A 57,671-nucleotide genomic window follows, 5' to 3' on the forward strand; every position below is an offset into this window, starting at 1 on the left:
CCATTTTTACAAAAGTCCATAAATTCAATAAAACCTTTTTTTACCTCATTTTCAAATGGCTCTATAGGCAATTGGAAGCTATGAGAACTATCAAGGTGAATTTGATAATGTTGATCAATTATTTCAATTTCAGCGTCATAAGTTGCATTGTCCAAAAAGATGATATTATGAATACTACCATCATATCTGTGGTCCAAAATATAAACTAAATCACTCCACGTATCCAATAAATTTTCCGTTAATTGCTCTTCGCCAAAAATAACTACATCATTATATATTAAGCTTACAAACCCACATAAGTAATTCCCTTCATTTTCTTCCAAAATCCTTTGAGCCTTTTCAAAAGCTAAAGGATTCGTAATAGAAACTGCCTCAGTTATTACTTCTGGAAAAGAGCTATAATATTGTCGACCAATAAATGTTTCAATCTTAAGATTGTTCATACGACACCTCACATTTATGAGTATTCCAATAGAAATACAATGTGTGGACTGCTTGAATTTATCAAGCAGTCTCCTCTCTATAATTTTGCCGTCTAAATTTATATATCTTCAAGTCGAAGTAATTTTACATATGTCTCTAAAAGCCCCCGATAAGAACTATCTTCGGAAAACTGTAGTTTTTCATTTTTACAAAACTCCATGAATGCGAAAAATTCTCGCTTCACTTCATTTCGAAATGGCTCAATTGGCACGAAAAAGCGCTGGTTTCGATTCAGTTGTATTTCATAAAACTGATCAATTTCTTGAATTGTAGTATCAATATAGGGATGATTATCTAGAAAAACAATCCTGTGTCTGCTTCCGTCATAATGACTATTAAAAATATAAATTAAATCCCACCACGTATCTAATAAACTTTCCGTTATTTGTTCTTCTCCAAAAATCATCACACCATTATAAATCAAAGAAACAAAGCCACATAAATAATCACCCTCATTTTCTTCTAAAATCTTCTGTGCCTTTTCAATTGCTAAAGGATTAGAAATAGGATAACTTTCAATCACTAAATCTGGAAAAGCATTTAGATTTTCTTCGCCTATAAATGTTTCGAGTTTTATATTTTCCATCCTAAACACTTCACTTTCTTTTATTTTCCTACAGGGTATGCTGTACTAACATGCCCATGCCCATTGAAATTAACTTCATATTCAATTCCATTTACTTTGGCTCGAACACTTATCTTTTGCTGTTTATTTAACTGTTTAGATATCGTTAATTTATTTTTGTTAATTACTGTAATAACAATATTTTTAATATCATTAACCGATAAATCTGGATCAAAAAACGACTTATTTTCCTTTCCAGTCCAATAATTCGGATGATGTCTTTCTAAAATATGTCTCATTTTAGCTTTCGTAAAGAAAACCTTTTTACCACCGCCTACATCCAACGTGATATCTGTAAAGTTTGCTACAGCTTTTTTCGCTGCATCTTTTGACTTGCTGTAAAATGAGCGTTTGCCAATTTGCAGGATTTTCTTAGTCCCGATTTTTGTTACTGTATAATGAATAATCGCACTACCGATTCTGTATACAATGGCATGTATTATCGATGCCTCTAACCTTACAGGATTGTTTTCATAGGTTTCATGCGTTTTTAAATCCGTAAATATCGTACTGTAATGGCCATCTTCCAGTTGTTGCATCGTCACACGATAATGGTTTTGCTCTACAGTGCCGTTTTCTTCGATAACACTATCGATTACTATTTCTTCGCTTTCACTATTAAACTTGATGTCTAAATCTGCATTCAAAGCCTCGGACGTAAAAGTTGTTTGGACAAGTAATTCGTTATCGTATATTTCAATATTCCGAATATTTATCGTACTATCGTCTGAATAAACAAGATTTTTATTTAATTCATCGTATAGTTCTTGTTGGTATTCTTCTGGATTAACGTCATGTATATCATCTATAGAAATCATCACAATAGGCTCATCAGACACTACATCATAATCCTGTGCAGCAATCAAATTGGGCGCAATATTTGCAAATAGCAACCCTGCAATAATAATAGATATGAAGTGTTTTTTCCATTTCATCGTTTCATTTCCGCTTTATTATTGTAACTTTGCCATGTTGATAGTTAATGGATTTATAAAAGAGTAACTTTCAATTGTATAATCTAGAAAAGCATTGATATCTTCTTCCCCTATAAATGTTTCGATTTTTAGTTTATTCATACGACACTTCACTTTTATGGTATTCCAAGAAAAATATAATGTGGGGACTGCTTGAATTTATCAAGCAGTCTCCTGTTATAATTTTGCTGTCTAAATTTTTCTATCTTCAAGTTGAAGTAATTCATCATACGTCTCTAAAAGTCCACGATAAGAACTCTCCTCAGAAAACTGTAATTTCTCATTTTTACAGAATTCCACAAACTTAAAAAATTCCTTTTTCACTTCATTTTTGAAAAGTTCGATAGGAACTAGAAAGCGTTGGTGACAATCTAGTTGTATTTCATAAAACTCACCAACTTCTTGAATTACCGTATCATTATAGAAAGCATTATCTAAAAAAACAATTCCATGATTTCTTCCGTCATAGTATTTATTAAAAATATAAATTAAATCACTCCACGTTTCTAATAAACTTTCCGTTATTTGCTCTTCTCCAAAAATCACCACATTATTATAAATCAAGCTTACAAAGCCACATAAGTAATCACCTTCGTTTTCTTCTAAAATCTTTTGTGCCTTTTCCACAGCTAATGGATTGGTAATTGGAAAACTTTCAATTTTATATACTGGGGCAGTTATATCTTCTTCACCTATAAATGTTTCGATTTTTATTTTATTCATACGAAACCTCACACTTATGAGTAATCCAAGAAAAAATACATTGTGGGGACTGCTCAATTTAAAACAAGCAATTTTCATTTTGAATTAATTCTTTGTATGTTTCTAATACTACACGATAAGAACTATCTTCAGAAAACTGTAGTTTTTCATTTTGACAAAACTCCATAAATTCGAAGAATTTTCGCTTCACTTCATTTCGAAATGGCTTGATAGGCACTAGAAAGCATTGGTTACGATCCAGATGTATTTCATAGGACTGATCAATTTCTTGAATTGTAGTTTCGATATAGGGATGATTATCTAAAAAAACAATCCTGTGACTGCTTCCATCATAATGTGTATTAAAAATATAAATTAAATCCAACCACGTATCTAATAAACTTTCCGTTATTTGCTCTTCTCCAAAAATCACTACATCATTATAAATCAAGCTGACAAAGCCACATAAGTAATCACCTTCATTTTCTTCTAAAATGTTCTGTGCCTTTTCTACCGCTAATGGATTGGTAATAGGAATAGCTTCAGTTATTACTTCTGGAAAATTGCTATAATATTGTCGACCAATAAATGTTTCAATCTTAAGATTTTTCATACTACACCTCACATTTATGGTATTCTAAGAAAAATACAATGTGGGGACCGCTTGATAAATTCAAGCAGTCTCCTGTATATATTTTGCCATCTAAGTTTTTTCCTCTTCATTTTGAATTAATTCTTCGTATGTTTCTAAAAGTCCACGATAAGAACTCTCCTCAGAAAACTGAAGATTTTTACAAAACTCCATGAATGCGAAAAATTCTCTCTTCACTTCATTTCGAAATGGCTCGATAGGCACGAAAAAGCGCTGGTTTCGATCAAGTTGAATTTCATAAAATTGATCAATTTCTTGAATTGTAGTATAGTAATAGGGATAATTATCCAAAAAATTTATCTCCTCTTTGCTCCCATCATATCTACTTTCTAAAATATTACTTAAACTACTCCATGTATCTAATAAACTTTCCGTTATTTGCTCTTCGCCAAAAATCACCACATCATTATAAATTAAGCTTACAAAGCCACATAGGTAATCACCTTCGTTTTCTTCTAAAATCTTCTGTGCCTTTTCCACGGCTAATGGATTTGTAATAGGAAAACTTTCGATTTTATAAACTTGGGCATTTATATCTTCTCTCCCTATAAATGTTGCGATTTTAAGGTTATTCATGGAAAGCACCATACTTTCTTTGAAAATGAGTCTCATGTTAAATCCCTTAAATTAGGGGAACTGCTCATTGGAAATAAGCAGTCCCATATCCACTAGTTTCATTTACCTTTATCATAAAGTAATTCGTTATATGTTTTTAAATGACTTTTATATAAACTTTCCTCCGAGAATAAAAAGTTGCCATTTTTACAAAAGTCCATAAATTCAATAAAACCTTTTTTTACCTCATTTTCAAATGGCTCTATAGGCAATTGGAAGCTATGAGAACTATCAAGGTAAATTTGATAATACTGACCAATTACTTCAATAATGGCATCTTCATAAGTTGCATTATCCAAAAAAATGATACTTTCAGCACTACCTTCATATCTATGATCTAAAATGTAAACTAAATCACTCCAAGTATCTAATAAATTATCCGTTAATTGCTCTTTGCCAAAAATAACCGAATCATTATATATTAAGCTTATAAACCCATATAAGTAATCACCTTCATTTTCTTCTAGAATACCCTTTGCTACATCAACAGCTAATGGATTATGAATAGAATAGCTTTCAATTTTACATTCTGGAAAAGCATTTAAATCTTCTTGAACAATAAAAGTTTCAATCCTCAGTTTACTCATGATAAGCACCACGCCTTCTCTTATTTTCCAACTGGATAAGCTGAACTAATAATCCCATCTTTTTCAACATACACTCTGTAATTAATTCCATTGACTTTTCCATATACCTTTATACTATGATTACTATTCAAACTTCTAGATATTCCCAATTTATTATTATTAATTACTGTTGTAACAATATCTTTAATATCATTAACAGATAAATCTGGATCAAAAAATGTCTTTTTCTCATTTCCAGTCCAATAATTCGGATGATGTCTTTCTAGAATGTGTCTCATTTTAGCTTTCGTAAAATAAACCTTTTTACCACCACCTACATCCAACGTGATATCTGTAAAGTTGGCTACAGCTTTTTTCGCTGCATCTTTTGACTTGCTGTAATAGGAGCGTTTGCCAATTTCCAGGATTTTTTTAGTACCAATTTTTTTTATTGTATATTGAATAATCGCACTACCGATTCTGTATACAATGGCATGGATAATCGATGCCTCTAACCTTTCAGGATTGCTTTCATACATTTCATACGTTTCTAAATCCGTAAATATTGTACTGTAATGGTCATCTTCTAGTTGTTGCATCGTCACACGATAATGGTTTTGCTCTACAGTGCCTTTTTCTTCGATAACACTATCGATTACTATTTCTTCGCTTTCACTATTAAACTTGATGTCTAAATCCGCTTTCAAATCCTCGGACTCAAAAGTTGTTTGGACAAGTAATTCGTTATTATATATTTCAATATTCCGAATATTTATCGTGCTATCGTCTGAATAAACAAGATTTTTATTTAATTCATCGTATAATTCTTGTTGGTATTCTTCTGGATTAACGTCATGTAGATCATCTACGGAAATCAACACGATAGGCTCATCAGACACGACATCATAATCCTGTGCAGCAATCAAATTAGGCCCAATATTTGCAAATAGCAACCCTGCAATAATAATAGATATGAAGTGTTTTTTCCATTTCATCGTTTCATTTCCCCTTTATTATTGTATATATATTGTACCTTTGCCATATTCAGCGTCATTCCAAAAATCTTTTGTCACAGTATATTGTTGTAAGATAGCATTAAAATTTTCTTGTAACTCAACCTCCTTATATGTTTCTTTCAACTGAATAAATAGATGTGTTGCATAGGCAGCAGCAAAAGAGGTGCCCGTAAAGTCAGATGCTTGACCATGATGATTAATACTTTGTACATCCTCCCCGTTAAAAACATAATCAATTTTTCCAATAGCTGAAAAAGAGGATCGTTTATTTTGTTCATTCATTGAACCAATGGACAGTACACCATCCAATTTTGCTGGGTAGTCGGTTGCTAAGCCATATGTATTGCCAGCGGCGGCGACAATAGTAATCCCTTGCTCTATTGCTTTTTCAATAACAGATTCTAGTTCAGCATTTTGCGTTTGAAAACCAAAACTAATATTGAGAAAATCGACCTGTTTATCTATACACCAGTTAATAGCTTCTATTAAATCCTCAATTGAACCATTGCCCTTTTCATCTAACAATTTAATATCATATATTTTTAAATTTCTACCAATTGGAGCTTCACCTTCCCCTATAATAATTCCCGCGACTGGCGTACCATGATTAAAATCATCAACAATCTTTTCCCCAGGATGAATTAGATTGACTTCTTCAAATGCAACGCCTTGAAAGAAATCCAACTCTTTATTAATACCACTATCCAATACAGCTACTTTTATATAGTGGTTGTCACTTTTTATTGCTAACTGTCCGAAGGTAAAAAAACAAAGAAAGAAAATAATTAGAGACAAAAACACACCAAATTCTTTATTGATAGCGTTCACCTCCTTGCTATGTAGTTGTTAAAAATAATTCCAACATGGATGGGCTCTCTCATTGTAAAGAGAGTTATTCTGTAGGGTTTTTCGTAGTTAAGTGATGGTCATGTTGGAAAATTAAAATAGATTTATGTCTATAAATCCTTTTAGTTCTCTACAAGACAATTGAAGTTTTTCAAGAGAAGATTTTTTTAAGATTATTCTAAATTCTCACTTTAAAAAGTGTCAATAACTTTTATGTAGTTTTTCTTGCAAATTTTACGTAATGGCGATTGCTATTAGTTTAGAGGCGTTTCTTAAGGTTTTCGTGGCGTTACCTTAAATATTATTGGCGATTCTAGAAGGGTCAACCTAGCGTTAATGTGTACCCGCGGAAATCAACGGCAGTATTTATTTCTATAAAAAAAAGACATCGTGAAGTAACTCGATACCTTCTTTTTTGTATTCTTTTGAAGCTTAAAGGTTAGTTGATTGGAGCGAAGGGTGGCGACTCCTGCGGGAACGCACAAAGCGTAAGACGCAACAATCCGCGCATAGCGAGGGTTGCAGCTTACGGTGTGCCCGCGCAAATCAACGCCAGTATTTATCTCTATAAGAAAAGACATCGTGAAGTAACTCGATGCCTTCTATTTTTGTATTCTTTTGAAGTTTAACGTTTATCAAAGTTGATTGGAGCGAAGGGTGGAGACTCCTGCGGGAACGCACAGAACGTAAGACGCAACAATCCGCGCGTAGCGAGGGTTGCGTCTTACGTGTGTGCCCGCGGAAAGCGTCCGCCCGCGGAAATCAACGGCAGTAGGCATAAATAAAAAAGAGCCATCTCAATTGAGACAGCTCATATATTATTTCAAATTCCTTTGTAAAAATGCTTTTGTCCGTTCATGCTGTGGATTAGTGAAGAAAGCTTCAGGATGGTTTGCCTCGATAATGTCGCCACCATCCATAAAGACAACCTTGTTTGCAACTTCACGTGCAAAGCCCATTTCGTGCGTCACAACGATCATCGTCATATGATCTTCTGCTAAATCTTTCATTACCTTTAATACTTCACCTGTCAGTTCTGGATCGAGTGCGGAAGTTGGCTCATCAAATAATAGAATTTGTGGATTCATCATGAGCGCTCGCGCTATAGCAACACGTTGTTTTTGCCCACCAGATAAATTCGCTGGGTACGCATTCGCTTTGTCAGCAAGCCCGATTTTTTGCAGTAAATCTTGACAGCGACGTGCAATAGCATCTGATGACTCCGTTTTTAGTAAGCCTGGTGCTATTTCAAGGTTTTGCTGTACTGTTAAATGTGGGAACAAGTTAAAGTGCTGAAATACCATGCCCATTTTCGCAGTCATTTTTTTTATATCCTGTTGTTTGGCATATGTTCCGTCTTGTACTAAATAATCGCCATCGACACAAATGCTTCCCCCATTAATTTCTTCTAAATGAATTAAGCTTCGTAGCATGGTGCTTTTACCAGACCCAGACGGACCAATAACAGCCACGACATCGTTCTTTTCTATATTAAACGTGATGGTCTTTAGCACTTCTAACTCACCAAAGGATTTCTTCAAATTCGATACTTCAAGCAGTGCCATCTGTGTCACCTCTATTCAAATTTAAAACGTTTTTCTAGCCACTTAAAGAATACCGTTAAGACAAGCGTCATCACTAAATAAATAGCGCCAGCAATAAAGAATGGCACAATCGTAAAGTCACGGTTTACAGCTGTTTGTGCAAAATGCAACAATTCTGGTACAGCTACCGCGTAAAGAAGTGCCGTATCTTTAATTAATGTAACCGATTCATTCGATAATGCAGGTAACGCTACACGAAACATTTGTGGCAAAATAATGCGTGTCGTTGTTTGCCATTTTGACAAGCCTAATACTTGTGCCGCTTCGTATTGCCCTTTATCGATTGCCAATAAGCCACCTCGGAATATTTCTGCAAAGTAGGCAGCGTAATTTAAAATAAAGCCAAGACAGGCAGCAACAAAGCGATCAAGGACCATATATTCTCCAATCACAGGTACCATTGGTAAGCCGAAGCAAATTAATAGCAATTGTAGTAACAGCGGTGTACCGCGCATGATGTATATATACGTTTGAGCAAACCAAGACAATGGTTTGATACGACTTTTTACAGCTAATGTAAGTAAGAATCCAAGTGGAATCGATACAAGAATGGCTATAATGAACAGCAGCACCGTCATTTTTGCGCCATCAAGCATCGGCAAAATCATTGTTTGCCAGTAATCCGCCATAACTATTTCCCTCCAAAAAGTATAAGAGTTTCACGAGGAAACTCTTACCGACTAATAACATTCAATTATCTTGTACGAATAGCTTGATTACGACCAGTAGGCTTAAGTCGGAATTTAGCTCGTAAGTACATGCGATAGTTATCTATTTCAATACCTTATCTTCACCAAACCATTTTGTAGAAATTTCTGCTGCTGTACCATCTTCATTCATTTTATCTAAAGCGGCTTGTAGCTTTTCTAATAATGCTTCGTTTCCTGGTTTGACACCAATTCCATATTGCTCAGGTGCTAATGATTCATCTAATAGTTTGAATGTGTCAGGTTCTTGCGTCATGTAGTATTCTGCTACCACTGCATCAATAATGACTGCATCTAAACGGCCTGTTTTTAAATCTGTTAAGGCTAACACATTATCCGCAAACTCTGTGACGTTTTTCACTTCTTTGTGAATTGGGTTTGCATTCAGCGCCTCTGCAGCAGAAGACTGTGCTTGAAGTCCAACTTCTTTACCTGCTAAATCGCTTAGAGCGTTAATAGAAGATTTTTTAATTGTCATTACTGCTTGTGCATTTTCTAAATAAGGCTTTGTGAATAATACCTTTTCTTTACGCTCGTCTGTAATTGTATAACCATTCCAAATTAAATCAATGCGGCCACTAATTAACTCAGCCTCTTTCGTTTTCCAATCGATTGGTTGGAATTCAGCTTCCACTCCCATATGTTCAGCAGCAGCACGTGCTAAGTCAATATCAAAGCCAACGATTTCGTTTTTATCATCACGGAATCCTAATGGTGCAAACTTATCATCAATTCCGATTATTACTTTTTCTGTTGATTGATCTGAATCCTTCGAGCCATCTGTTGAACTCGATTTTTCTCCAGAAGTACCGCAAGCTGCTAAAGCTAGTACCGCTGTAAGCATGCATAGTATTGTGAAAATGCGCTTCATTATCTAATATCCCCTAACATTTTATATTAATTATTAGAAATAATAGTTTCGCTTTCTCTTGCTAAACTACTAACGTGTTAAAGAATATCAAAATGGCGCATTGTTGTCAATATCTTAATTGAATTATTAGAATATTATACTAGAATTCAAAAACAGCCCACCCAGAAAACTCTGGCTGAACTATTTTTAGAGTAAATTTCTATTTAATGCTGTTGTTTTAACCATTCCATTGCCACATTTGCATGTAATGCAGCACCATATTTAAAAACATCCTCATTTTGACGCATACGAGGGTTATGCACAGGTGCTTCGCCTTCTTTTCCTGTTCCTAGCACAACAAATGCAGAAGGTACTTCTTGCGAAATGTAAGAAAAGTCTTCTGAACCTCCAAGGTATCCATTATCTACTACATTTTCTGCCCCCACTATATTTTCTAAAAATGGCGTTATCGCATCAATAAATGCTGGATTGTTATATGTTGTTGGCGTATGGAATTCAATTGTCTGATATTCTCCCCGCCATGCTTTTACAGTATGATCTATCATCTCTGGGATGCGTTTACATAAATGGTCACGCGTTTGTTGATCATAGCTTCTCATATTTCCTTGTAATACCGCTTTGTCTGGAATAATATTTGTCGCCGTACCACCAGCCATCGCACCTACTGAAAATGTTACACTATGATTTGGATCTGCTTCCCGTGTCATTAATAGGTTTAAACTTGTATACAGTTGATTCATAATCATATTGGAATCTATCGTTTTATGGGGCTGTGAGCTATGTCCACCATTCCCTTGAATATTGACGATATACGTATCCATTGCTTGTGTTAATGTTCCTTTATGGACAGATAATGTGCCTGCTTGTTGATCTGGCATAATGTGAATTCCAAATGCCGCATCCACTTTTGGATTTTGTAGCAAACCATCATCAATCATTAGCTTAGAGCCATACCCCCACTCTTCCCCAGGTTGGAACAATAGTTTAACCGTTCCTTGTAACTCCGCTTCATGGTCCTTCAAAATTTGCGCAGCGCCTAACAGCATTGCTACATGTGAATCGTGACCACAAGCATGCATCACACCAGGATTTTTGGATGTAAATTCACAATCAACTTCTTCTTGAATTGGCAATGCATCCATATCAGCACGTAGAAGAATACAAGGTGTCCCCTGTCCAATTGTTGCAACTACACCTGTACATTGATCTTGTGAACCAAACCCTGCTATTTCATATTTTTCTTTAATTTCAGGTGGCACCACTCCACATTGCTTATGGGCAATGCCCATTTCATCAAGGCGTTGTTGGATATACTTTTGTGTATTTGGCAGTTCAAAGCCAATTTCCGGATATTGATGTAAATAACGACGATCTTTTATAATTTGTTCTTCATATTTCTTAGAATGTTCTAAAATATTCATCGTGTCGTAATCCCCTTTATGTTTAATAGTAAGTGTAGAACTTCAAAGTGTTGAATGAACTAATAGATTAAAATGGTCCTAACCCGATATAATGTGCGATTAATATTAAAACAAATGCCGCAAAATGTAGTATTAGGAATAGTTTCATTGAGAATTTTACCCAAGCAGAATAGCTTACATTCGACATGCCAAGCGCTGCCATTAGCCCCCCAGAAGTCGGCCATAAATAATTCGTAAAGCCGTCACCAAATTGATACACTACAACCATTACTTGTTGATTAATCCCTAATATTTTCCCTAACGGCCCCATAATTGGCATTAAAATAATCGCCTTGCCACTTCCTGAAACAACGAAGAAGTTAAAGAAAATAACAACGATAAATAGTACCAATAAAGTAATAATCGTTCCCGTATTGTTTAATATATTTGATAATGAATGTACGGCTGTATCAATTATTTGTGCTTGCGTCATTAAAATCATGACTGAACGAGCAAAACCGATTGCAAGCCCTGTAGGTAAAAGTCTAGCTGCACCAACACCAAACGTTTCAGCGGCCTCACTAGGTTTAAGTTTTAAAATGATGACTAATAAGACTGCGTAAATAGCATAGACAGCAGAAAGTTCAGGCATCCCCCATCCTAGTTTAATAGCACCGAATGCACTACCAACTAAAACGACAACTAAACCTAATAATGCCAACTTTCTTGACATTGTAAATTCTTCTTCTTCATACTCAGCTGTTTTTGTATTCTCAATTTCTTCTAAATATTCAGCAGCAACAATACTTTTACTTGGATCTGCTTTTGTTTTATTCGCATAGCGCAGAATGTAAATCATTGAAATAATAATAAAGACAATTAAAGCAACGATACGGAATACTAGTCCAGAATAGATAGGTAAGCCAACAATCGTTTGACTTACACCTGTCGTATAGAAATTAACAACACCAGCTGTAAAACCAATGGCTAAACCAACTGTTGGAATAGCGAAAGCTGTGATGCGGTCATACCCCAATCCCATAACGACTGCCATTGCAAGCGGAATGAATGGAATACCCCCTTCTCCGAATCCAATTGTTCCTAATACGGAGAACAATACGAGCAATGAGATGATAATTAGTTTTTCTTTTCCTGCTGCAACGCTTAATAATTTATGGATACCTGCTGCAATTGCACCAGACTTTTCAAGAATAAATAGTGCTCCACTTGCAAACAGCAACATCACAATGATATCTGCTGATTGTACAACCCCGTTATGTAAAGCTGTGAAAAAATCCATGAACCCTATGGGCTTTGCTTGCTCCACATACGAAAAATTGTCAGTATTTAGTTCGGTAATACCCGTATCTGGATTTACTATCCGTTCATACTCCCCACTCGGAACAATCCACGATAGTAACACAACTAGTAGCATTACTAGCATAAACATTATGTAAACATGTGGGAAATTAATACCTTTTTGTTTTTCCTTTGCTGACATGAAAAATCCTCCAAATCCCTCTTACTCGTTTATTTAATTAATGCTTTAAATAGATTCACACCTGATTCAATCAATTCGTCACGGAAATCATACTCGTGTGTATGAACATGCGGGTAGTCTTCTCCATTACCAATGAAGCAGTAAGCTCCCTTTGTTAGCTTTGTAAAATGGCCAAAATCTTCGGATCCGCGAAAAGCTTCATCTAGTTCAAGTAATGTCATTCCTTCAGATTTCGCAACGGAACGTATTTTGTCTGCACTTTCTTTGTGATTGAACGTTTCTGGGAATTCATCATTATAAGCAAAACTTACTTGCAACCCATATTGTTGTGCTTGATTTTTTGCAAAATTTTCAAGATTTTCTTGTAGTCTATTCAGCTCATCTTCATAAAGGGCACGTATAGTTAAACGAAGATCACCTGTCGATGCTGCAATTCCAAAAGCGTGCTCACCTACATCGATTTGTACAACTGTACAAAGAACAAGTCCTTTATTTAAATCAGGGGATATAAATTTAGGAATTGCATTCACAATATTTGCAATGGCAAACGCTGGATTGATGCCCTTTTCTGGCTGACTAGCATGTGTAGGTGAACCTTTCATATGAATGGTCATTCCTTTTGAAGCACATAAAGCAGTACCATCAATAATTCCTACAGTTTTGTAAGGAAGTCCACTCATGTTATGGTAGGCGAAAATTTCATCGATATTGTGTTCCTTAATGAAATCAACACATTGAATAGCCCCATCCCCTGTTTCTTCCGCTGGTTGGAAGAGGAAATAGATATTTTTGTCTGCACCTAGTTGATCGACTTCAAGTGCAAATGCCGCTAATGTCGCCGCATGCCCATCATGACCGCATTTGTGTGCTTTTCCTGGAAATTGAGAAGCCCATGGAAGATCAATCACTTCATCCATCGGCAATGCATCATAATCAGCACGGAAAGCAATATTTTGCTTAGCTGATTCTGCATGATAAATGGCATAAAACCAATTTCCTTTATCAACAATCACTAACTTTGTATACGTTTTCAAAAACTCAATTAAGTGCTGTTTTGTCCATACTTCTTCATTAGAAAGTTCTGGGTGTTGATGTAATTCGTGACGCAATTGTTTGGCTAAATCAAAATTTTTACTGTTCACTGTGTGTTTCCTCCTCAAAAGCTAATTTTGATATTTCCACCCTCATCTCTTCATCTATCAAATATTTCAAGGGTAAAATAAATCGTTTTAACCTTCTGTATATTGTATATTGTATATTATATTTAAATTTTTTCAACAAAAAAATAATTCTGTTTATTTAAAAACAGAATTACTTTTCGTGTTTAAGCGAGCAAATTAGCACCTAAAGTGGTATAAGCTCTGCTTTATCAATATTCCAATGTACTTCTTTCATGTATCTCTCTAATTCAGCTATCTCACCTTTTTTAAATAGTTCTACCATTTTTCGATGTTCATTGTTTGTTTGAGACAATCGTTTTTTTGTGATTTCTGGCTCATCAGCATGATGAAAGTTTTTCAAAAACTTCTTTTCTAATTGTAATAGCAGGTTGACAAGACTCTTGTTTGGACAAACTGATAAATATACGCCATGAAAAGCTTCCTGCATTTTATGATACATAGAGAAATTGCCAGTATTAATGGCCAAATCAATACTTTGAATATAAAATTCCATTTCATTCATATGCTTCTCAGTCAAAAAAGGTGCAGCTAAAGCAGCAGCTAAGCCATCCAATGCCCCAATAATAAAATACGTTTCTTTGGCTTCTTCCGTCGTAAGATTTTTAATTACAAAGCCTTTTCTTGGCACATTTTCTAATAGCCCTTCGGAAGAAAGTTGTATTAACGCCTCTCTAACCGGTGTCCTACTGACATTTAGGCTTTCGCTAATAGCACTTTCATTCACCTTTTTTCCAGCAATCAGATTTCCATTATTAATTTGATCTACGATATAATTATAAACATGGTCTTTTAGCGATAAATAATTATTCATAAAGTAACCTCAATTTTATATTTTTTAACAATCCTTTTTATCTACTATACACTTTTTTCTAGTATCTTAGCCATAGCCATCGCCTAATAACTATTCATTAGAAGTAATATGGTCCAACATTAATATATACTATCTGACAGTTTAGTGCAGTGTTTATGCAAAAACCAAAATAAAAAAGCGTTTATCCCTTTTTGGAATAACGCCCTCCGTTAGTTTAACTATGGATTATAAGGTATAAAATCAATGGACTTTTCTTGATACATTTTATCTTTGTACATGTACGTAATATAAATATCCCCTATATATCCGCCTGCTGGTGCAATTTGAGCTCCGATTTTTGCTATTAGGAGATTGTCTTTAACGTCAAAGGTGATTTTATTGCCAAAGTAGACATTCGCAAATAAATCATTAGCTTGAATGTGTAAAGGTTTAATATTAATAGTATATTCTCTTTCGCCTATTTTAATTTGAGCTGTGTTTGGTTTTAACTTGGATTTAACGTTTTTAAATACAATTGCCATTGGGTCCTCCACAAGCACTTCAACTGGAACTTCTACAAACTGCATATTTATTTTTTGATTTTGAATATGGAAAACGTGTGCTTCTTGTTCTAGAATTCCTGTACCAGTATCTTTGGTCAAAATTATGATTAACTCTTTCTTTCCATCATTATTGATGTCCTCATACTTAATTTGAGGTGAAAAAGTAGGATTTGTTGTGTTGATCCAATAAGGTCTTGAAAGCACGCTACCACGAAAATCAATTTTGAAATCTGTATAATTATCATTCATCTCTTTGGCAAATAAGGAAACATCTACTATATTAGACTTTGCAATTTTATCATGTTCATTTATCATAGCTTTAGCTTGAATGAAAATGAAGAATACAGAAGAAGCGAAAATTATCAGGATCATTTTTTTCAAAAGAAAACACCTCATGATTCAGTGTTCTCAATAATTCACTACTTATGCCAAAAATGATTCTTATATTTTATACAAAAAGGTGGATCGATTTGTACTTAAGTAATTTAATAATCGAGCTTAATTATTGAATAATAATTACTCAAAATGGGTTCTTATTTTTTGTTCCACAAGGTCATTAAATGAAATCGTCTCTATGCACCCCGATATTTCCCTAACATAATTTCATCATAATATTTATCTAACTGCGGTAAACCCATCTCTTCTGCAATTTTCAGCTCAGCTTCTCTATCATAATCTACTCTAATAAATTGAATGGCATTGTTTGCAAATGTACCATCTAAAATCGCATAGGATGCTGACGTTAAGTCAAGTGAATTTCCGACGCTGCCTACGTTACACAAAATCCCCTTTCTATATGTATGTAAAAAAGTTGTATGAATATCGCCGTAGAATACGATATCCGGCAGTTTATCGTAATGGATTGAATTTGTTATTTCATTATTCTCAAACATCGATAAACGTTTTTCAATTGGATGACTATCCAAAATACGTTCAAATTCACTTCTTGGAGAGGCGTGGAAAAACCTTATTAGTTGTCCATTTAATTCAAGATCAATATGAAATGGTAACGAATTTAAATACTCAAAATCTTTCTCTGTTAATCGATCTTTGTACCACTGGATAAACTCATTATCCGTAGGTGCTTGAATGAACACATCCCAATTGCCTCGAATGACTCGCTCGCAATTTTTTTGAATAAGTTCAATACATGCAGATCCTTGAGGTCCTTTACCAATTAAATCTCCTAGACAAAAAATTCTTTCAATCTCTCTTATTCGAATATCTTCTAATACTGCTTCCAATGCGGTTTTATTCCCATGAATATCTGAAATAATTGCAATCTTCGTCACAAAGCTTCCCCCTTAAAATTCCATATATTCTCTATTCGTTATTCGACAAAATCGTTATTTATTCCTTTAATAGCTCACTACATCGAAAAAAGACGTATATATTTCTGGCGCGTTCTTAATCGTTGCCTTTTTTGTACGCCAAACAACTTCTATTATAGATTTAATAAAAAGTGCAATAATCCATCGATCGTTTATTAGAACCTAAAGCGTCCCCTTAAATTTCTCTGGCTTTTTTACGTAGCTTTCGATTATAAATCCACAATCCGTACAAAGAATATATTCAACCTCTGAACCAAAGCTCATCTTATTCGAAGGATGCATCACTGCATAACCATTATGTTTGCCCTTCCCTAAATCTACACTACCACATTTTGGGCACTCCGTTAGTGTCGTGAAATGTTTCATCGAAAAACCTCCCCATTATATTACTATCAAAGGATTTCATGTAATTTAGCTCTTCGTATATTTACGACTGAACAGTAAATTGGTTTCACCTTCAATTCATTTAACTTCAGGTTTCCTACTGTATTAAGAAAATCTATAACTTCCCTATCTATTAATTATTATTTTAAAATAACATATTAGATGACTGTCGCTATGAGTATTCTCTTTTACAGTGCGTAAAGTACAATAAAATCCAAAATTTTCAGCTCTTTTTATTTATATCAAAACAATATAACAATAGCTTCTCACAAATATTCAATAAAAGAAGTATTATAGATACATGTTTGTGTCTATTTTGTTAAAGATGTATTTTATATATTGCTTTAAATATACTTTAGGAATATAGTAAATCTCGAAAGGACGTGTTCAACATGTTAGATCAACACACAATTAACGTAATTAAATCAACAGTACCTGTATTAGAGGTGCACGGCGTAGCCATTACAAAAAAATTCTATAGCAACTTATTTAAGGATAATCCATCATTATTAAATATTTTTAATCACACAAACCAAACTCAAGGTCGCCAACAAGGCGCTTTAGCAAATACAGTTTATGCAGCAGCCCAGCATATCGACAACTTAGAACCAATCGTTCCTGTAGTCGTACAAATTGCACATAAACACGTAAGTCTTGGGGTTTTACCTGAGCATTATCCGATTGTAGGTCAATACCTGCTTGCAGCAATTAAAGAAGTGTTAGGTGATGCAGCAACTGACGAAATCATCGATGCATGGGGTAAAGCTTATGGTGTCATTGCAGATATCTTTATTTCAGTAGAAGAAGATTTATATCAAGCAGCTGAACAAAATAATGGCTGGCGTGCATTTAAACAATTCAAAATTGCTCGCACTGTAAAAGAAAGTGATGATGTTACATCATTCTACTTACAGCCAACAGACGGCTCAAAAGTGCCAGCTTACAAACCAGGACAATATGTTTCAATTCGAGTAACTGCTCCAGGTGAAGAGTATTTATTAAATCGTCAATATACATTATCACAGCCAAGTAATGAACAAGAATTCCGTATTTCTGTGAAACGTGAAAGCCAGCACAATCCTAAAGGAAAAGTATCAAACTTTTTACACGATGCTGCACTGGGCACAACAATTGACGTTAGTGCGCCAGCAGGTGTCTTCACATATGAACCAACAAATGCACCTGTACTATTCATTAGTGGTGGGATTGGCGTAACACCTTTAAATGCGATGTTACAAACAATTCAAAATAAAGAAAACGTTACATTCATTCAATGTGCACGTAATGAAAATGTCCTTGCTTTCCATGAAGACATTCAAAATAAAATGAACGCATTAAACGGCCCAACTGGTTTAAGCAAGCTGTTCAGTGTATTCAAAAAAGACAGTAATGCACATCATAAAGTGTTATACTCTGAAAAAAATGAGTACATTAACGCTAACGTACTCCGCCCTCTTTTAACGAAAGATACACAAGTGTATATTTGCGGACCAACACCATTTATGGAAGCTTCTATTAATGCTTTACATGAATGCAATATCGTTGACAGTCAAATTCATTACGAATTCTTCGGTCCTGCGCTCCAATTAAATACAAAATAAAAAAAAGAACTAGCCCTGCGATGCGCAAGGCTAGTTTTTTGATACTTAAGTCTTACTCTCATTGAAAATCACTTTAATATTATATTAATTGTATCCTTAATGTTATTTTGTTGACATAGAACTGTAATATAAGCGTGTTAATATCATTATTGTACCAAGTAATACGTTTTAATGTTTTTAGGAGGATACATAATATGAAAAAGAATAAACGAAATAAGTGGGGGATGAAATTAGCAGTATTAGCGTTAGGCTCTTCTGTACTTTTTTCAACAATTGACACAGCATCAGCTGCAACATATACAGTTAAATCTGGGGATTCCCTTTGGAAGATTGCCACTCAAAACGGCATTTCTTATCAAACTTTGATGAGTTGGAATAACCTCACTTCATCAAATATTCGAGTTGGACAACAATTAACACTAAATAGCACAGCTAATAAGGCTCCTAGCACCCCTGCTAAAACACCGGCAAACCTTATCCAAATTGCGAAACAGCAATTAGGCGTAAAATATACATTTGGAGGCAGTAAACCGAGCACAGGTTTTGATTGCTCAGGCTATATCACTTATGTATATAATAATGCCGGTATTTCAACGAGCCGTAAATCAGCAGCAGGCTTTTATTATGCAGCGAAAAAGGTAAGTTCGCCACAAGTAGGTGATTTAGTATTTTTCGCTAACACTTATAAAGCAGGTATTTCTCATGCAGGTATTTATATCGGAAATAACCAAATGATTAATGCAAGTGACGGCGGCGTTAGCATCGCTAACATTAACAGCACCTACTGGAAGAAATATTTTGTAGGTTATGGTCGTTTATAATTTAAATGAAAACAGTTAGGCATGTCCTAACTGTTTTTTTATAGAATCAACGGTAAAGCCAAAATAAAATCGCCCTTTACAATTGTAATGGGCGATTTTTATTGGTTTATCGGAGATTTCAAAGGTTTACCGTTGATTATCAACGGTTATTCCTACTGAATATGTGCTACCTTTTTCGTTTTTAGTTTTGCTAAACGCAGTAAATAAATGATAAAGACGATGCCCAGTACACCTGCACCTGTTAAATAGACAGATGCATACCCAACTTGCACTGCAATCATTCCTAAAATATATGATCCAAGGGCAATACCAAGGTCAAACATTGTAAAATATGTTGCTGTTGCGTAGCCACTACGAGTATGTGCTGTTGATTGGACAGCTAATGCTTGTAAGCTGGTTGTTACCGCTCCGTAGCCAAATCCAACAAAAACTGCCGAAAATAAGAATAACGCTGGTCCTGAAACATTCGCAAGGAGGATTAATCCAATTGCAAATGAAATAATACCAGGGATAATTACAAATTGCGGCCCCTTTGTATCATAAAGCTTACCAGTATAAGGTCGTGTAATTAGCATGGCCGCTGCAAACACTGCATAAAAGAAACTAGCCACTGCCATTAGATCCTTTTGCTGTGCGTACACTGACAAAAATGATAATACACTAGCGTAGGCAAACGCAACCAAACTCGCAATAGCCGCTACTGGTAACGCTTTTCGTTCAAATAAATCATTAAATTTAAAAGTTAGTTTCCCTTGATGTTCCGGTTTCGGTAAATCATCTGTATTAATCGTTACAGCTAGAATACCACCTGCTAAAACGCAAATACTCATGACAATAAATAATACATTGAAACTGCTATATTGAATAAGGAGCAAACCGATAAATGGCCCGATAACAACTGCTAAATTCGTGGACATGGTAAAATAGCCTAGCCCTGTGCCTTTGCGACTGACCGGTACAATATCTGCTGCTAAAGAACCTGCTGCTGTCGTAATAATACTAAAGAAAATACCTTGTACAAATCGTAAAGCTAGTAAAAGACCAAATGGATGAATAAATAAATATAATATTGTACAGAAGAAATAACCTACAATCGCAATGACTAAAAGCTTTTTCTTACCAAACACATCCAATAATTTACCTGAAAACGGACGTACAATGATAGCTGATAATAAGAAACCTGATAATAGTAATCCCGCTTCCTTATCTGTTTGGTGTAGCTCGCCAATCGCATACAATGGCAAAGTCGTTACCAAACCATAAAAAACAAAAAATACTGATATATTTGTTATAAATAAACTAATGAACCGCTTCGTCCATATTTGTGTGTTGCCCTCTTGCTGCACATCAATCAACCTTTCATTTTTTGCAATAGATTTATAAATAGTGACTGTTCTTCAACAGTAAGTGAGCCTACCATTTCCTCCTCAAACGCTAATATCGTTTCAGTAATCTTTGGTAGTCGTTCCTCCGCCATCGCTGATAATGTCACAATTTTTTCGCGCTTATCTTCTCCATCAATTCGTTCCACCCAGCCTAAAGTTTCTAGCCTGGAAATAGCTCTCGTTATACTTGGCGCTTCGACATTCAAATACTTCCAAATTTGTGTCAATGTCATTGAACCATGTGTATGTAAGCAATATAAAATTGTCCATTGCGAGCTATACAGCTGATGCTGTTTCAATACTTCATTCAAACAATTTGTTAAATAGCGACTTTTTTGAAATAAAGCATGGAAAACGGGATTCATATAATCACTCTCCTTAATTATTTACCTAGCTAAATAAATACTATACGCCTCATTTTTTATGTTGTAAAGTATGTTGTTTTTGCTACAATCGGCGATTTATTAGATTTTATCAGCGATTCTTTCGTGTTTAGTAACGTTTTTAGTGACGTTTTTAAGAGCTTATCGGCGTCAATGCTTTTATCAGCGTTAGCAGGGAATTTACAATAAATGTCGAATACAGCTACTAGACTTACAAAAAAGGGAGATGGGAACATGGGGAAAAACATACTAATCATCGCAGGTGATGCTGTCGAGGCGTTGGAGATTTATTATCCATATTACCGCTGTTTAGAGGCTGGTTACAAAGTGTCTATTGCTGCACCGTCAGTAAAAAAACTACAAACCGTTTGTCATGATTTTGTTGAAGGTGTAGACACTTATATAGAGCGTCCAGCTTATGGCTTAGAAGCAACGGCGGCCTTTGCCGATATCGATCCAACGCAATTTGATGGCTTGATCATCCCTGGTGGTCGCGCGCCTGAGTACATTCGATTAAATGAGCATGTCCCAGCGATTGTGAGCCATTTCTTTGAGGCGAATAAACCTATTGCTGCTGTATGCCACGCGGCACAAATTTTTGCAACAATACCAGACGTACTTAAAGGACGTGAACTTACTGCCTATATTGCCTGCAAACCAGAAGTCCAAGTAGCGGGTGGTACGTATATCGACGCAAATTTGCACACAGATGGCAACCTTGTTAGTGGTCACGCTTGGCCTGATTTACCTGGATTAATGCGTGAATTTATTCAAAAAGTAGAAGCATAAAGATGAAGAGGATGCCGAATTGGGCATCCTCTATTTAGCTGTTTCCTGAAGCTCAACATCCAACACTTTTTGTGTTTCAGTCGTATACTTAATTCTTACATAAACACCGAATTCTTTGTCTCCTTCTTTTAACCAAAGCTTAAATTTTTCAATGGTTGCCTCTTCATTCACTTCACTACCCTCATGTAAGTAGTCAATAATTTTTGAATTGGGGTATGATGATTGTGTCTTTTCAATAGCGAGTTTCCCCCATTTAGCATAGGCAGGTGTTACCTCCGCATGTGCATCCAAAATCTCTAGTGGCAAGGCTTGAGGTAACATAAAAATTCCAAGTGCTACAAGTAATTTTCGCATGTTTTGAGCTCCTTTCTTTTTATAGAATGTGCAACATATAAAAAATCATTATGTTTCTCAGCTTAATTGAAGAAAATGGCACTGTTCTTTTTATGTATTTTTCGGTATAGCTTTGCTGTAACTACAAAAAATAAATGCTCCAGATGTTATCTTTGGAGCATCCAATATTTTAGTGTCTTTTTGTACTTGGTTGTTGAGGGTTATTATGAATTACTTTATTAAATTCTGCTGAATATTCTTCCCGATCATTTCTTTTATGTGTATCTTCCTTCTTTTTCTTTTTGAAGCTTGTTTTACTTTTCTTTGCCATTGCTAACTCCCTCCAATTTAGCTCTTTTTATTAGATTGTTGATTTTTATCATGATTGGTTTTATTGTTTTTATTCTTCGCTTTGGCATCAAATTCCGCACTGAATTCTTCATTTAGATTATCATTTGGGTTATTGTTATTACTATTACTGTCATCAAGGTCTTTACTTTTGTAAGTTCCAAAAGGATTGTGTGTCCTTGCATTCATTGTTTTTTTGCTGTTTTTGTTATTTCTATTGCCCATTGCATATTCACCTCCTACTTGTAATTTGCTCAGGAGTGAAGGAATTATGCTTTGGGGAAAACTTCAATGGGAGAAGATACAATGGCAAGATTTACAATCAAAAAATAGTGGCGATTTTTAAAAAAGGCTACTCCCACTCCGTTTTACATAGAAAAAATGTACATCACCAATAATTATTAGTAATGTACATTTTTATTTGTCATTTAGACAATTGTATATTCAGTTATATTCAGTAAAGCACCAACTGCACCTGAAAAACCGTGGTCATTGATAAATATAGGTGTATGCTTTTTCGTCCGTGTATAATTGGCAATAACATGTGTAAGGTGGTCATTATGACTAAGAGTTGAGCCGATATAAACGATATGCTGCGCATTTTTTTCCTCGGCATATTGAATACTTAGTGTAGTAATAACCTCACCGACAAGTCCTTGCACAGTCGCAATAATATCCTCTGGAGGATGTTTCACTTCCTCAGTAATACCGACCTTACCAAAATTACTTGCAGTTAAATGACCGTCAATTGGCGTATCCATTCCTTGATAAATATCTTTTACTAGTAAATCTACACCTTCACGATTACCTCTTGTAGCCAGCTCACGGATTTCATTGTAATCTGTAATTCCTGTTGTAAGCGCTGACAATCCAATTAATGTTCCACCGCCTACGCCTGTACCACCAACACGAATATGTGTATTATCTTCCATATAATGAATGGAAGTTCCAGTTCCAATATTGGTAATCATACTACGCTCAAAGTAATATCCTTCTTTATTTAGTAAAAAACGAACACCCTTCAATGTAGCTTCAAATTCTACTATATAATGAATCGATTTCATTGTTTTTATGACATCAAGTAATTGTTCTGTACGTCCCCCCGTAACACCAATATCCTCAATATCTGGATTATTTTTAATCCATTCCATTACAGATTGCAAATCATTTGACGGAAAAGTTGTTAAAACAAGTTCGTTGTGCTCGTCTAAGTAGGCAACCTTCGTCAATGTGCCGCCTGCATCAATACCTATAGCCTTTGGCATACCATTCTCCTTTAACTTTATTCAGCAGAAAAATTTTTCCTACCTAAATAGATGGTTAGATGAATACTAGTTTACTCTTTTATTCAGTGAGTGTCTAAACGCTAACTGATTAAAGTTCATGCCTCCGGCGATTGTCAACGATTTCGAAAGGAGTTTATTATTGTGTATGCACAATTCAAAATCCTGACACACTGGTTTTGCGTGAAAGCGAAACGTCAGCAATAATTTAGCCGAGGCGCAATTGAATATTCGCCCTCCCTAAACTTTACCGCTGTTGAAATGATTGTGCAATAACTTGGCAAACTTTCATGAAAAAAAACATGAAAAATAGCATAATTAATAGATAAATCCAACAAATATTAACATTTTATGTAAAAAAAGAGCCGCTGTTAAAACAGTCGACTCTTTTTTGATATTATAACATTCTAAAATGCTTACAATTATTGTGCAGAGTATCCGCCATCAATTACAAGCTCGCCACCTGTGATATAAGAAGCTTCATCAGATGCTAAGAATAAAATAGCATTTGCAACTTCTTCTGGTTGTCCAAGACGGCCCATTGGAGTAGCACGAACTAACATATCCATTGCTTCTTTGAATTGACCGATGTTAGCAGTCATTGGTGTTTCAATTACTCCAGGGAAAACTGTGTTTACACGAATGTTAGATTTACCTAATTCAGCTGCAGCAGCACGTGCGATTGCGCGTAAAGAACCTTTTGATGCTGTATAAGAGTTTAAACCTGAACCGATAATAGCAGTGTATGATGATGTATTAACGATTGAGCCTTTTCCAGCTTCTTTCATGTATTTAGAAACGTGTTTAATTCCTAAGAAAGGACCGAATGAGTTAATTTTGTGCATGATAGCCCAATCTTGGTCTGTAATATCTTGAGGAGATTTTTGTGAAGAAATACCAGCATTATTGATTAAAATATCGATACGTCCGTATTTTTCAACAACTGCTTTTGTAAATTCAGCCCAGTTTTCATCAGAAGAAACATCTAATTTCATGCCTTCTACGTTTTCTAATTCAGAAATTTTAGCTAAATTTTCTTCGTTAATATCAGCAGCAATTACGATTGCGCCCTCTTTAGTGAATAGTTCTGCCATTGAGGCACCCATTCCTGATGCGCCACCTGTAATAATTGCGATTTTGTTGTCTAAACGTCCCATTAAAAAAACTTCCTCTCTCTTCTATTTCGCCTAAGCGTATTGAGCGTTGTTATGTAACTTAAGTACAAACAGTCGCCTAGCACTTTAAAACTAATGCAGTTTTTTGTTAAACTGTATATGCTTAAATAGTTTATTATTAAACTTTATCATAGTTTTGAAGCGTTTTCAAAGAATATGACCGAAATTTGAACAATCTGTTTTCACTTTCCTCAATTTTGCGATACGATATACATTGAGGCTTGACTATTTGAACGGAGGAAAAACACGTGAAAGATCAAAAAACACTTTATAAAGAAGCGATGCAAGTTTTAAAAGAAACGAGTCGCACATTTTATATACCTATTACTTTTTTAAAAAATGATTTAAAAATGTCAGTCGCTGCTGCATATTTAGCGATGCGTGCCATTGACGAAATCGAAGACCATGAAGAACTTTCGAATGATGTGAAATTCGATTTACTTTCCGCAACAAGTGAATTATTAAAGGAAGAGTTCGATGCAGTAGCCTATAATACTTTACTAGCACCATACGCTGAACAATTACCTGAAGTTTCCCTTCGTTTAGCGGATTGGCTAACATTTTGCCCAGATGGCTCTCGAGAAATTGTCCAAGCATCTACAAGTGAAATGGCATATGGCATGGCAAAATGGGCAAAAGCAAATTGGCAAGTGCATACACGTGAAGATTTGGATGACTATACATACTATGTTGCAGGACTCGTTGGGACAATGCTGTCAGAGTTATGGGCATGGGGTGCAGACGTTCAAACAGATCGCGATTTAGCTATTGGCTACGGTCGTGGACTACAAGCCGTCAATATTTTACGTAATCAGCATGAGGATTTAGACGAGCGTGGTGTAAGCTTTGTGCCGGACGGTTGGACACGAGAAGACTTGTTTGCCTATGCCGAGGAAAACCTAGCAAAAGCAGATCTTTATATGAAGGCAATCAATAAGCGCACGATTTTATTGTTCTGTCGCCTCCCACTTGCTTTAGCCCATAAAACATTAAAAGCGATGCAAGAAGGTCGTGAAAAAATGACGCGCGCTGAAGTAGAGCAAACTGTAGAAGAGATTCAAAAATAGGTGCCTGACACCCACACAATTCACTACAATTCATAAAAATTCAAAAGCCCTTGTGTTGAGAACTGTCTCACTCAAGGGCTTTTTTGTTCATATAACGCTGACGAATCGACTAATTAGCTCATAGCCGAAATATAGAGAAAGTACCGATAATAATGTAAAGACAACCTTTTCTACTTTTCCGCCAGTTTTCGTTGTTAAAGGAAAACGCACTGCTATGTTAATCGGGAAAAAGAGCTTCACCCCTTGTTTCGTCCCCATATCAAGAACGATATGACTCATCATTCCTACTAAAAGTCCGGCAATAATCGATTCATATGGGATTATTGCGTGTAACAGCATCGCTACAAGAAACAAAAACAGTAAACTATGTGTAAAGGAGCGATGTCCAAATAGCTTGTTTACAAATTTTGAAATGATGGGAAATGTCCGCCCAATTTTGCTTCCGCCATGGCAAATATCCGGAATTAATGCACCAATAATACCCGCTCCAACTAATACGAACGGATTATCATTTGAAATTTGAGCAAAGGCAAGGCTAGCCGTGATGCCTCCAATGATGTGTGTATTCCCTTGCATAATTACTCCCTCTCTATGTAGTGAAATTTTACTTTCCTAATGTAACATATTCTCCTCAAAAAAAGAACATACATTCCAAACATATGTTTTATTTTTTTACTTTACGTTGACTAATTTAAAAATTTTCCAAAGTGAACCTAAAATTTTTGAAATAATTCAATTAGCTTTTGTATATCTAGTCGGTCTAACGAGAAAAATGACTACGGGAGGTAGCTATGAAAACATATAAAGGACTGCTATTTATTTTCATCACAATGCTTGGGAGTGCGTTACTATGGTACTATGCCACGCCGATTGAAACTTTACATGAGTTAAATACGCTCAGCCATATTGTTGGAGGCATGGCAATTACAGGATTCTTCCTTGTATTTTTACTTGCTACAAGAAGTAAAATTCTCGAACGGTGGTTTCATGGCTTAGAACATGTCTATAAATATCACAAGTATTTGGCGATTCTATCATTAGGGCTAGTGATTTTACACAGTCAATTGCAAGATTTAGTACCACATGAGGATAAAGGGTTACAAATTCCGCTCAGTGAATTAGCAAAGAAATTTGGTGAACTTGCACAATATGGCTTTATCGGGCTAATCGTCATAGCACTATTAGCAAAATTTCTGAAATATGAGCATTGGCGCTTTATTCACCGTTTATTGCTTTTACCGTATGCTCTTGGTCTTTACCATGCCTACTTTTCGAGCAAATATGATTTATTTCAAGTGACACCCCTCGGTATTTTTACAGTGATAACAGCCATTATTGGGACAATGTCTGCTTTATATATGCTTACAATGTATCAAGATATGCAATTTAAACATACAGGTAACATTACAGGTATCCGAAAGATGGGCGCTTGCGCAGTTGAATTAGAATTAACATTAGATCGAAAATTCCCCTATCGTGATGGCCAATATATCTTTCTAAAAATATTCCAAGCTGGTTTAGAACAAGCACCGCACCCCTTCTCCATAACAGGCGGGGATGGACATAAAATTTTTGTAACGATTAAGGCTCTTGGCGACTTTACTAAAAGGGTAAATACGCAAATTCAAATGCAAACACAAGTATCCATAGAAGGTCCCTACGGTCATCTAAACTTTGCCAAAGGTCATCAACAACAAATTTGGATAGCTGGTGGTGTAGGCATTACGCCTTTTTTATCGTATTTACAATCGCAACCTACTGATCGCGAAATTGAATTATATTATACGTTCCGCGGAGAAAACGATGCTATCTATAAAGATTTTTTACAAAATTACGCAGAAAACAATGAGCATTTTAAAGTGAATTTTATCGATACGACCACCATGGACAGACTTACTTTCGATCATTATTCAGTGCCCGCGCGTACGAGCATCTTTCTATGTGGCCCTGTAAAAATGGTGAAGCACTTTATCAAGCATTTCAAATCCAACTGTAGCGATATCGACATCAACTATGAAACCTTTAAATTTAAATAAAGCATCCAAAAAAAGAGGCTTACATCCAATAGTAGGAATGTAAGCCTCTTTCGCTTATGTTCATTTAATAATTTTACGTCTAAACAAATGGCTATTTTTCACTATAAGGACACTTACGACAGCAAGTAAAAGTCCCGAAATCATAAAGACTAGTCTTACCCCTATAACATCGGCAATTACTCCCATCATTAGAGATGAAATGCCAAATGCCCCCGTTGAAATCGCACTTAAAGAAGTATAAACAGAGGACAGTTCTCCTTTTGGAACACTCGTTTGAATAACCGTATGTTGTGGGATGCTCTTTATTTGGCCAAAAAATCCAACGCAAAACGTTAGTAATAATGCGATAATTGGAACACTATTAACACTAAACAAAATGGTTGCAATAAACATACAAAATGAACCACTAAACATCACTTTCGCTAAATGCCGTTCAATAAAAGAGGTATATTTGACACAATAAACGCTTCCTGCTATTAAACCTACAAAAAATGTGCCATTCAAAAAGCCCCACCATTGCTCGTCAACTTGTAAAGCATCAGTGACAAATACCAATATAATCGCAGCAATCCAAACTGTACCAGCAATCGATTCGAGAAAATCTATCCAAACAATCCTTCTTAACAGTGGCGTATGCCAAAGTAATTTCCAGCCTTTTATAACTTGTTCTATTTTTCCTAGTTGTGCAAGTGATTGATGATCAACATTTTCTAACAAACATAAGACAATACTGGCCACTGTAAATAAACAGCCCACTACCCAAACTACTTGCTGGGAACTTAGAAAAAGTAAAAATAGGCTACCTACGAACCACATAACTGTTTGAATAAATTGAGTTACTGCTTCATCAATGCCATTTGCCTTTAATAATTGTTCGTCTTTCACATAATGTGGAACCAATGTCTGTCTTATTGGATTCGCACAGCCATCAAGAAATGCAATCATACTTATAACAATAAACAACAAGTAAAAGTTAGTTGCTGTTGTTACATATAACAGCAGCGCTAATAAAAATAATAAACATGTCTTTCCTATTTGTGAGCCTGCCATTAACCATTTTAAATTCACCTTTTCAAACAAAAGCGGAGTCAAAATACTAGAAACAAACATTGACGAAGCAATTGTAAATGGTACAAATGAGGCTGCGATTGCCGATTCTGTTACAACATAAATTAAATGAATAATGCTCACTATATATAAAACATCACCTATATTTGCCAGTGATTGACCGATTAGTAATAATGAAAAGTTTCTACCCAATTTCATAAACAATCCCCCATTTTCAAGAAATTAAATTTATCGAAATGGGTGATTTTTAAATTGGACTATTCATGTAAACTTTCCTCCCCCATTTTTCACGAAATGAAATTCATTCAAATGGGTGATTTTTAAATTGGACTACACATGCAAACGGACCTCCTTTTGTCTAGTAGATAAATCTTGGGGGAATTAGATTCATCAAAAATTTTTGTATGTAATTTTTCCGTAGAAAAGCTTATGCCTTATTATATTCAAAAATCAGTCCTAATTTTTATATTTTTGTTGAATGGTTTGAAGATGTTGCGCTTTTACCACCTCTGATACTTGCATTTGAGGTAGTAGTTTCTTATAGATGGCTTCTATATCACTTTTCGAGAAAAATGAAGTACCTGATTGATTGCGGGTTTCTATAAAACGTCTTACATTTTCTCGCTTTAACACATGTACATTTTCAGACGTTACTTCCACCTTTTTCAACTGACAACGCTCACTGAAAACAATGACAGAATGTAAAGCCTCATCTGGTAGTCCTAGAAAATTTTGAATGGCTCTTATGTGGGTTGCATTTTGACGAATTGGGTTATAAAATTTAAATTTTTTATTATTAGGCATTGTTTGTGTCCATTGGCTTTGATTTTCATTGCCAAAAATCCATCCACTATAGTTTTTAGATTCTATTACATATAAACCAGTCCGATCTATAAAAACTAAATCCACTTCCGTCCAGTCATTTGAATTCTTTTTTTGAATATACACATTAAATAATTGCTTATGACTTTTTAAAGCATACTTTTCAATTATACGTGATGTTAAATACTCTCCATACCTTCCTTTATCGAATATTACTTTAAACATGTTGTCATTCGTTAGCTCATAGTAAATACTTGCTCGATAGTTTTTTTGCTTAAAATAAATAATTGATATTGCCATTATTATGACTATTAGCAAGAAAATTAATAACACAAATTCTTTCCTCCTTATAATATGTTTTTAGGTTCAAGTTTTGTTATTTATTTCATACCGTCCCACAACTAGATTGGTAAGTCAAAGCACAAATCATCCACCCTATAATTATACCAATATTTTCTAAATTAAACGTATTTTTTTTACATAGCATGAAAAACTGGATGAATTCATAAAGTGATTTAATGTTCTCTGAAATATTTAGTTTATTCATCTCGGAATATTGCTAAAAATTTCTTGGGAATTGTTATGGATTTTCCATCCTAAGTTAATTATTAAATCTGTTGAAAGGGAGGTTTTTTGATGAATTATTATGATCCGTATTATAGTGATTATGATGCAGTCTTCGGTGGCTTCATGGTTGTGTTCTTTTTAATATTTTTTGTAATATTAATTATTGGGTATATTGTTAATGCTCTAATTTATTTTATGACGTCGAAAACAAATGGCTTTAGCGATATAGCTTATATCGCTTGGATTCCTATTATAAACATTTACAGCCTATTCTTACTAACTGCTAACGGTGAAGATGATGTGACAATTCGTGCTGCAGCGAAAAAAACGACCTTAATTTATGCAGGATTATTTATCGTTTCGTTTATTCCTGCTGTCGGTGTTATCGCGTCACTCGTTATGTTTTGCTATTGGATTTATTACTCCTATCGTCTCTTATATCGTTGGACTGGAGATACTAGCAAAGCTGTTCTTTATATGATTTTATCAATTATTACTGGCGGCTTATTCTTTGCCATTTACGGCTTAATGCGAATGAAACGCCCATTCATAGTATAAATTTCAGCGTTTATAGTCCTATATATCCTCTTTCGTTTAAAAGACTGAAAGAGGATTTTTTTTACTTAAGTAAGCTCTTCTATTCTTATCTTATACAATTTATTTTACCAAGCGCTTTTTCCTCATCTTTCCAATATTTTTCAAAAAAGAAGTTAGAAATTATGTTGGATATGCTATATTATAGTTAGAAAATTTAGACTTTCTAACTTTCAAAGCAAAGGGGATTTTTAATTATGTATGAAAATATTTTAAGACATCCAGGACCGACACCTATTCCAAAAAAAGTTCAGCTTGCGATGAACCGAGATATCTTCAGCCATCGAAGCAATGAATTTGTGGAGCTATATCGTGAAACAACTGAGCTCGTTAAACCTATTTTCGGCACTAAGCAGGACATCTTATTGCTTCCATCTGGTGGTACAGCAGCATTAGAAGCTGCCGCTGTCAATACAGTTTGTGCAGGTGAGGATGTTGTAGTCATTACGGTAGGCGCTTTTGGGGATTACTTCGTTTCGATTTGTGAAAAATATGGCTTTAACGTACATAAGCTTGCAAAACAATGGGGACAAGCATGCACAGCAGAAGAGTTACGTAACTTTTTACAACCTTTGCAAAATATTAAAGCCGTTTTTGTTACGTATAATGAAACTTCAACAGGTATTTTAAATCCAATTGAAGAATTAGCACAGGTTGTTCGTGAAGAAAGTGATGCGTTAGTAATTGTTGATGGCGTAAGCTGTATTGGTGGTGCTCCTGCTGAAATGGATGCATGGGGCATTGATATTCTCGTAACAGGCTCACAAAAGGCTATGATGCTTCCACCTGGACTTTCTCTCGTTTGTGTAAGCGACAAGGCATGGAAAGTCATTGAAGAAAATCATGCACCATCTTATTACCTGAATTTATTAAGCTATCGCGATTGGGCACAGAAAGGTATGACACCAAATACCCCTGCCATTACACTAATTTATGGTCTACATGAGGTGTGTAAACTTATTGAACAAGAAGGTGGGTTTTCTCAAACTGTTGCCCGTCATGAACTGATGAAAAATATGGTCCGCAGTGCAATGAAAGCACTTAATATTGAGCTTTTGACAGCCGACGAATACGCGTCGCCTACAATTACTGCAATTATGGCTCCTAAAGGTATTGCATTAGGTGAGTTTCTGACACATCTTAAACAAAGATATCACCTAGATTTTGCGGGTGGATTAGGTCATTTACAAGGAGAAATTTTCAGATTTGGCCATATGGGCTACTGCTTCCCTAGTGATGTTTTACAAGCGGTTTCTTTAATGGAGGCGGCACTACAAGACTTTTCTTACGACTTTGAGCCAGGTGCAGGTGTTAACGCAGCACATAAAGTGTTTTTAGCGGCACAGCATAATTAACACATGTTTTAACAAAAATAGACTGCCTGACGATAAAATCAATCAGCAGTCTATTTTTACTATATGAAACTATCAAACAAGTTTTTTAAAATATTCCTCACGCATCTCCTGTGGCACCATACTGCCCCCTGTTGCCCAGACAAGATGTGTAGCTTGCTCCATTGTATCTAATAACTGATGCTTCTCTAAATAATCTCGCCCATTGTTCAACAACTGAATCGGTCCGAACATTCCCGCATGTGCAGATGGTTCTAAAAATAACCGTTCGCTGTCCATGGCTAAACCGAGTGAAGTAAACAATTCTTCATCTTTCACTGTATAACAGCCGCTAATATATGTTTCCATCACTTTGCCAACGAATTTTGAAGCACGTCCCACAGCTAAACCATCTGCTTCTGTTTTATTATCCAAGCTGATATCTTCTACACTAATTTCATCATGTAAGCCCGTCATGAGCCCAATTGTCATACACGGTGAAGCGGTTGGTTCAGCAAAGAAAATATGAACATGCTCCCCAAACAATTCTCGTAAACCATAAGCAACTCCACCAGGTCCCCCACCAACACCACATGGTAAATACACGAACAATGGATGGGCATCATCCACTTGAATATTTGCCTTTATTAATTGGACTTTTAAGCGCTTCGCCGCTACTGCATAGCCCGCAAATAAATCTTTTGAATTCTCATCATCAATAAAATGGCACATTGGATTTTGCGAAGCTTCCTGTCTTCCGTGCTCTACAGCTACACTATAATCCGCCTCATATTCAATGACCGTTGCCCCTTTTTCTCTTAATAATGCCTTTTTCCATTCCTTTGCGTCACTCGACATATGTACAACGACATTGAACCCTAGTTTTTTGCCCATTATGCCGATACTAAGACCTAGATTTCCTGTTGAGCCTACCGCAATTGTGTATTGCTGGAAGAACGTTCGTAGTTCTTCTGTGGCAAACACTGCATAGTCATCATCTACTTTCAACTTACCATTCGCAATTGCCAATCGCTCGGCATGTTTTAGTACTTCATAGATACCACCTCGCGCCTTGATTGAACCCGAAATAGGTAGCGCATGATCACATTTCAAAAATATTTGACCGGGAATCGATATTTGGAACTCTTTTTCAAGTGCTAGCTTCATTTCATCAATCTGTTGAATAGAGGACTCAATCAGTCCTTTGCTTTCTACTAGTTCAGGAAATGCGATAATTAAATAGGAAGAAAAGCGTTTTAGCGTTTCTTCCGCATCCTCAACCTCCTCTATAGAAAAGAGAGGAGTACTCGCTTTTTTCACCCACTTTGTATTTTCCCAAAAAACAGTATCCCTATTTTTAATCTTTTCTAGTTCCGGATATAGGTGAAATAATTCGTTTTTCAGTTTATTTTCCATCTGCAGATCCCTCCATTTTTTGTGCTAAAATTGCTCGTTCACAAATTTGTCGAAATTTCAATTCGAACAACATATTGTTTTCTTTCGTTCTTTTTTTAGGTCCCTTGGTTCGTCCGCCTGCACGTCTAATCTTCTGACCAACATGGCGCATATCGAGCAAACGTTCGATATTTTCACTAGACATTTCCCTACCATTTTGATCGATTGGATACCCTCCTCGTGCCAAAACCATGGCTGCTAAACCGTAATCCTGCGTAATCACAATATCGTGTTTTGAAAGCGCATTCACTAGCGTGAAATCAACCGAATCGGGTCCCTTCGGCACAATAATTGTTATTACATTATCACGTTCAATACGGTGTGATGTATCGCAAAACAAGATAGTTTCAATCTCAAACTCAGATGATATAGATAGCGCTAAATCCACGACTGGACAGGCATCAGCGTCAATTAATACCTTCACAATAAAGCATCATTCCTTTCTCATAATTAGATGAATCCAGCACCTATATATTATTTCGATATAACATTTTCCAGACCTCGATTGCTCATTTTTTCACAAACTTATTCCACTTGGAAAAAGTATTTTATTGAATAGTGTGAAAAATAGATATACGATACACCTATCAATAAATTGGAGGTTTTCAATATGACAACAACAACTGTAAAGAACGATCAATTAGCAAAAGAATACGTTGACGGCGTATTCGAGCAACTGAAAAACCAAAACAGTCATCAAGCGGAGTTTTTACAAGCAGCTGAAGAAATTTTCATTTCATTAGTGCCTGTATTTGCACAACACCCTGAATATATTAAGGCAAATATTCTTTCTCGTATCGTTGAGCCAGATCGCATCATTTCATTCCGTGTAGCATGGCAAGATGATAACAACCAAGTGCAAGTAAACCGTGGTTATCGTGTACAGTACAGCAACGTCATGGGGCCTTATAAAGGCGGGCTTCGCTTCCACCCTTCAGTAAACGAATCTATTATTAAGTTTTTGGGCTTTGAGCAAATCTTTAAAAACGCATTAACTGGTCAACCAATCGGTGGTGGTAAAGGTGGATCTAACTTTAATCCAAAAGGTAAATCCGATTCAGAAATCATGCGTTTCTGCCAAGCATTCATGACTGAATTATACCGTCATATTGGTCCAGATGTCGATGTTCCTGCTGGTGATATCGGTGTAGGTGCTCGTGAAGTAGGTTATTTATGGGGTCAATACAAGCGCATTACAAAAGCAAACGAATCTGGAGTATTAACAGGTAAAACGCCTGGTTACGGTGGTTCTTTAGCTCGTAAAGAAGCAACTGGTTACGGTACTGTATACTTTGTTGAAGAAATGTTAAAAGACGTAAATGATTCATTTGACGGTAAAACTGTTGTTGTTTCTGGTTCTGGGAATGTATCAACTTATGCAATTGAAAAAGCTCAGGCATACGGTGCAAAAGTTGTTGCTTGCTCTGATTCTTCAGGCTATATCTATGATGCAGAAGGATTAGATCTTGATGTCATTAAAGAAATTAAAGAAGTAAAAAGTGACCGTATATCAACTTACGTCGACTACCGTCCAAATGCTACATTTACAGAAGGTTGTACAGGAATTTGGTCTATTCCATGTGATATTGCGCTACCATGTGCAACACAAAACGAAATCAACGGCGACGCGGCTCGTACATTAATTTCAAATGGTGTAAAAGCAATCGGTGAAGGTGCCAATATGCCTTCTGACCTTGAAGCAATTAACGAATTTTTAAACGCTGGTGTATTATTTGGACCTGCTAAAGCAGCTAATGCTGGTGGCGTGGCGGTATCAGCACTAGAAATGGCACAAGATTCTAGCCGTGTATTCTGGTCATTTGAAGAAGTAGATGCGAAGTTACACCAAATTATGAAAAATATTTATGCAGATAGTAAAGCTGCTGCTGACAAATATGGCTATCCAGGAAACCTAGTCGTTGGGGCTAACATCGCCGGCTTTATAAAAGTTGCTGATGGAATGCTTTCTGAAGGTATCTATTAAATAACCCTTGATACAATTTATTCGGTTATTCTACCATCTAGTAACTAGAATCCTTTATTAAAATCTTTTATTTTCTTAATTTCACATAAGATGATAGCGAATATTCGTTATCATCTTATTTTTTTGTATAAAACAGGTAAAAAAATAATCATAAATAAGATTATAACGAACGATTTTTATATTAAACATTATAAACATTCGTGTTATAATTATAGAGTACTATGAAATATTGGAGGGTTTTTTGTGGAATTATTGTATACAGGTAAAACGAAAAATGTTTTTAAGTTAGAAGATGGTCATTACTTATTAAAATTTAAAGATGATGTAACTGGAGAAAATGGCGTATTTGACCCTGGTGCAAATACTGTAGGTTTAACAATTGATGGTGCTGGCCTAGCTGGTCTTCGCTTAACTTCTTATTTCTACTCAAAACTAAACGAACAAGGTGTCCCTACTCACTACGTAGATGCAAACTTCGACGATGCTACAATGACTGTAAAGCCCGCAACAGTTTTCGGCAAGGGTTTAGAAGTCATTTGCCGCTTCAAAGCTGTTGGCTCTTTCCTACGTCGCTATGGTGCTTATGTACAAGAAGGACAACCTTTAGATTCTTTCGTTGAGGTAACAATCAAAGATGACGATCGTCTAGATCCTCCAATTTCTGAAGATGCTTTAGCAATGTTAAACCTGTTAACACATGAAGAATATGCAATTTTAAAACAACGAACAATTGAAATTTCTAAATTTGTCGGTGCAGAGCTAGCAAAAAAAGGCTTAACGCTTTACGATATTAAATTAGAATTCGGCCGTGATGCACAAACAAATGAAATATTATTAATTGATGAAATTTCTGGTGGTAATATGCGTGCATACAAAGGCGAACAATACATCGAGCCATTAGAGCTTGAAAAAATTATGTTAGCAGACTAATAGCACTAATAGCTAATCCCCTTCTAAGTAATTCATTTGCTTAGAAGGTTTTTTGTTTATATTCTTTTTGCAAAACATCTCACTGTTATAAATTACCGATAATTCCCTGTAGCTATACGTACTACTTTCATTTAAGCTCGAATACGTTGGTCGAAAAAATTTGGTCCCATTTAAGACAATTTTTGAAACCTTTCACAACTTCACTCGTATATTGAGTAGAAACAATCTTATCATCTCAGGAGGTAGTTTAATGGAAAACTATAATGAAACAACGCAACAAGAAAGGCCTAAAGTTAATCCGTTTCTGTCTACTTGGATGCATCCAAAGCAAACAGCACGCTACATGATTGATGCTAAATCTATCGGTTATGCAATTCTTGTCATGTCCATCGGTTATATTGGTTCTTTGCTTTCAGGCCTTATAGATAGTAATTTTTTACTAGACGTATCCCCTTGGATTATCGTGCTATTTTGTGTGATTTTAGCGCCAATCGCTGCAATTATCGGTACAGCCTTTTCTACCCTTATTTTCTGGTTGGTTGGTAAATTATTTAAAGGTACTGCTACGTATTCCGACATGTTTAAAGCATTGAGCTTAACTGCTGTTCCATTTATCGTTGTCGTTCCTTTCTATTTGATTTGGTTATTCACTTCTCCAGAATCTTTAATGGATACTAACTTTATAGGGTCTGCCCCTTGGATCTTTTGGCCGACAATGCTCTTGACAGCTGTTGTTGGTGTTTGGTCCTTTGTGACGACAGTGGCTGTTGTAGCGGAAGCACATCAAATCTCGAATTGGAAAGCATTCTTTACAATCTTTATTCCTTCTATCATAGGAGGAATCATTGTCTTTGTACTTATTGTTGTGCTCTTTATCGGTCTGATTGGTATCGGCATGATGTAAAAAAATCTCCCCTCTCAATTGAGAGCGGGAGATTTTTTCGTCTAAAACAACTTTCTAACAATTAAACAGAAAGTACCGTTTGTTGCTGGAATAACTCAGATACACCAGAAGCAACAGCAGCCCCACTGACAGCACGTGAAACAATTTCTACAACACGCTCATCTAATGATTTCGGCACAATATATTCCTCCGTTAATTCTGCATCACTAACAAGGGAAGCAATGGCTTCTACTGCCGCTAACTTCATATCCTCATTAATATCTGTTGCACGGACATCTAAAGCTCCACGGAAAATTCCTGGGAAAGCTAGCACATTATTGATTTGATTTGGATAGTCTGAACGTCCAGTACCCATAATACGAACGCCCCAAGCTTTAGCGTTTTCATACGTAATCTCTGGATTCGGGTTTGCTAATGCAAAGACAACCGGATTATCATTCATAGATGTAATATGTGCTTCTGTTAATAAATTTGCAACAGACACGCCGATAAAGACATCTGCACCTACAAGTGCGTCTTCCAACGTACCATGAATTTTTTCTGGATTAGTTAAATGTGCAACTGCCTCTTTAATCGGGTTCATACCTTCCGCGCGACCTTCATAAATAATCCCTTTTGTATCGCACATATAAATATTTTTATATCCCATTTGCACGAGAATACGTAAAATGGCGATACCTGCTGCACCCGCACCATTAATGACTACTTTCATCGTCGCAACATCTTTTTTAACGATTCGATTCGCATTAATCATGCCCGCTCCTACAACAATTGCTGTACCATGTTGATCATCATGAAATACTGGAATATCGCATTCTTGACGTAGGCGATCTTCAATTTCAAAGCAACGCGGTGCTGAAATATCTTCTAAATTAACAGCACCAAATGTTGGCGCAAGCGCCTTCACAATGCTGACGATTTCATCTGTACTTTTTGTATCTAAACAAATTGGAAAAGCATCAACATTGGCAAAACGCTTTAATAAAATCGCCTTTCCTTCCATAACAGGTAGTGCTGCCTTCGGTCCAATATCCCCTAAACCTAACACTGCAGTACCATCAGAAACAATTGCAACCATATTGCCCTTCATTGTATAGTCGTACACAAGAGATGGATTTTTCTCTATTTCTATACATGGTGCCGCTACACCTGGTGAATACGCAAGGCTAAGATCATATGAGTCTTGTACAGGAACCTTTGAAACCACCTCTAATTTCCCACTATAATGCGCATGCATATCTAACGCCTTTTTCATAATATCCATTCTACCCGCCCCTTTTTTTGTTTTTATTGTATGTCAGAATCATAATACTTTGTGAAATTACAGTCAATGAAAATAACTCAAAAAGCGAAATTTTCTTTGATAAATCAACGTTATTCGTCGATAATTACAAAATTTTGTTTTGTTATGCATTTCACAATCTATTATATCGAAATAACAAACAACCTCTTTTTCCTTTACCAGAATGTACTTATATCGGCACTAAGCCTGTTCAACTTTTCACATAGTATTTTTCTACAGTAAATGAGAAGAATTTCACAAACGTATGTAAGCGCATCCATTGCTACAACTATCTTTGCCACATTTTCTTCACATTTTTTCACAAACATTTTTATTATTTTACCGAAAATATTTTACGTACAAACGTTTCCTCTCAAGCAAAAAGTGATAGTTTCCCATACTTCACCTAAAAAACATAAAAAAAGAGACCTTAGCATAAGGACTCTTTGCGTGTTGACAAAAGGCTGCTCAACTCATTATGTTTTATTCAGTTGATTGGAGTGGAGAGCGGCAACTCCTGCTGGAACGCACAAAATATAAGACACAACAAACCATGCTTTAGCTAGAATTGCGGCTTACTGTATGCACTTGGAAAGCGTCCGCTCGCTACGGAATCAACATACTTTAGCGTAAAGACTCTTGCATAAATTGATTCGTAAAAGCCGTAATAATATGTTTGGACGACCATTGTTCTCCCGATACTTTAGTAATCGGGTAATCTCTTCGAAAGATTGCTTTTGTTATATCATCGACTGAGTAGCCACGTTCATAGAGCTTCCGAACTTCTTCCTCCAGCTCTTCTAAATAGGCAATTTTTTCGATAATTTTTGCCCGACCATCTGCTAGATAACCTGCATGGCAGCAATAGACCTTTTCAAAATCATAATGTAGTAGTTTTTTTAACGATGCCAAAGTATGTACAACATTTTCCTCATCAAGTACAACCTTAGTTTTCGTTTGAATATATAAATCACCTGTAAACATGGCACCTGTTGCACGATTATAAAAAGACAAATGATCCGTTGTATGTCCTGGCGTAGCAATAATATCCCATGTAGCCGATTTTGTTTCAAGCGTCTCACTGAACGGCTGTGCAATAAACGCTGGTCGCTGTCCCCATAGCGCTTGACGATACAACTGATAGTTTCCATCTTCTGCACAATCCGCAACTGACTCATGATGAACATAAATAGGAACACCCATATGTTGCTGAATCCATGCAGCATTTCCTGAATGATCCTCATGCGAATGAGTCAAGGCAACTTGTTCAATCGGCAGCTCTCGAAAAAATGATTGAAACTCCTCTGTAAGTGAGTTCGAACCCGTATCAATTAGTAAGCCATCCACATAAAAGCTATACACACTCATGCCAATACCTTGAACAGCTACCTTCCCATGCGCATATCGCACATCATCATTCTGTTCAATATCAATGCTTTTCTCGAGTTTAAACATATTTTCTCCCCCTTACCCTTTGTAAAAAAAGTGTAGCACAAAATGAATAGCGAGTCATTTTTTGGCGTATGTTACCATTTGTTACACGGACTAGCCATTCTATCTTGAAGAAAGAAAAAAACGCCCACTAAAGTGAGCGTTTGTTATTTTCAATTATTCATTTGTTCCTGTTTCTACATCATAAGCTGTAATCCAGTCACTGAAGCTACCTGTATAGAGCTGAATATTTTCGTAGCCTTCATCTGCTAGCACTGCATAGAGCGGTGATGCTGTGACTCCACTACCACAATACACAACAATATGTTCATCATGTGCCACTTTTGCACGCAGCGCATCATTGGCTTGTAGTGTATTTTCTACCTTTAATTGCTCCCAATCAAAGTTTTTAGCAGTTGGAATATGGCCAGCTACTTTATCAAGTGGTTCAACCTCACCACGGTAGCGAGCAGCGGCACGAGCATCTAATAGCGTTGCTGACTGCGCTCCATCTACAATGGCCTTCACTGCTTCGCGTGGAGCATAAAGATGCTCTTGCCAATTAAAGTCGATTGTCGTTGGGGCATATTTGACAATATCCTTTGTGAACGTCACTTTGTTTTCAAGCGCTGCCACACCTCCGTTGACAATTACGACATTCGGGAAGCCTGCATACGTTAGCATCCACCAAGCGCGGGGTGCGAACGGTGATGCCCCCTGATCGTAAACGACAATTTGATCCTCATAGCGGAGGCCTAATTCTTGAAATACTGACGTTAGCTTTTCCTTACATGGCATCGGATGACGGCCATTTTCACTTGTCATATCCGATAAATCCTGCTCTAAATCTAGGTACACGGCACCAGGTGCATGACCTGCTTCAAATGCTTGTTTCCCTGAATCTTTGTTCTGTAAATCATAGCGAGCATCCACAAAACGAACATTATCAACTTGAATTTCCTCAACTGTTTTGAATACTTTTCCCATGTGAATCACCTCATGCGTATTGTAGTTGTGCGTAAATTGATTTCCACGATGCTAGTCGACTTTCTTCTTGTAATGCAAGTCGTTCAGTAGCGATTTGCTCTAATGCCTGATGGTATATATGCAGACGTAATCTTTCTGCTTCCTCACTGATAAAGGTAATTGCCCAAGTCATTAGCGATACTTTTTGTCCATCTAAATAGTTTTGTGCATCCGGTTTTGTTAATGCTTCTAACGCTTCACTTAGCTTCATTTTTTCATTTTTCTCAAAGAATGCTTTTTGATTGCGGAAATGCGATTTCACACTTGCATATTTTGAAATTTCAGCAAACGGACCTTCAAATGCTAGTAAATCTGGTTCTGATGATTCAAATGCTAAAAACGAGAAACTACGGTTCATTTCTTTCAACTCACGTACTTCATCTTTAAAGCGCAGTTGCATTTTCTTACTAATAAATTGTGATAAGCGGAAGTTTGTAACGCGCATTTCCTGTGTAAAGTCAAAACGTAAGCTTTGTAACACTTCTTTCAACGCATGTTCTAACGCTTGTTGTGCAGGCATGGCGGCAAATGTTGAAGGATTATAGCCTTCCTTAAAGAATTCAGGGTAGCGATAATAGACACGCTGTAAGACGTAATACAATAACTCATCTAGTTCCTGCTTTGTCTCACTTTCCATCATGCTAGTATTTAACGCATTAAACTTAGATTTAACGTGCTGTTCAAGCGTTGTTAGCTCCGCCAAACGTTCATCTTTACGTTTTAAGTTTTCCTCTGTTTGAGCAATTAAATCCCCTAAACGTTGCTCTGTTTTATCAACTTCCTCAGCAAGAGCTTGCACTGCTAATGCACTTAGTTCGTCATTTAAGAATGTATGGAAAGCATCCTCAAACGGAGGCATACCAGATGCAAATGACCCGCCCTCTACTTTTTCTTTTAAAGCCATTAAGCTTGATACCCCGTATAGACGAGGGAAGCGAATGCCAAAGCGTTGTAATTCCGAACGAACATAGCCTTTGACATCTTCTTGCTCTTCTTCTGTTGTTGCCAAATCAATTGCATTGACGATAAAGAACATTTTATCCAGTTCAAATGCATCTTTGACACGGCCTAATTGGATTAAGAACTCACGGTCAGCTTTCGCAAATGCATGATTATAGTACGTAATAAATAAAATGGCATCTGCATTACGAATATATTCAAAAGCAACCCCCGTGTGACGTGCATTGATTGAATCTGCTCCTGGCGTATCAACGAGCGTGACACCCATACGTGTTAGCGGACTATCATAATAGAAGTCGATATTATCTACAAAGCAAGATTTATTTTCTTGTGCTACAAATTTTTCAAATTCTTCTCGCTCCACACGTAGCACTTGACCAAGTTCTGATTTAAATGTTGGATAGCCTTCTTTGAATGCACGGATAAACGATTTATGCACATTTAATCGCTCATCTGTAAGCTGTACCGCAAGCCCTTCATCAGCTCGGTTAAATGCTTCTTCTAATGAACTAACGGTTAAACCAATTGCCGCATAAGAACCCTGGATATCCTCAAGCATTTGTGCAGCATTTTTTAACTGGACATCTGCTGTTTCATGAGGATGCTCTGGTGTCACTGGTCGAATTTTATTTATTGCTGCTGTTGTTGGGTTAGGTGATACAGGCAGTACTTTTGCACCCATTAGTGCATTAGAGAATGAAGATTTCCCAGCACTAAACGCACCGAATAATGCAATCGTAAAATCTTTTTTCTGTAATCGCTCTACTTTGTTTTCTAAATAACTTGCTACTTCAGCAAAGCCTTGTACTTCTTTTACTGCATTTGCTGTATGCAATGCACGCTTAATAACACCATCAATTGGCAAGCTCGCAGCACTTACCGCCTGCTGCGCTTCCTCTTGCTGCACGATCTCTTCCTTTGGCTTTAACATAGAGTCGTCGAATATTCGAATATCAGCCAAGTCTTGCTCAAACGCTTTATCCCAAACTTCGAGCTGATAATTCGCTTCTTTCCGAATTTCATTGCTTGCTTGATGCATTACACCTGCACTATATTGCTGATAGCCTTCGATTTCTAGCACTGCTTGAATGGCATCTACTTTCGCTTGCATCCCAGCCATTTTCAACTTAGATGGAGCAGCGGTTTCAGTTGCAACAGCTTGTAACGTTGTTGCTTGTGCTTCTTTCCAGACATCTGTTTCTTGAATAAAATAACGCTTTGTTGCCTCGGCAACACGGTTGGCAAAATTAAGAACTGCATCTCCAGTTAATATTGCCCCGACTTGCACTTGTTGTTCAATCAATGAAAATGGTAAATCAAACACATAGGCATCCACTGCTTGTGCGCGTTCTTCACTTAAAGCACCGACATCTTTTAATGCTTTTTTCATTAGTGCTTTTAAGTGACCTGTAATTTGTGCATGGACAACTGTTTGATAGGCACTATACGCATCCTCTTTACGACGATTGCGTTCCTCTTCGGTTTTTTTCTTTGCTGAAAATAAACCGCCTACTTTAAACCCTTCCTGCTTACTTTCTAAGTAAAGACGTAATTTATCACGTACATCTGCTGGCATTATTGCCGCATTCGCAAGTAATTCTTTACGTTCTTCTTCGAAAGTTTCATTCCAAGCTTCCACTGAGAATAATTCTACTTGACGACTTAATTTATTATATTGCTCTAATATATCCTGATGGTGTGCCCAATCATCTGCACTCAATATGTCCTCATCGATTTCTAAACGATCTTGCTTTTCTTCCATTAAATAATTGTCATGCTCGCTTTGCAATAAACGCAGCGTATTTGTCGCTGTATGAACAAGCTGATCTTGCCAATCGTTCATACTATCCATGACGATTTTTTTAACAGCTTCAAAATCATTATTTGGATGCTCTGGCTCTCTTAAAGAAGTGAAAAACACACCCTTTGGCTCTACGCCCCATGCAGAGAACGAATTGTGGACAGTTGCTTTAAATTCGTCAAAGCTTAATTCATTTTCCTTATGCTTATCAATCATATTAACGATTAAATAGACATTTGGATTGTATTTCATTAATTGTTTAGTGAATTGAAAGTTCAATTCCGATTGAACATGATTATAGTCCATTGTATAGAATACAATATCTGCAATATGGAGTGCTGATTCGGTAGACATGCGGTGCGCATCATCTGTTGAGTCTACACCTGGTGTATCCATCACCGTTACACCAATTGGTAATGTAGACGCACTATGACCAATTTCAATTTGCGATACAAGATCCCCATTTTTACTAAGCTCTTTTACGGTTTTAAAATCATACCCTGCTTCAAACTTAACTGGCTTTTCATTGTGCATATAGACAATGGCAAAATCCTCTTCGGATTTATGGACCTTTACGATATTAGCACTCGTCGGAATCGGACTGGAAGCAAGTAAATTCTCACCAGATAAAGCGTTAATCATACTTGATTTACCAGCAGAGAAATGGCCAGCAAAGCCAATGACATACTCTTTTTGTTGTAATTTACGTGCAAATAGTGACGTCTTATCCATCCGCTCTGTATCACCGTTATGCTGATATATTATGTATTGTAACGAAGCTTGCTTTAAAAGCCCTTCCAGTTGTTGTTCAAATTCTTTCATAAAACGTAAACCCCTTTACCCTTTTAATTATTCACAATTAGTATTCTACCTTATTAGATATGCAAAGTATAACACTAATTTACTTTGAAAAGCATATATATCAAGGTTTCAGACGTAATATTCGTCAACAAAGTAATGTTTATCCAAAATGACATTGCACGATTGTTCTAAAAAAATCTACTACATTTACCTTCACAATGGATGCATAACTAAGTTTCTTGTGTTTTTTTTCATATTTTAGAAGGATAGCGAACTATGAAAAGCTGAATAATAATACCAACATAATTGTACACTTCAATTAATATTTGAAAGCACAAAATTCAAGAAGATAGGAGTAAGGGGCACAAACAAATAAATGGAGTGAATGAGTATGGTGAAAAATAAAAATTTTCAAAAGATTGAGCAGTTATGTAATGTTGAAGATAGGTTTATATGGCCCCGTATAATAGCTCGTAACGCCCCTATTACTGTACCTTCTCCCACTATTATTTCTAATAATACGATTATCCCCAAAGTCCACAGATATTTCTATTTAGCGACATCCGATATTCAGTTGACGAACGGGGCCACTCTAGTTGCTAACCTATTTTCAGATGACAATGGAGTTAACGTAACGGAATTTTCCACCGTCCATCCGAATGGCTATGTAAATCTTTTTATTAATGCTGTAATGCAGGAGGGTGGAATTTATTCAGTAACACCGACTTCTCTATTCATACAAGCTGATAACTCAATAATTTATAGAGGGACACCCATTATTATTGAATCGATTGGATTTTTTAACGAAGTACATTAAATCTTTGAAAGGAGGTGAACGTAAGTGGCGCTTTCCATTATTAACCTTAATGTCAATGTTTATTGCACATCAACAAGATTTTTCAACATTTTAGCCACACCATTAGCAATTACAGATGGTACTACTATCGCTGCAACATCTTTTTTAACGGACAGCGGTAGTGCTGCAACTGCTTTCCCAATCGTAATTAACGGATACTATAATTTATATATAAATGGTGTGCTACAGGAAGGTGATGCCTATACTGTTTCCTCAACAGAATTAACATTTAACACCGTTACAGCTTCTATTGCTGCTGGCACCCCAATTATTATTGAAGCCGTTGAATTATCGACTACTCTTTAATTAACGTAAATTTTTAGCATGCATGTATCTTTTGCAATTAAATGAGCAATAAAGTAGTTGAATATGGATGCTCTAACTTAATGTAAAGCATACTTTAGAGCATCCATCATCCTATTCACTTATCCTATTTGTTTTCTTAATTCATAAATTTTTTTTGCATAGGCTAGTGCATGTGGGCCATCACCATGTATACATAATGTTTGTGCAGAAATTTTGATTCTCTTTTGTTGCACCGACATCACTTCATTCGAAGTCAATATACTTTTGACATGAACGAACATTTCTTCCTCCGTTTGAATTAACGCATTTGCGTCATCTCGACTAACTAACGTACCGTCTTCATTGTAATTACGATCTGAAAAAACTTCCTCGTATACTGGTAAACCCTTCTTCTTTGCAATTTTCACCATTTCGCTACCAGCCAAACAATATAAAACATAAGTTGGATTAATATCATATACTGCATTGACAATAGCTGTTGCTTTTTCTATATTATTAGCACTTTGATTATAGAGCGCCCCATGTGGCTTCACATGATGAAGTATTCCTTTTTCCACTGAAACAAATGCTTGCAAAGCTCCTACTTGATAAACGATCATATTATATATTTCATCTGCACTAAAATCCATATCCCGTCGGCCAAATCCTTGAAGATCAGGATATCCCGGATGAGCTCCAATAAGAACGTTTTTTCGGATGGCATTTCGTACAGTCTTATGCATAATTGTATGATTCCCTGCATGATAACCACAGGCAATATTGATTGACGTCACATAGTCTAAAATTTCTTCATTTTTTTCTAATGTAAAAGCATCCATACTTTCACCCATATCGCAATTAATATCAATTGGCATATCTATTCCTCCACTAATGCAAATCTTATTGTGTTAAACATACGCATTTGAGCAACTTTATGTAAATCATCTTCGTGTATTGTTGCAATGATTGGATAGCCGCCAACCGTTTGGGCATCTGCCATTAAAACAATAGGCTCACCACTTTGTGGCACTTGAATTGTCCCATATTGGGTCGCTTCTGAAAGAATGTCTTTTTTGTTTTTTAGATGTAGGACGTTACCTTTGAAATAATAGCCCATACGATTTCCACCAGCAAACTGATAGGAGCTCTTTAAAAATTGTAGTTTACTCTCTTCTGTAAATAAGTCAAAATGAGGACCTTTAAAAATCCTTACGGTCATAGCCGTATTATATATAGGTCGAAAAGGTTCATATAGTCCTCTTGTAAAACGTAATGTCTCTCCGCTCTGTCCATATAAGATACTTCCCACATTTATCGCATTACCAACGATTGGTAAGCATGACTTACTGCCAAGTATTGAATCTGTTTGAAATCCACCTTTTGCCGTTAGATATACAATAGAGCCATGGTTGACACTTTTTATTGATAAGATATCTCCCTTTATTAATTGAAAGGTTTTCCACATTTCGATAGGGCTACCATTTAATAAACAATTACAAGTTGCGCCAGTCAATACATAAGTTCCCTCATTTAAAGCTTGAAATTCAAAACCACCTATAAACATTTCAAATGACGTTTGGTCTTTCTCATTATTTAAAATATTATGGGCAACTCTAAATGAAATTTTGTCCATTGGCCCAGATAGAGGAATACCATACGCACGATAGCCGTATCTCCCTTGATCTTGCAGGCTCCCATAAACACCTTGTTTTTTAACAATAAGAAGTGGCTTCATTTGCTACACTCCTTTACATTTTATTTCTAAAAACTCCAGTTTGGTAATTTCATAAAATTGTACTTGATCACCAAGAGAGAAGATAAAAATGTCTTTCCCATGAATATCAAATAAATTAAATGGCGTCTTACCGATAATATTCCAGCCACCTGGTGAATCGAGAGGATAAATTCCTGTCTGAAACCCTCCAATGCCTACAGAACTTGCAGATACGAAATTACGTGGCTTTTTTAATCGAGGTACAAATAATTTACTATCTAGATCACCTAAGTAAGGAAACCCAGGTAAAAAGCCGATTAAATAGACACTATATGTTTTAGACAGGTGTATTTTTTTTATGTCCTCAAATGATAAACCTGTATAATCCATCACACGGTACATATCCAAAGCGAATTCCTCATCATAACAAACTGGAATTTGTAGCTGGCGATTTGTCACTTCATCAACTTGAGAGGTAATTTGCATTAAAAGCCATTGTTCTTGTAAAAAAACTAAATCAATTTTGTCTTTAACATATGCTGTAACAGTATGATAGCTAGCAACACTTTCAATAAGATTTGAATGTAGTACTTTTTTAAGAAAACCACTAAACTTTTGCACAATATGAAAATTATCTTGTGATATTACTTCATTAAAAGCAAAACGGATTGTGTGTCGACTAATCCACATTGTATGAGGAAACTCAATTACTTGTTGTTGCATGAATTGTTTCCTCGATACAAAGCTTAATGCAAGTTATTAAATCTTGCATATTCCAACCTGGTATTTTGCCATGCTGTATAGCTAATTCAAAAGATGCAGGAATATGAATAAATCCAGCACGAATACCTTCATGTTGCGTTGCATAAACTAGCCCTTCATACATGATGTTATTGCATAAATAGGTACCCGCGGTATTTGAAATTTCTGCAGGATATCCTTCTTTACATAATCGATCAACCATACTTCGGATAGGTAAATTTGTCATATAGGCATCCTCACCACCATCATATATGCTTTCATCTACAGGTGTATAGCCATTGTTATCTGGCTCTCCATCTTTAACGTTAATGGCAATTCGCTCTGGTGTTATTTTAAAACGCCCTCCAGCTAATCCTAATGAAATAATAATTTCAGGCTTTATATCTGCAATATATTGTTTCAACTGCTGTGCGGATTGCTGAAAATCTACGGATAGTGTACGTCCCACAATTTCATAGTCGTCCATCATACTCCCGTTTAAATATTCAACAATTTGCATAGTAGGATTAATTTTATATTCTAAAAATGGTACAAATCCAGTTAATAATATTTTTGTCATTTTCATCACCTAAATTTCTATTGGATGTAGCTTTATGCCCATCCATTTTTATTTTGTTTTTTACTTTAGTAGATACAACTGATTGCATGGCTTCTTGTTGAAGAGGAATTTTCTTTTCAATTCTAACAAACAACGGCAACAAATGCTCTACATGCTATGAAGTAATTTTATTTTTCTGAATTTTATTCTTATCTATTAAACTATTGATTGCTCATTTTATTCATATCCAAATTGAAGCCGCAAATTGTAAAATTCCATAAATAAAAGAGTATGACGCAGGTCATACTCTCGGATTTTAGAAAATAGAATTCTATAGATTATAGTAATCAATTGTTGTTCACCAATTTTTCTTTATCCAAACTTCTTTAGGAACTTGTTGCTTATAAGAAGTCACTACCACATCTCCAGCTTTATCAAGTACTAAAGTAGTTTGAGTTGGAGAATGATAAAGAATTTTTGCTCCATTATTTTTATCTACATATTTTGTTCCATATGCCATTGCGGATGCAAAATGTCTCTCAGTAATAGCTCTTTCAGCAGCTCTTTCAGCTGCATGCTTAGATACTTTCTTTACAGCCTGTTTTCCTACCCATTTGGCAACTAATCTTATTACGACCCCAATAACAATAGGTACAAAAGGAAGAGCCCTTGCTTGAATTTGAGATTCTACCGAATCATTGTCAGAACCTTCATTATCATCCGAATCATCCAGAAATATCGCCCAATCAAAACCTTCAACACCCTCATGGTCATCAACTATGTAATCATCTTCATCAAAAACTTCTTCATCATTAGCATAACTTACAGTTGTCCCAATAGTAGCAAATAAAAGAGTAAAAACCATTAAATGAACAATTACCTTTTCATTTAGAGTATTCCTTTCTATTTAATTACTATCCAAATACATTGAAGAAGGTTGAAATACAATTTTTTTATTTTTTAATTCACTCATCACTTTTTCTGTTAGTTTTAGCCCCAATTCATTATGTTGCTTTTCTAAATTTTCACCTCCAACAATTAAGCTATCAGAGTCCCAATTTATCCAAACGCCATAATCATTTATCCATGATCTTAACTCTAACTTTAAAGAATGAGAAATCTCCATTGTATCCATATCCAAATTAAAGCCACAAACCTTACACCATAACGGATCAGAACCAAAATCTGCTTCCACTTTTATTTGCACAAGTTCTTTACAATTACATAATGAATCCATAAATAACTCCACTCCTGAAATTTTTACGTTAATTAAAGAGTATGACGCAGGTCATACTCTTTAGGTATATATTCATTTATAGTAAAAAATGTTGAAAACAAGAACACTAACGAAAGCGCTATTATTTTAAATGTGCAGTCGCCTGTTTCATGACGTATTTCCCCACTCCAATATAAATAGCAACTGTTGCTCCGATCAATACGAATGTCATTGCTGACCGCTCCTTTTCTTATAAATAGTAAGCTAAAGCAATGAATGCTGTAGCATGAATTAACTGATTTTGAAAATCATTCTCATTAATATAATATAAATTTCGTCCTATTTCGTCAAGACATACTTTCATCTTACCCTTTTAACATGGTAAGATGTAGAAAAGTCGGAAAAAGGATGCGGTAATGATGAGTAATTCGAAGTACTTTCAAACTATTTTAAACGGGACAATCCATGCATTAAAAACGATTCTCCCTATGGATATTCAAGTGAAAACGCCAAGTATTATTTCTGAGCCCTTTCAACAACAGCAAATGGGTGTGTTAATTGGCCTTATTGGAGATGTAAAGGGACGAGTAATCATAGATTCTTCCCCTGACATATTTAGTGGTATCGGTAGCTCTATGTTCGGCATGCCACTTGAAGGCGAAATGCTAGAGTCTTTTACTGGCGAATTCGGAAACATGATTGCAGGTAATCTATGTACGGCAGTAGGACAAGAAAGCCTAGATATAGATATTACACCGCCAACTGTAATGGTAGGAAACACAAAATTATACGGCTTTGAAAAAGCATTTGTACTACCCGTTACTATTCCAGACGTTGGTGCATTAACAGTATTACTAACGATTGAGGAAGAAGTAATAAGAACATAAGCTTGATTCTTTCAAACTATATATTCTATGCAATTATAGCTAGTATTTATGAATACGAAATCGTTATCTGCATAAAAAGGAGTTGGCTCATATTTGAGTCAGCTCCTTTCATATTTCAACTAATATTTCACATTTTTTTCACACAATCCACTCGGTTGTGTGATTTTTTTCACATCAAAAAGAATTGATTTACAATATCATGACTTTAAGAAAGCCACTATGAAAGCGTAGGAGGGAGTAAAAAATGGCCAACAAAAAAAAGTCAGAAGATAATCTAAAAGGTTCACTTTATGGAGTGTTTGGTATCGGCTTTATCATAATTTTAATTTGGATTTACTGCTTCAATTTATTCATTGAGCGCTTTTAATTTTATTAGCAAAAAGAACTATTCCGTCGACAAGATGTAAGTAATACGACAGAGGAAGGACGACAGAGATATGCATATACATAAATACGAGAAGTACTGGCTTGTATTTGGAGTAGCTACTTTAGTTGCATTTCTTATTATTCTTGGTATTGGTGCGTTTCACCAAGGCTCTCATCCAAATAGTAATAAGAAAACCATCGATTATGAAAAAGTAAAAGAAATTGCACCGTTTACGAATCCAGGTGTACACAAAGTAGAAGGCAAGGATTGGGATTACGAAGTTGTCATTTTAGCATCTGCTTTCTTTTACAATCCACCTGAAATTGAAGTACCACTTGGTTCAAAGGTCAAATTTATCGCGACAAGTGAAGACGTTATACATGGGTTTGAAATCGCAGGTACAAATATTAACATGATGCTTGAACCTGGTTATATATCTGAATATGTAGCTGAAATCAATCAAGCTGGGGAATTTTTAATAGTATGTAATGAATACTGCGGTACAGGACATACGCTTATGCATTCTATGCTAAAGGTGGTGGATCCAAATGAGTCTAAATAATAATTTGACAAAGGTGGATCGTCGTGATGCGAAACTAGCACTTGCCCATATATATGTGGCATTTATCGCATTATTATTAGGTGGTCTAGCTGGATTATTACAAGTTTTTGTACGTTCAGGACAATTCACATTGCCAGCAGGTATTGGTTATTATCAAGTATTAACTGTTCATGGCGTATTACTCGGTCTTATTTTAACAACGTTCTTTATATTCGGTTTCCAAATTGCTGGGGTTAGCCGAACATCTGGTACACTTTCAGATAAACAACGATTACTCGGTTGGATCGGTTTTTGGTTAATGACTATCGGTACAACTGCAGCTGCAGTCATGGTGCTATTAAATAAAGCTACTGTTCTCTATACTTTTTACGCACCACTGCAAGCACATTGGATTTTCTATTTCGGTTTGACTCTAGTAGTAGTCGGCTCTTGGATTGGCGCTGCAGGACAAATTTTACGCTACGTTCAGTGGCGTAAAGAACATAAAGGCCAAACGTCTCCCCTATTATCTTTTATGGTTGTAGTCAATAATTTACTATGGTTCGTGGCCTCTTTAGGTGTAGCGGTTTCTGTTTTATTCCAACTGTTACCTTGGTCTCTTGGTCTCATTGAACGTGTAGATGTGTTACTTTCTCGAACATTATTCTGGTATTTTGGTCACGCGCTCGTTTATTTCTGGTTATTGCCTGCCTATATGGTATGGTATGTTGTTATTCCAAAAGTCATTGGCGGGAAAGTTTTCTCTGACTCATTAGCTCGCTTATCATTTATGCTGTTTTTAATCTTCTCTGTACCGGTTGGTTTACATCACCAATTAACAGAGCCAGGTATTGATACAACATGGAAATTCATTCAAGTTGTTTTAACAATGGCAGTTGTTGTCCCTTCCTTAATGACAGCATTCTCCCTATTCGCAACGTTTGAATTACGTGGCCGCGAACTTGGTGGTAAAGGTATTTTTGGTTGGTTTAAAAAATTACCGTGGAAAGATGCACGCTTCTTAGTTCCGTTCATTGGTATGCTATCATTCATCCCTGGTGGTGCAGGCGGTATTGTCAATGCATCCTATCAAATGAACCAGCTCATCCATAATACAATTTGGGTTACTGGACACTTCCATTTAACATTTGCTAGTGCAGTAGTGTTAACATACTTCGGTGCAGCGTTCTGGTTAATTCCTCATTTAACTGGTCGTACACTAACGAAGTCGTTAAATTCACTTGGTATTGTTTCGGGTGTTTTATGGGGCGTGGGCATGACTATTATGTCCGGTGCAATGCATATTGCAGGATTAATCGGTGCTCCTCGTCGCTCTGACTACTCAGAGTATGGCGGTGCTCAACAAGCGTATGATTGGATTCCATATCAAATTGCACAAGCTGTTGGCGGTACTATTTTATTCATAGCGATTTTAGTCATTACGTACATCGTAATAAAATTAGTTTGGTTTGCGCCAAAAGGTGAAGAGGAATTCCCTATTGGTCCGATTCATGAAAGCAGTGGTCCAACACCACCAATTCTTGAAAACTTTAAAGTATGGCTTGTAATTTTAGTAGCATTAATCATATTTGCTTACACAATTCCAATCTTTGATATTATCTCTAACTCACCAGCTGGCTCAAAAGGCTTCAAGCTTTGGTAAACGGTTATTTTAAAGCGACAAGCGATTTCTCATTGTAGAGAAATCGCTTGTTTTTTATAGGTGATATAACTTTGTATATTTTTCTTGTAAGTAGTTTGCATGTTACTTGGCATTTAAGCCTTCCCCTATCGTCTCTTGTAGTAACTCAAACGGCTTTGTCAGTGCACCGTTTTGGTTGTTAGCCACTCGCGAATTGGCAGAAGTTCACCTTTTGCCAGTAAGTCATCAAAGTTTGGAAGATCTTTATCCATTGCATGTTTCCATTGCGCCGCATAAATTATCCCTAATGCGTAGGATGGGAAGTAGCCAAACGCCCTCTGTCCAGCGCACGTCTTGTAAAACGCCCTTTATATGTTGCAGTAAGCCGTTAAGCGTTTAAAAGCTGAAGAGCGAGTCATCCTAACTTTTGAAAGCAAAATTAAAAGACCTGAGTCCAATACAATACTGGACTCAGATCTTAGAAGTTGCTTAAATTATTTGTCTTACTTTTGTGTGTCAAATCACTTCATGTTTTAAGTGATACCTATGGCAACCGCAACAATTAACGCAAGACAAGCAATAACTATCCAACCAAGTATCATCTTCCAAATAAATTTAATCCACTTTTCATATGGGATACCTGCAACAGCTAAATACGCCATTAATGCAGATGAAGTAGGGATGATAGAGTTTGTTAGGGAATCCCCATATTGAAAGGCTAAAACAGCCACTTGTCGTTCTAATCCTAATAAATCAGTAATTGGAATCATAATAGGCATTGTTGCTGCTGCCTGTCCACTGCCTGATGAAATAAATAAATTTAAAAGTGCTTGGATAATTAACATGCCGATTGCGCTTATTGCATGTGGTAAATGGCCAATTGTTTCAGATGCTGCATACACAATCGTATCAATAATTTTCCCCTGTTCTAAAACAACGGTAATGGCACGGGCAAAGCCTACAATTAAAGCACCAAACGTTACAGCCTTAGCTCCCTCAATAAAAGAATCAAAGATAGTGGCAGGTTTTAAACCACCAATTAATCCTGCAACTAACCCCATTATTAAAAAGGACGCAGTTAGCTGTGTTAAGAACCAACCCCAATTAAAAACACCATAAATATTAAAGCCAATTCCACAAGCCATGACAATAAATACAAATTTATGCTTTGCAGTTAATGTAGGAATGTCAATTACTGATACATTGGATTTAGCTTTTTGCTCAATATCATAAATAACGCTTGCCCGTGGGTTCTTTTTCACCTTAAAAGCATAGCGAGATACATAGAAAATAGCAAAACCTAATACAAAAACATAGACTACTGCACGGAAGCCGATCCCAGAGAATAATGGTACATCTGCTAATGATTGCGCAACACCTACTGTAAAGGGATTAAGCATTCCTCCAAAAAATCCACTGGCAGCACCAAGTGTGATCATGGCTGTTCCTGTTACAGCATCAAAGCCCATCGCGCGTGCAATGGCCACACCAATTGGTACGAAAATAATTGTTTCCTCTGCCATTCCCATTGTAAAACCACCAATAGAGAATAAAATCATCGATAAAGGAATAAGTAATTTTTCTCTACCTTCTAAAGCTTTTACCCCTTTATAGACACCAGCTTCAATGGCACCTGTTGAATGAATAATTCCAAATACACCACTAACTAAGAAAATGTAGAAAATAATTTGAGCTCCTTTTTCAAGCCCCATTGGAATCGCTGTAAACATTTCGAAAAATGAAACTGGATCACTCTCAATATGATGATAGCTTCCATCTACAACGAGCATTCGTCCTTCCTCATCTTCGACACGATCAAACTCACCTGCTGGAATAATATAACTTAAAATACCTGCTAAAAAAATAATCGCAAAAATAATTGTATATGTATGCGGTACTTTGAGCCAACTCCTCTTCTTTACCCTCTGTTCGTTTTCCATTAAATCACACGCCTTTCATAGATTTAGACATATCACAACATTGTCGTTTTATGTCGTTAATAGAGAATAAATATACATGAGTTAGAATTCTTTGTAAAGTCTCAATTTTCCCTTATTTCAAAACTAAATTGTTTCTTGCCTTATAAAACTTTCTCGTACGACCTTGATGATTATAGGATGCTTCTCCCTGCTAACTTAAAAAAATTATGCTCGATTTACAAATTAATAATGCATTCATTAGATCGAAGTGAAAGATTCATAAAGAGCTAATTTCTCTGTAGACACCCCTCATTGAACATAATCCTCAAAGTGTTCATTAATAACCACACAATATTTGGATAGTTAATGTGTCCATGGTCTTTTGTTAAATAAATCCTTATACTAAAAGTATCTTATTTATTAGGGGAATCATTTTTAAAAAACGAAATTCTTAGTAGCACTTGAAACTTTATCCATACGGCCCTTTAATGAAATTGAGCGCTGATCCTTATTATAAAATCGCGCCCGATTGTTGAAGATCGTTTTTCTTATTGAACTAACGCATCTGTTCGTTATGTGTAACACTTCACAATTACTTGATATTATATAGGTGAATAGAAAGATAAATTAAAATTTATTTTAATAGTTGTATAAATAGCTTATTTATTTTATTCCCTTATTACTTTTCAAAAAGGAGGGTTTATGAAAAAGATTATTGTTTTTGTATTAACGATATTTATATTATTCTCAGGATTCGCAACACAAAGTTATGCGTTGTCAGATTCGAAATCTGCGGCAATACAGGCGTTGCTAGATGATGCCTCTCGTATATCAGGTGTGCCGGGAATGTCAATCTCAATACTTGCTGATGATGAAGTGTTCTACTTTTCTTCAGGGTATGCAGATCGTGAAAAGGGGCTGCCTGCAAGTGAAAATACACTCTATGAATTAGCCTCGGTCAGTAAAGCTTTTACCGGTATCGGTATTATGCTGTTGGAAGAGCAAGGGCTACTCTCAATGACTGACCCTGTCCAAAAATATTTACCTTGGTTTACGTTAAAGTATCAAGGGAAAGCTGTTGATATGCAAAGCCTTACACTAAATAACTTTCTTCACCATACCAGTGGTCTAACAAATATTAAGCATACTCAAAATATTCCACAAGGCAATACACCTGATATGTTACAAAAGACTGTGGAAATGCTCGTAGATGCTGAATTGGCGTTCCCTCCCGGTGCACAGTATAACTATGGAACCGTTAATTATGATGTATTGGGTTTGGTTATTGAGATAGTGTCGCGACAAAGCTATGAAGACTTTATGAGAGAACAGGTATTTCAGCCGTTAGATCTTCACCAGACGTATGTTTATAAAGAAGATGCTCAAGCCACTGGACAGTTAGCACAGGGCTACCGTTCTTCCTTTTTTATGACAACTCCATTTAAAGCTCCGGATTATGCTGGGAATAAACCCGCAGGCTACATTATTTCTAATACAAAAGATATGGCGCGTTGGATGGGCATACAGATGGGTATAGTGCAGGACATACCCGAAATATTTCACATGGTTATCGAAAAATCACATAGGGGTGATATGTCTGTTTCGGCTGTCAACGATATGTATTATGCGGCAGGCTGGTCGGTAAATGCCGACCAAACGATTATAGAACATACTGGGGGCAATCCAAATTTCAGAACCGAAGTAGTGATACTGCCAAATGAACGAACAGCCGTCTGCTTGCTGAGCAACGGCGCAAATACCAATATAAATCTGGTACTAAAAGTTAAAGATATATTAGACGGCAATCTAACTCAGTCATATGAAATAAGCGGCACACAGCTTTTGGATATCATTTTGTCGTCTATCACTATTATTCTTTGCCTATTGGCTGTTCTGTTATTTCTCTTAGGATTACGCAGAAGGAAAAAGAATGAGCGGCAGCCAATGACAAAAAAG

The 57,671-nt window shown here is 36.1% G+C and carries 59 protein-coding genes and 1 pseudogene (1 of these 60 only partly in view); 17 read left to right on the top strand and 43 right to left on the bottom strand.

Annotated features, from left to right (window positions below):
- From ACIP9C_RS01405 to ACIP9C_RS01495, 19 genes are all read right to left on the bottom strand, one after another.
- On the bottom strand, positions 1–443 hold a 443-nt coding region (locus tag ACIP9C_RS01405; protein WP_401007950.1), incomplete at its 3' end, for a hypothetical protein.
- Between the two features lie 98 nt (positions 444–541).
- Entirely contained in the window at positions 542–1,069 is a 528-nt protein-coding gene (locus tag ACIP9C_RS01410) for a hypothetical protein (protein ID WP_401007952.1), read from the bottom strand.
- A gap of 20 nt (positions 1,070–1,089) precedes the next feature.
- Positions 1,090–2,043, bottom strand: a complete 954-nt coding sequence (locus ACIP9C_RS01415) for an SAR2788 family putative toxin (RefSeq protein ID WP_401007954.1) — start codon at positions 2,041–2,043, stop codon at positions 1,090–1,092.
- 231 nt (positions 2,044–2,274) lie between these two features.
- Entirely contained in the window at positions 2,275–2,805 is a 531-nt protein-coding gene (locus ACIP9C_RS01420) for a hypothetical protein (RefSeq protein ID WP_337981591.1), read from the bottom strand.
- A gap of 58 nt (positions 2,806–2,863) precedes the next feature.
- On the bottom strand, positions 2,864–3,397 hold the full coding sequence (locus ACIP9C_RS01425; RefSeq protein WP_401007956.1) for a hypothetical protein: 534 nt from the start codon (positions 3,395–3,397) through the stop codon (positions 2,864–2,866).
- Positions 3,398–3,487: 90 nt separating this feature from the next.
- Positions 3,488–4,012, bottom strand: coding sequence for a hypothetical protein (locus ACIP9C_RS01430; protein WP_401007958.1), 525 nt, complete (start codon positions 4,010–4,012; stop codon positions 3,488–3,490).
- Between the two features lie 98 nt (positions 4,013–4,110).
- Positions 4,111–4,638 carry a hypothetical protein gene (locus ACIP9C_RS01435; RefSeq protein ID WP_401007960.1) on the bottom strand — a complete coding sequence of 176 codons (528 nt, stop codon included), beginning with the start codon at positions 4,636–4,638 and terminating at the stop codon, positions 4,111–4,113.
- Between the two features lie 20 nt (positions 4,639–4,658).
- On the bottom strand, positions 4,659–5,612 hold the full coding sequence (locus ACIP9C_RS01440) for an SAR2788 family putative toxin (protein WP_401007962.1): 954 nt from the start codon (positions 5,610–5,612) through the stop codon (positions 4,659–4,661).
- 18 nt (positions 5,613–5,630) lie between these two features.
- Positions 5,631–6,461, bottom strand: a complete 831-nt coding sequence (locus ACIP9C_RS01445; RefSeq protein ID WP_401007964.1) for a S8 family peptidase — start codon at positions 6,459–6,461, stop codon at positions 5,631–5,633.
- Positions 6,462–7,297: 836 nt separating this feature from the next.
- Complete coding sequence (locus tag ACIP9C_RS01450; protein WP_401007966.1) at positions 7,298–8,044, bottom strand: amino acid ABC transporter ATP-binding protein; 747 nt, start codon at positions 8,042–8,044, stop codon at positions 7,298–7,300.
- 11 nt (positions 8,045–8,055) lie between these two features.
- Complete coding sequence (locus ACIP9C_RS01455; protein WP_172771027.1) at positions 8,056–8,712, bottom strand: amino acid ABC transporter permease; 657 nt, start codon at positions 8,710–8,712, stop codon at positions 8,056–8,058.
- Between the two features lie 142 nt (positions 8,713–8,854).
- A complete protein-coding gene (locus tag ACIP9C_RS01460; RefSeq protein ID WP_401007969.1) occupies positions 8,855–9,661 on the bottom strand; it encodes an amino acid ABC transporter substrate-binding protein in 807 nt (268 codons plus the stop codon).
- A 203-nt stretch (positions 9,662–9,864) separates the two neighbouring features.
- Positions 9,865–11,082 (bottom strand): M20 metallopeptidase family protein, encoded by a 1,218-nt coding sequence (locus ACIP9C_RS01465; protein WP_401007971.1) that lies wholly within the window; start codon positions 11,080–11,082, stop codon positions 9,865–9,867.
- A 67-nt stretch (positions 11,083–11,149) separates the two neighbouring features.
- The gene (locus ACIP9C_RS01470; RefSeq protein WP_401007972.1) at positions 11,150–12,562 is read right to left on the bottom strand and encodes a YfcC family protein; all 1,413 of its coding nucleotides are present in this window, start codon (positions 12,560–12,562) and stop codon (positions 11,150–11,152) included.
- A gap of 29 nt (positions 12,563–12,591) precedes the next feature.
- Positions 12,592–13,704, bottom strand: coding sequence for a M20 metallopeptidase family protein (locus ACIP9C_RS01475; protein WP_401007973.1), 1,113 nt, complete (start codon positions 13,702–13,704; stop codon positions 12,592–12,594).
- Between the two features lie 202 nt (positions 13,705–13,906).
- Complete coding sequence (locus ACIP9C_RS01480) at positions 13,907–14,554, bottom strand: GntR family transcriptional regulator (protein ID WP_172771022.1); 648 nt, start codon at positions 14,552–14,554, stop codon at positions 13,907–13,909.
- A 218-nt stretch (positions 14,555–14,772) separates the two neighbouring features.
- On the bottom strand, positions 14,773–15,477 hold the full coding sequence (locus tag ACIP9C_RS01485; RefSeq protein ID WP_401007976.1) for a hypothetical protein: 705 nt from the start codon (positions 15,475–15,477) through the stop codon (positions 14,773–14,775).
- Positions 15,478–15,668: 191 nt separating this feature from the next.
- Positions 15,669–16,388, bottom strand: coding sequence for a metallophosphoesterase family protein (locus ACIP9C_RS01490; protein ID WP_401007978.1), 720 nt, complete (start codon positions 16,386–16,388; stop codon positions 15,669–15,671).
- Positions 16,389–16,589: 201 nt separating this feature from the next.
- On the bottom strand, positions 16,590–16,793 hold the full coding sequence (locus ACIP9C_RS01495) for a transcription initiation factor TFIIIB (RefSeq protein WP_401007979.1): 204 nt from the start codon (positions 16,791–16,793) through the stop codon (positions 16,590–16,592).
- Between the two features lie 410 nt (positions 16,794–17,203).
- Between ACIP9C_RS01495 and hmpA the strand changes: the two genes are divergently transcribed.
- Positions 17,204–18,412, top strand: coding sequence for an NO-inducible flavohemoprotein (gene hmpA, locus ACIP9C_RS01500; RefSeq protein WP_401007981.1), 1,209 nt, complete (start codon positions 17,204–17,206; stop codon positions 18,410–18,412).
- 194 nt (positions 18,413–18,606) lie between these two features.
- Positions 18,607–19,233, top strand: coding sequence for a C40 family peptidase (locus ACIP9C_RS01505; RefSeq protein WP_401007983.1), 627 nt, complete (start codon positions 18,607–18,609; stop codon positions 19,231–19,233).
- A gap of 152 nt (positions 19,234–19,385) precedes the next feature.
- On the opposite strand, the gene ACIP9C_RS01510 is transcribed toward ACIP9C_RS01505, so the two are convergent.
- A complete protein-coding gene (locus ACIP9C_RS01510; protein WP_401009163.1) occupies positions 19,386–20,585 on the bottom strand; it encodes an MFS transporter in 1,200 nt (399 codons plus the stop codon).
- Positions 20,585–20,983, bottom strand: a complete 399-nt coding sequence (locus ACIP9C_RS01515) for a MarR family winged helix-turn-helix transcriptional regulator (RefSeq protein ID WP_401007985.1) — start codon at positions 20,981–20,983, stop codon at positions 20,585–20,587. The genes ACIP9C_RS01510 and ACIP9C_RS01515 overlap by 1 nt, the downstream gene beginning before the upstream one ends.
- A 252-nt stretch (positions 20,984–21,235) precedes the next feature.
- On the opposite strand from ACIP9C_RS01515, the gene ACIP9C_RS01520 reads away from it, so the two are divergent.
- Positions 21,236–21,790 carry a DJ-1/PfpI family protein gene (locus tag ACIP9C_RS01520; protein WP_401007987.1) on the top strand — a complete coding sequence of 185 codons (555 nt, stop codon included), beginning with the start codon at positions 21,236–21,238 and terminating at the stop codon, positions 21,788–21,790.
- Positions 21,791–21,820: 30 nt separating this feature from the next.
- Here the strand turns inward: ACIP9C_RS01520 and ACIP9C_RS01525 are convergent, their stop codons facing one another.
- The 5 genes from ACIP9C_RS01525 to ACIP9C_RS01545 form a co-directional block, all read right to left on the bottom strand.
- On the bottom strand, positions 21,821–22,144 hold the full coding sequence (locus ACIP9C_RS01525) for a DUF3889 domain-containing protein (protein WP_401007989.1): 324 nt from the start codon (positions 22,142–22,144) through the stop codon (positions 21,821–21,823).
- A gap of 169 nt (positions 22,145–22,313) precedes the next feature.
- Positions 22,314–22,454 (bottom strand): hypothetical protein, encoded by a 141-nt coding sequence (locus ACIP9C_RS01530; protein WP_401007991.1) that lies wholly within the window; start codon positions 22,452–22,454, stop codon positions 22,314–22,316.
- Between the two features lie 17 nt (positions 22,455–22,471).
- Positions 22,472–22,696, bottom strand: coding sequence for a hypothetical protein (locus tag ACIP9C_RS01535; RefSeq protein WP_172771013.1), 225 nt, complete (start codon positions 22,694–22,696; stop codon positions 22,472–22,474).
- A gap of 203 nt (positions 22,697–22,899) precedes the next feature.
- A complete protein-coding gene (gene coaW, locus ACIP9C_RS01540) occupies positions 22,900–23,736 on the bottom strand; it encodes a type II pantothenate kinase (protein WP_401007994.1) in 837 nt (278 codons plus the stop codon).
- A gap of 440 nt (positions 23,737–24,176) precedes the next feature.
- Complete coding sequence (locus ACIP9C_RS01545; RefSeq protein WP_401007998.1) at positions 24,177–24,911, bottom strand: SDR family NAD(P)-dependent oxidoreductase; 735 nt, start codon at positions 24,909–24,911, stop codon at positions 24,177–24,179.
- A 266-nt stretch (positions 24,912–25,177) separates the two neighbouring features.
- Here ACIP9C_RS01545 and ACIP9C_RS01550 point away from each other — a divergent pair, with 266 nt between their 5' ends.
- Positions 25,178–25,996 carry a squalene/phytoene synthase family protein gene (locus ACIP9C_RS01550; protein WP_401008001.1) on the top strand — a complete coding sequence of 273 codons (819 nt, stop codon included), beginning with the start codon at positions 25,178–25,180 and terminating at the stop codon, positions 25,994–25,996.
- Between the two features lie 87 nt (positions 25,997–26,083).
- Here the strand turns inward: ACIP9C_RS01550 and ACIP9C_RS01555 are convergent, their stop codons facing one another.
- Positions 26,084–26,572 (bottom strand): metal-dependent hydrolase, encoded by a 489-nt coding sequence (locus ACIP9C_RS01555; protein WP_401008003.1) that lies wholly within the window; start codon positions 26,570–26,572, stop codon positions 26,084–26,086.
- 215 nt (positions 26,573–26,787) lie between these two features.
- On the opposite strand from ACIP9C_RS01555, the gene ACIP9C_RS01560 reads away from it, so the two are divergent.
- The gene (locus ACIP9C_RS01560; RefSeq protein WP_401008005.1) at positions 26,788–28,032 is read left to right on the top strand and encodes a ferredoxin reductase family protein; all 1,245 of its coding nucleotides are present in this window, start codon (positions 26,788–26,790) and stop codon (positions 28,030–28,032) included.
- Positions 28,033–28,092: 60 nt separating this feature from the next.
- Here ACIP9C_RS01560 and ACIP9C_RS01565 read toward each other — a convergent pair whose 3' ends face one another.
- Entirely contained in the window at positions 28,093–29,298 is a 1,206-nt protein-coding gene (locus tag ACIP9C_RS01565) for an MFS transporter (RefSeq protein ID WP_401008007.1), read from the bottom strand.
- A 258-nt stretch (positions 29,299–29,556) separates the two neighbouring features.
- A complete protein-coding gene (locus tag ACIP9C_RS01570) occupies positions 29,557–30,255 on the bottom strand; it encodes a nuclease-related domain-containing protein (RefSeq protein WP_401008010.1) in 699 nt (232 codons plus the stop codon).
- A 303-nt stretch (positions 30,256–30,558) separates the two neighbouring features.
- Here ACIP9C_RS01570 and ACIP9C_RS01575 point away from each other — a divergent pair, with 303 nt between their 5' ends.
- Both ACIP9C_RS01575 and ACIP9C_RS01580 read left to right on the top strand, forming a co-directional pair.
- On the top strand, positions 30,559–31,047 hold the full coding sequence (locus ACIP9C_RS01575) for a hypothetical protein (RefSeq protein WP_401008013.1): 489 nt from the start codon (positions 30,559–30,561) through the stop codon (positions 31,045–31,047).
- A gap of 233 nt (positions 31,048–31,280) precedes the next feature.
- The gene (locus ACIP9C_RS01580; protein ID WP_401008015.1) at positions 31,281–32,438 is read left to right on the top strand and encodes a pyridoxal-phosphate-dependent aminotransferase family protein; all 1,158 of its coding nucleotides are present in this window, start codon (positions 31,281–31,283) and stop codon (positions 32,436–32,438) included.
- A gap of 72 nt (positions 32,439–32,510) precedes the next feature.
- On the opposite strand, the gene ACIP9C_RS01585 is transcribed toward ACIP9C_RS01580, so the two are convergent.
- Entirely contained in the window at positions 32,511–33,830 is a 1,320-nt protein-coding gene (locus ACIP9C_RS01585) for a D-serine ammonia-lyase (RefSeq protein WP_401008018.1), read from the bottom strand.
- Positions 33,820–34,293, bottom strand: coding sequence for a YaiI/YqxD family protein (locus tag ACIP9C_RS01590; RefSeq protein WP_401008020.1), 474 nt, complete (start codon positions 34,291–34,293; stop codon positions 33,820–33,822). The genes ACIP9C_RS01585 and ACIP9C_RS01590 overlap by 11 nt, the downstream gene beginning before the upstream one ends.
- Before the next feature lie 186 nt (positions 34,294–34,479).
- Here ACIP9C_RS01590 and gdhA point away from each other — a divergent pair, with 186 nt between their 5' ends.
- From gdhA to ACIP9C_RS01605, 3 genes are all read left to right on the top strand, one after another.
- Positions 34,480–35,853, top strand: a complete 1,374-nt coding sequence (gene gdhA / locus ACIP9C_RS01595) for an NADP-specific glutamate dehydrogenase (protein ID WP_401008021.1) — start codon at positions 34,480–34,482, stop codon at positions 35,851–35,853.
- 243 nt (positions 35,854–36,096) lie between these two features.
- Positions 36,097–36,783 (top strand): phosphoribosylaminoimidazolesuccinocarboxamide synthase, encoded by a 687-nt coding sequence (locus tag ACIP9C_RS01600; protein WP_025219181.1) that lies wholly within the window; start codon positions 36,097–36,099, stop codon positions 36,781–36,783.
- A gap of 250 nt (positions 36,784–37,033) precedes the next feature.
- Positions 37,034–37,687, top strand: coding sequence for a YIP1 family protein (locus ACIP9C_RS01605; protein ID WP_401008024.1), 654 nt, complete (start codon positions 37,034–37,036; stop codon positions 37,685–37,687).
- 61 nt (positions 37,688–37,748) lie between these two features.
- Here ACIP9C_RS01605 and ACIP9C_RS01610 read toward each other — a convergent pair whose 3' ends face one another.
- The 4 genes from ACIP9C_RS01610 to ACIP9C_RS01625 all read right to left on the bottom strand — a co-directional run bounded on the left by ACIP9C_RS01610 (position 37,749) and on the right by ACIP9C_RS01625 (position 45,009).
- Complete coding sequence (locus ACIP9C_RS01610) at positions 37,749–38,951, bottom strand: NAD(P)-dependent malic enzyme (RefSeq protein ID WP_401008027.1); 1,203 nt, start codon at positions 38,949–38,951, stop codon at positions 37,749–37,751.
- Positions 38,952–39,593: 642 nt separating this feature from the next.
- Complete coding sequence (locus tag ACIP9C_RS01615) at positions 39,594–40,424, bottom strand: MBL fold metallo-hydrolase (RefSeq protein ID WP_401008029.1); 831 nt, start codon at positions 40,422–40,424, stop codon at positions 39,594–39,596.
- A 153-nt stretch (positions 40,425–40,577) separates the two neighbouring features.
- A complete protein-coding gene (locus tag ACIP9C_RS01620) occupies positions 40,578–41,387 on the bottom strand; it encodes a sulfurtransferase (RefSeq protein ID WP_401008032.1) in 810 nt (269 codons plus the stop codon).
- A gap of 10 nt (positions 41,388–41,397) precedes the next feature.
- On the bottom strand, positions 41,398–45,009 hold the full coding sequence (locus ACIP9C_RS01625) for a dynamin family protein (RefSeq protein ID WP_401008035.1): 3,612 nt from the start codon (positions 45,007–45,009) through the stop codon (positions 41,398–41,400).
- A 364-nt stretch (positions 45,010–45,373) separates the two neighbouring features.
- On the opposite strand from ACIP9C_RS01625, the gene ACIP9C_RS01630 reads away from it, so the two are divergent.
- Positions 45,374–45,805 carry a DUF4183 domain-containing protein gene (locus ACIP9C_RS01630; protein ID WP_401008037.1) on the top strand — a complete coding sequence of 144 codons (432 nt, stop codon included), beginning with the start codon at positions 45,374–45,376 and terminating at the stop codon, positions 45,803–45,805.
- A gap of 24 nt (positions 45,806–45,829) precedes the next feature.
- On the top strand, positions 45,830–46,150 hold the full coding sequence (locus ACIP9C_RS01635) for a DUF4183 domain-containing protein (RefSeq protein WP_401008040.1): 321 nt from the start codon (positions 45,830–45,832) through the stop codon (positions 46,148–46,150).
- 119 nt (positions 46,151–46,269) lie between these two features.
- On the opposite strand, the gene ACIP9C_RS01640 is transcribed toward ACIP9C_RS01635, so the two are convergent.
- The 6 genes from ACIP9C_RS01640 to ACIP9C_RS01665 form a co-directional block, all read right to left on the bottom strand.
- Positions 46,270–47,004 (bottom strand): 5-oxoprolinase subunit PxpA, encoded by a 735-nt coding sequence (locus ACIP9C_RS01640; RefSeq protein WP_401008042.1) that lies wholly within the window; start codon positions 47,002–47,004, stop codon positions 46,270–46,272.
- 2 nt (positions 47,005–47,006) lie between these two features.
- Positions 47,007–47,864 (bottom strand): 5-oxoprolinase subunit C family protein, encoded by an 858-nt coding sequence (locus ACIP9C_RS01645; RefSeq protein ID WP_401008044.1) that lies wholly within the window; start codon positions 47,862–47,864, stop codon positions 47,007–47,009.
- Between the two features lie 3 nt (positions 47,865–47,867).
- Positions 47,868–48,566, bottom strand: coding sequence for a 5-oxoprolinase subunit PxpB (pxpB, locus tag ACIP9C_RS01650; RefSeq protein WP_401008047.1), 699 nt, complete (start codon positions 48,564–48,566; stop codon positions 47,868–47,870).
- Positions 48,547–49,164 (bottom strand): pyroglutamyl-peptidase I, encoded by a 618-nt coding sequence (locus ACIP9C_RS01655; protein WP_401008048.1) that lies wholly within the window; start codon positions 49,162–49,164, stop codon positions 48,547–48,549. The genes pxpB and ACIP9C_RS01655 overlap by 20 nt, the downstream gene beginning before the upstream one ends.
- Before the next feature lie 337 nt (positions 49,165–49,501).
- Positions 49,502–50,008, bottom strand: a complete 507-nt coding sequence (locus ACIP9C_RS01660; RefSeq protein ID WP_401008050.1) for a hypothetical protein — start codon at positions 50,006–50,008, stop codon at positions 49,502–49,504.
- 42 nt (positions 50,009–50,050) lie between these two features.
- Positions 50,051–50,380, bottom strand: a complete 330-nt coding sequence (locus ACIP9C_RS01665) for a hypothetical protein (RefSeq protein WP_401008052.1) — start codon at positions 50,378–50,380, stop codon at positions 50,051–50,053.
- Positions 50,381–50,778: 398 nt separating this feature from the next.
- Between ACIP9C_RS01665 and ACIP9C_RS01670 the strand changes: the two genes are divergently transcribed.
- The 4 genes from ACIP9C_RS01670 to ACIP9C_RS01685 all read left to right on the top strand — a co-directional run bounded on the left by ACIP9C_RS01670 (position 50,779) and on the right by ACIP9C_RS01685 (position 53,817).
- Positions 50,779–51,246, top strand: coding sequence for a chemotaxis protein CheX (locus ACIP9C_RS01670; protein ID WP_401008054.1), 468 nt, complete (start codon positions 50,779–50,781; stop codon positions 51,244–51,246).
- Between the two features lie 244 nt (positions 51,247–51,490).
- On the top strand, positions 51,491–51,613 hold the full coding sequence (locus ACIP9C_RS01675) for a hypothetical protein (RefSeq protein ID WP_255639709.1): 123 nt from the start codon (positions 51,491–51,493) through the stop codon (positions 51,611–51,613).
- A gap of 70 nt (positions 51,614–51,683) precedes the next feature.
- On the top strand, positions 51,684–52,175 hold the full coding sequence (locus tag ACIP9C_RS01680; protein WP_172770986.1) for a cupredoxin domain-containing protein: 492 nt from the start codon (positions 51,684–51,686) through the stop codon (positions 52,173–52,175).
- Entirely contained in the window at positions 52,162–53,817 is a 1,656-nt protein-coding gene (locus tag ACIP9C_RS01685) for a b(o/a)3-type cytochrome-c oxidase subunit 1 (protein ID WP_401008056.1), read from the top strand. The genes ACIP9C_RS01680 and ACIP9C_RS01685 overlap by 14 nt, the downstream gene beginning before the upstream one ends.
- 102 nt (positions 53,818–53,919) lie before the next feature.
- On the opposite strand, the pseudogene ACIP9C_RS01690 reads toward ACIP9C_RS01685, so the two are convergent.
- Positions 53,920–54,165: pseudogene (locus ACIP9C_RS01690) on the bottom strand (carboxypeptidase M32); the annotation flags it as partial.
- 164 nt (positions 54,166–54,329) lie between these two features.
- Positions 54,330–55,736, bottom strand: a complete 1,407-nt coding sequence (locus ACIP9C_RS01695) for a YfcC family protein (protein ID WP_401008058.1) — start codon at positions 55,734–55,736, stop codon at positions 54,330–54,332.
- 681 nt (positions 55,737–56,417) lie between these two features.
- Here ACIP9C_RS01695 and ACIP9C_RS01700 point away from each other — a divergent pair.
- Positions 56,418–57,671 carry the 5' portion of a serine hydrolase domain-containing protein gene (locus ACIP9C_RS01700; RefSeq protein WP_401008060.1) on the top strand. Its footprint extends 174 nt past the window's final position, so 1,254 of the gene's 1,428 nt are visible here — the first part of the coding sequence; its start codon is at positions 56,418–56,420; its stop codon lies beyond the right edge, outside the window.

It is taken from the genome of Lysinibacillus sp. NPDC093210, assembly GCF_044753985.1.
In the GTDB taxonomy this organism is placed as follows: domain Bacteria; phylum Bacillota; class Bacilli; order Bacillales_A; family Planococcaceae; genus Lysinibacillus.

Bases quoted from the DNA above. Each gene is read 5' to 3' on its own strand.
- ACIP9C_RS01410 (WP_401007952.1), bottom strand. From the start codon at position 1,069: ATGGAAAATATAAAACTCGAAACATTTATAGGCGAAGAAAATCTAAAT.
- ACIP9C_RS01415 (WP_401007954.1), bottom strand. From the start codon at position 2,043: ATGAAATGGAAAAAACACTTCATATCTATTATTATTGCAGGGTTGCTA.
- ACIP9C_RS01420 (WP_337981591.1), bottom strand. From the start codon at position 2,805: ATGAATAAAATAAAAATCGAAACATTTATAGGTGAAGAAGATATAACT.
- ACIP9C_RS01425 (WP_401007956.1), bottom strand. From the start codon at position 3,397: ATGAAAAATCTTAAGATTGAAACATTTATTGGTCGACAATATTATAGC.
- ACIP9C_RS01430 (WP_401007958.1), bottom strand. From the start codon at position 4,012: ATGAATAACCTTAAAATCGCAACATTTATAGGGAGAGAAGATATAAAT.
- ACIP9C_RS01435 (WP_401007960.1), bottom strand. From the start codon at position 4,638: ATGAGTAAACTGAGGATTGAAACTTTTATTGTTCAAGAAGATTTAAAT.
- ACIP9C_RS01440 (WP_401007962.1), bottom strand. From the start codon at position 5,612: ATGAAATGGAAAAAACACTTCATATCTATTATTATTGCAGGGTTGCTA.
- ACIP9C_RS01450 (WP_401007966.1), bottom strand. From the start codon at position 8,044: ATGGCACTGCTTGAAGTATCGAATTTGAAGAAATCCTTTGGTGAGTTA.
- ACIP9C_RS01455 (WP_172771027.1), bottom strand. From the start codon at position 8,712: ATGGCGGATTACTGGCAAACAATGATTTTGCCGATGCTTGATGGCGCA.
- ACIP9C_RS01460 (WP_401007969.1), bottom strand. From the start codon at position 9,661: ATGAAGCGCATTTTCACAATACTATGCATGCTTACAGCGGTACTAGCT.
- ACIP9C_RS01465 (WP_401007971.1), bottom strand. From the start codon at position 11,082: ATGAATATTTTAGAACATTCTAAGAAATATGAAGAACAAATTATAAAA.
- ACIP9C_RS01470 (WP_401007972.1), bottom strand. From the start codon at position 12,562: ATGTCAGCAAAGGAAAAACAAAAAGGTATTAATTTCCCACATGTTTAC.
- ACIP9C_RS01480 (WP_172771022.1), bottom strand. From the start codon at position 14,554: ATGAATAATTATTTATCGCTAAAAGACCATGTTTATAATTATATCGTA.
- ACIP9C_RS01495 (WP_401007979.1), bottom strand. From the start codon at position 16,793: ATGAAACATTTCACGACACTAACGGAGTGCCCAAAATGTGGTAGTGTA.
- hmpA (WP_401007981.1), top strand. From the start codon at position 17,204: ATGTTAGATCAACACACAATTAACGTAATTAAATCAACAGTACCTGTA.
- ACIP9C_RS01505 (WP_401007983.1), top strand. From the start codon at position 18,607: ATGAAAAAGAATAAACGAAATAAGTGGGGGATGAAATTAGCAGTATTA.
- ACIP9C_RS01515 (WP_401007985.1), bottom strand. From the start codon at position 20,983: ATGAATCCCGTTTTCCATGCTTTATTTCAAAAAAGTCGCTATTTAACA.
- ACIP9C_RS01520 (WP_401007987.1), top strand. From the start codon at position 21,236: ATGGGGAAAAACATACTAATCATCGCAGGTGATGCTGTCGAGGCGTTG.
- ACIP9C_RS01525 (WP_401007989.1), bottom strand. From the start codon at position 22,144: ATGCGAAAATTACTTGTAGCACTTGGAATTTTTATGTTACCTCAAGCC.
- ACIP9C_RS01530 (WP_401007991.1), bottom strand. From the start codon at position 22,454: ATGGCAAAGAAAAGTAAAACAAGCTTCAAAAAGAAAAAGAAGGAAGAT.
- ACIP9C_RS01535 (WP_172771013.1), bottom strand. From the start codon at position 22,696: ATGGGCAATAGAAATAACAAAAACAGCAAAAAAACAATGAATGCAAGG.
- coaW (WP_401007994.1), bottom strand. From the start codon at position 23,736: ATGCCAAAGGCTATAGGTATTGATGCAGGCGGCACATTGACGAAGGTT.
- ACIP9C_RS01545 (WP_401007998.1), bottom strand. From the start codon at position 24,911: ATGGGACGTTTAGACAACAAAATCGCAATTATTACAGGTGGCGCATCA.
- ACIP9C_RS01555 (WP_401008003.1), bottom strand. From the start codon at position 26,572: ATGCAAGGGAATACACACATCATTGGAGGCATCACGGCTAGCCTTGCC.
- ACIP9C_RS01560 (WP_401008005.1), top strand. From the start codon at position 26,788: ATGAAAACATATAAAGGACTGCTATTTATTTTCATCACAATGCTTGGG.
- ACIP9C_RS01565 (WP_401008007.1), bottom strand. From the start codon at position 29,298: ATGAAATTGGGTAGAAACTTTTCATTATTACTAATCGGTCAATCACTG.
- ACIP9C_RS01575 (WP_401008013.1), top strand. From the start codon at position 30,559: ATGAATTATTATGATCCGTATTATAGTGATTATGATGCAGTCTTCGGT.
- ACIP9C_RS01580 (WP_401008015.1), top strand. From the start codon at position 31,281: ATGTATGAAAATATTTTAAGACATCCAGGACCGACACCTATTCCAAAA.
- ACIP9C_RS01585 (WP_401008018.1), bottom strand. From the start codon at position 33,830: ATGGAAAATAAACTGAAAAACGAATTATTTCACCTATATCCGGAACTA.
- gdhA (WP_401008021.1), top strand. From the start codon at position 34,480: ATGACAACAACAACTGTAAAGAACGATCAATTAGCAAAAGAATACGTT.
- ACIP9C_RS01605 (WP_401008024.1), top strand. From the start codon at position 37,034: ATGGAAAACTATAATGAAACAACGCAACAAGAAAGGCCTAAAGTTAAT.
- ACIP9C_RS01610 (WP_401008027.1), bottom strand. From the start codon at position 38,951: ATGGATATTATGAAAAAGGCGTTAGATATGCATGCGCATTATAGTGGG.
- ACIP9C_RS01615 (WP_401008029.1), bottom strand. From the start codon at position 40,424: ATGTTTAAACTCGAGAAAAGCATTGATATTGAACAGAATGATGATGTG.
- ACIP9C_RS01620 (WP_401008032.1), bottom strand. From the start codon at position 41,387: ATGGGAAAAGTATTCAAAACAGTTGAGGAAATTCAAGTTGATAATGTT.
- ACIP9C_RS01625 (WP_401008035.1), bottom strand. From the start codon at position 45,009: ATGAAAGAATTTGAACAACAACTGGAAGGGCTTTTAAAGCAAGCTTCG.
- ACIP9C_RS01630 (WP_401008037.1), top strand. From the start codon at position 45,374: ATGAGTATGGTGAAAAATAAAAATTTTCAAAAGATTGAGCAGTTATGT.
- ACIP9C_RS01640 (WP_401008042.1), bottom strand. From the start codon at position 47,004: ATGCCAATTGATATTAATTGCGATATGGGTGAAAGTATGGATGCTTTT.
- ACIP9C_RS01645 (WP_401008044.1), bottom strand. From the start codon at position 47,864: ATGAAGCCACTTCTTATTGTTAAAAAACAAGGTGTTTATGGGAGCCTG.
- pxpB (WP_401008047.1), bottom strand. From the start codon at position 48,566: ATGCAACAACAAGTAATTGAGTTTCCTCATACAATGTGGATTAGTCGA.
- ACIP9C_RS01655 (WP_401008048.1), bottom strand. From the start codon at position 49,164: ATGACAAAAATATTATTAACTGGATTTGTACCATTTTTAGAATATAAA.
- ACIP9C_RS01660 (WP_401008050.1), bottom strand. From the start codon at position 50,008: ATGGTTTTTACTCTTTTATTTGCTACTATTGGGACAACTGTAAGTTAT.
- ACIP9C_RS01665 (WP_401008052.1), bottom strand. From the start codon at position 50,380: ATGGATTCATTATGTAATTGTAAAGAACTTGTGCAAATAAAAGTGGAA.
- ACIP9C_RS01670 (WP_401008054.1), top strand. From the start codon at position 50,779: ATGAGTAATTCGAAGTACTTTCAAACTATTTTAAACGGGACAATCCAT.
- ACIP9C_RS01675 (WP_255639709.1), top strand. From the start codon at position 51,491: ATGGCCAACAAAAAAAAGTCAGAAGATAATCTAAAAGGTTCACTTTAT.
- ACIP9C_RS01680 (WP_172770986.1), top strand. From the start codon at position 51,684: ATGCATATACATAAATACGAGAAGTACTGGCTTGTATTTGGAGTAGCT.
- ACIP9C_RS01685 (WP_401008056.1), top strand. From the start codon at position 52,162: ATGAGTCTAAATAATAATTTGACAAAGGTGGATCGTCGTGATGCGAAA.
- ACIP9C_RS01695 (WP_401008058.1), bottom strand. From the start codon at position 55,736: ATGGAAAACGAACAGAGGGTAAAGAAGAGGAGTTGGCTCAAAGTACCG.